We start from the raw sequence: 57,671 nt of genomic DNA on the forward strand, positions 1-57,671 counted from the left end.
TAGCGGTTTTTGACCAGCGTGGCCCGCCTACTTGGTATCTTGGCAGTAGCCAAAGTTCAATTCCCTGTAAAAAATAACTTTATGGGTAAGGGCAGGTGTGCCCAATCCCGAAACTTCGGGAAAGAATATCAGGATAAAATTAGCCTGATTTAAACACCAAAAAAAAAGAGGCTCACTTGCCTCTTGAAATTCCCTCTATTTTTTTAACGATAAGTGCATAGTTCCTGCCAATGTCCGGTTCCGTTCAACCGCGGGTTCATTGTTCGGCTTGCAGCCGCAACGAAACCCTAGCTGTTAGCAGTAGTTTTTTTATTCAGTAGTAAAACCTAAAATATCAAATTTCTTTTTGTTTGAATTATATTTTAATCTCACATTTAATTTTTGGATTCCATTAGTCAATATTAAAACATTTTCGGCTTTAGAATCACCAAAAGGATAATCTAAGTCGCCATTTTGAACTTTTAATTTTAATTCAAGATTTTGTTTTTTAAATTCGATAATTTTTTCCTTTAAGCCTTTTCCAATATGTACAATATTTTCGGTTGAATCTGTTTTTGATAGATCTTTAGTAGTTAGGGCTTTTCCAACATTTAAAATTTCATTTTTAGGTTTTTCATTTCCACAAGAAACAAAAAAGATAAGAATAATAAGGATATAATATTTTTTCACAATTTTGGTAGGCGGTTTCAAGTTTTAATTGCAATTTTTTTCTTTTTGCATTACCGTTTTATTTCCCGAATTTTTTTGGCAAAATTTTGATTTTTTGCCTTTTTAATTCGAGAATAAAACTACGTTATTTTTTAGAATATTTGTCATTTTTTAAATAAAATTTTGGTTTATATACAATCTACTGATTGTGTTAAGAGGCGAGTCATATTCTAAAGTTTTTCTGTGTCTATCGTTTAGTTGATTTTGCACTTCAACAAGTTGTTTTTTTGACACCAAACTGAAGTCAGTTCCTTTTGGAAAATAATCTCTAATTAGTCCATTTGTATTTTCGTTAGTTGGTCTTTCCCAAGGCGAATATGGGTGTGCAAAATAGACTTTTACTTTACTGTTTTTAGTAAATAATTTGTGCTGTGCCATTTCAGTTCCGTTGTCGTAGGTTAAAGATAATTTTAAATGTTTTGGGATGTTTGAAAATGCTTTTTCAAATGCTTTTCTGACCGATGTTGCATCTTTCTTTTTTAAAGGTACAATGATTAAAAATCGAGTTGTTCTTTCAACCAGAGTTCCAATAGCACTTTCATGGTTTTTTCCTATGATTAAGTCGCCTTCCCAGTGTCCTGGTATTTCACGAGTTGTTACTTCTTCAGGTCTTTCATCAATACGAATTGGATCTTTTATTGTTGTTCTTTTATCAGCTCCTCGACGTACATTACCTCTATATTTTCTTTTCTGTCGGAGTTGTGAAATAAGCAGTTTTTCTACTTCACCTTTTGGTTGAATATATACATGATAATATATGCTTTCGTGAGATATTTGCATGGTTAAATCGAATGGATAAAATTGTTTTAAGGCGTTTGAAATTTGTTGTGGCGACCAACGTAATTCTAAATGTGAATATACAAAATTTTTCAGTTTAGGATTGTTATCAATTTTCCGCTTATTGAATCTTTTATCCATAGACTTATTTACAGAGTCAGATAAGGCTTTTAATGCATTATAAGGTTCGTTTTTGAGTCTCTTTCTTTCACGAGAAATAGTACTTGGATGAACAGATAATTCATTAGCAATTTGAATATTTTTTTTGCCTAAAGCAATAAATTTTTCGATACTAAATCTGTCGATTTGATTAAGGTGTTTGAAAACTTTTTCCATGTTACAATTTTAAAGAAATTATCTTAAAAAATTGCATTAGATTCTTGATTCTGCGGTAAAATTACTGCTAACTTGTATATATGCGCTACGCAGTAGCGCTTATCTACCCAAAATTGGGTGTATAGGCGCTACTGCGTAGCGCATTGTTGACAAATATATAAATAATAAATTTAGTACAAATCATCAAATGGGCTTTTTATTTGTTGAATACTTTTTGTACTAACATGAGTGTATATTTCGGTTGTTTTACTACTGTTGTGTCCCAATAATTCTTGTATGTATCTTAAATCAGTTCCGTTTTCCAGCAGATGAGTTGCGTAACTATGGCGCAACCAGTGTAATGTTACAGGTTTTGTTATTTCTGCTTTTTGTAATGCTTGTTTTAGTACTTGTTGCAAGCTGCGACTGTCATAAGCATGACCTTTTTGTTGTCCTTCAAATAAATATTTTTCAGGTTTAAATAAAGTGTAATAGTCACGCAGCAAATGTAAGATCTTAGGACTCAAAGGTACAATTCTGTCTTTCTTGCCTTTGGAGTTTTTGAGCAGTACGATATTTCTTTTGGAGTCGATATGTATAGGTTGCAAAGCCAGTAGTTCACCACAACGCAAACCACAACTGTAAATCAACGAAAGCATCATTTTATGTTTTATATTGCTGTGTGCTTCTAAAATTAATTTCACTTCTTCTTTACTTAATACATTTGGTAATAGTTTAGAACGTTTTGGTCGATGAATTTTTTCAATTTCTATTTTGGTTTCACGAACGGTCTTAAAATATAATTTGATGGCGTTTACGATTTGGTTTTGGTAGGAAGCAGATAAGTTGTTTTTTAGTATGTAGTCATTAGTGTAAATAATTACATCATCATTTGATATTTCTTGGATTGCTTTTTCTCGATAAAAAACCAAAAACGATTTTAATGCCTCGCTGTATGTTCTTATAGTGCTGGGACTATATCTTTTTGAGGATAGCCATTGTGTGAACTTTTCTATCTGTGCTATGCCTTCTAGAGAGGGTACGGTGTGCGATGCTGGTTTTATTTTAAATCGCAATCGGTTATTTTCTGTATCAGGCAAATGCCATGCTACTAGAGATTGGCTCCATCGTGCGCCGTCAATTTGTTTGATTCGGGCAATGAATTCGACATTTTTTTCGAAATAAACGGCTATTCGTTTTTCGTTTTTGTGAGTGAGGAGTTTTGCAGACCAGTTCATATGGAGCGAATTAAAAAACTAAAGATATTGATTTTTAATCTAGTAGCGGGAGCTGCTTAATTATTTACAGTAAATAGATTGAGTTATGGTTGTTTACCATATAAGTTATGTAAGTTTTGTGTTTGGTGTTTTTAATTATTTATCCTAAAAGTCATGTAAGTTTTATATCTATTGATGAGAGTGAGAAAAAATACCATATAAGGTGTTGCGCTTATATGACTTATATGTTTTTAATTGTTTATCCTATAAGTCAGGTAAGTTTTTGTTGTATCGTTTAGGTTTAGAAAGAGGCAGTGAATAGTGTTGCGCTTCTATGGCTTAAATGACTTATATGTTTGAATTATTTAACATATAAGTCATGTAAGTTTTATGCTTATTGATGAGAGTGAGAAAAAAGACCATATAAGGTGTTGCGCTTATATGACTTATATGTTTTTAATTATTTATCCTATAAGTCAGGTAAGTTTTTGTTGTATCGTTTAGGTTTAGAAAGAGGCAGTGAATAGTGTTGCGCTTCTATGGCTTACATGACTTATATGTTTGAATTATTTAACATATAAGTCATGTAAGTTTTATGCTTATTGATGAGAGTGAGAAAAAAGACCATATAAGGTGTTGCGCTTATATGACTTATATGTTTTTAATTATTTATCCTATAAGTCATGTAAGTTTTTGTTGTATCGTTTAGGTTTAGAAAGAGGCAGTGAATAGTGTTGCGCTTCTATGGCTTAAATGACTTATATGTTTGAATTATTTAACATATAAGTCATGTAAGTTTTATGCTTATTGATGAGAGTGAGAAAAAAGACCATATAAGGTGTTGCGCTTGTATGACTTATATGTTTTTAACTGTTTATCCTATAAGTCATGTAAGTTTTTGTTGTATCGTTTAGGTTTAGAAAGAGGTAGTGAATAGTGTTGCGCTTCTATGGCTTACATGACTTATATGTTTTGAGATTTTTATCCTATAAGTCAGGTAAGTTTTAGGTTTATTGATTAGAGTGAGAAAAAAGGCCATAAATAATATGTTATGCTTATATGACTTATATGTTTTGAGATTTTTTATACTATAAGTCATGTAAGTTTTTTGTTGTATCGTTTAGGTTTAGAAAGCGCCATGTACGGTGTTGCGCTTATATGACTTATATGTTTTGAGATTTTTTATCCTATAAGTCAGGTAAGTTTTAGGTTTGTTGTTGTGTGTTGTATGGTGTACTGAAATGCTTTGGTATTTTTTAGCCCTGATGGCAGTGAAAATCCTCTGGCTAGGGATGGCTATTTTTTTTCTGGCTGCAAAGAGCGACCAGCGGAAGCTCCTTTGCCGCCTTGAAAAAAAAGCCACCCCAGGCAGAGATTGCAACGAACAGCAGGATTAGCTCCTAAAATGTCATCTTGTCAGATTTTTTTACGCCAATTTTAACATAAACTGACAATTTAATAGGTGGTTTTGTATTGGCACAAAGATTGACTTATCGACCTCGAGTCATTAAAATGAATATACAATAAAATTAAATATATTAAAAATGGGTAAAATAATCGGAATTGATTTAGGTACGACCAACTCTTGTGTTTCTGTAATGGAAGGTAATGAAGCAGTTGTTATTCCTAATGCAGAAGGAAAAAGAACAACACCATCTATCATCGCTTTTGTTGAAGGTGGGGAAATTAAAGTAGGAGATCCTGCTAAAAGACAAGCGGTAACTAATCCAACTAAGACTATTGCTTCTATCAAACGTTTTATGGGACGTGGTTTTGGTGAAGTTTCGGCTGAAGCAAAAAGAGTTTCATACAGTATTGTAAAAGGGGACAACAATACGCCACGTGTGGATATTGATGGTCGTTTATACTCTGCTCAAGAATTGTCAGCTATGACACTTCAAAAAATGAAAAAAACTGCTGAAGACTATTTAGGTCAAACAGTTACCGAAGCGGTTATTACGGTTCCTGCTTACTTTAATGATGCACAACGTCAGGCTACGAAAGAAGCGGGTGAAATTGCAGGTCTTAAAGTAATGCGTATTATCAACGAGCCTACAGCAGCTGCACTTGCTTATGGTTTAGATAAAAAAGGTAAAGATCAAAAAATTGCTGTTTACGATTTAGGTGGAGGTACATTTGATATTTCTGTTCTTGAATTAGGAGACGGAGTTTTTGAAGTATTGTCTACAAACGGAGATACTCACTTAGGTGGAGATGATTTTGACCATGAAATTATTGACTGGTTAGCTGCTGATTTCTTAACGGAAGAAGGTATTGACTTGCGTTTAGATCCAATGTCTTTGCAACGTTTAAAAGAAGCTGCTGAGAAAGCAAAAATTGAATTGTCTTCTTCTGCGGAAACTGAAATCAACTTACCTTACGTAACGGCAACAGCTTCAGGACCAAAACACTTAGTTAAAAAATTAACTAGAGCACAATTTGAAAAATTAACTGACGCATTAGTAAAACGTTCTATGGCACCAGTGGCTAAAGCGCTTAAAGATGCTAATTTAACAGTTTCTGATATTGACGAAGTGATCCTTGTAGGAGGTTCTACTCGTATGCCAAGAATTGCTGAAGAGGTTGAAAAATTCTTTGGTAAAAAAGCGTCTAAAGGAGTAAACCCTGATGAAGTTGTTGCAATTGGAGCAGCTATTCAAGGTGGAGTTCTTTCTGGAGATGTAAAAGATGTATTGTTACTTGACGTTACACCTTTATCTTTAGGTATCGAAACTATGGGTGGAGTTATGACTACATTAATTGAGTCTAATACGACTATTCCAACTAAAAAATCTCAAGTTTTCTCTACTGCTGCAGATTCTCAACCAACAGTTGAATTGCACGTATTGCAAGGCGCTAGAGCAATGGCTGCTGATAACAAAACGATCGGTCGTTTTAACTTAGACGGTATTCCACCAGCACCAAGAGGGGTTCCACAAATTGAAGTAACGTTTGATATTGATGCTAATGGTATCATCAAAGTTTCGGCAACTGACAAAGGAACTGGTAAATCTCACGATATTCGTATCGAAGCTTCTTCTGGATTAACATCTGAAGAAATCGAAAGAATGAAACAAGATGCTGAAGCTAACGCTGAGTCTGATAAAATCGCAAGATCTAGAGCTGAAAAATTGAACGAAGCAGATGGAATGATTTTCCAAACTGAAACGCAATTGAAAGAACTAGGAGCTAAATTATCTGACGATAACAAAGTGGCAGTAGAATATGCATTGACTGAATTGAGAATGGCACACCAATCTCAAGATATTCCTGCAATTCAAACGGCTCTTGACAACATCAACGCAGCTTGGAAAACAGCTACTGAAGCAATGTATGCTCAAGGTGAACAAGGTCAAGGCGAAGCACAACCTCAAGGGGATGCAGCTCAAGGAGACAATGTTGAAGACGTTGAATTTGAAGAAGTAAAATAGGGCGGAGCGTTAAAAAACAGTTCTGTGAACTGTTTTAGCGAACGAGCCAGCAGGTGCGCTGGACTGTGAATCGCTTATCCCGATTTTTATCGGGATCTAAATAAGAGAAACCGAGTCAGTAATGGCTCGGTTTTTTTGTGTATTTGTTTTTCTAGCGTTGCTTTCTTGAGTACTAACTAAGTGTGAATCGCTTATCCCGATTTTTATCGGGATTTAAATAGGAGAAACCGAGTCAGCAATGGCTCGGTTTTTTTATGCATTTGTTTTTCTAGCGTTGCTTTCTTGAGTACTAACTAAGTGTGAATCGCTTATCCCGATTTTTATCGGGAGCTAAATAAGAGAAACCGAGACAGCGATGGCTCGGTTTTTTTGTGTATTTGTTTTTCTAGCGTTGCTTTCTTGAGCACTAACTAAGTGTGAATCACTTATTCTGATTTTTATCGGGAGCTAAATAGGAGAAACTGAGTCAGCGATGGCTCGGTTTTTTTATGCATTTGTTTTTCTAGCGTTGCTTTCTTGAGTATTAAATAAGTGTGAATCGCTTATCCCGATTTTTATCGGGATCTAAATAGGAGAAACCGAGTCAGTAATGGCTCGGTTTTTTTGTGTATTTGTTTTTCTAGCGTTGCTTTTTTGAGTACTAAATAAGTGTGAAACGCTTATCCCGATTTTTATCGGGATCTAAATAGGAGAAACCGAGTCAGCAATGGCTCGGTTTTTTTGTGTATTTGTTTTTCTAGCGTTGCTTTCTTGAGTACTAACTAAGTGTGAATCGCTTATCCCGATTTTTATCGGGAGCTAAATAAGAGAAACCGAGACAGCGATGGCTCGGTTTTTTTGTGTATTTTTTTTTCTAGCGTTGCTTTCTTGAGTACTAACTAAGTGTGAATCGCTTATCCCGATTTTTATCGGGAGCTAAATAAGAGAAACCGAGTCAGCAATGGCTCGGTTTTTTTGTGCCTTTCTATTTTGTGGTTTGTTTTTTGCCAAACATTCTTGTTATAACCACGGCATGTGGAAAAGTGATGGCGGCCAAAAAAGAGAAAAATAAAGCATTGAATAGCTGCTCTTCTCTAAATATAAAATAAATCAGTGCAATCCCTATAATGGAGATGAGCCAGTAGACTCCTGCAGCCCTACAATAAGCAACAAAGTACGGAATAGTAAAGGAACCATTTAAAAACTTAATTTGGTCGATTATAGAAGGAATACTGTGCCACAAAACAAAGTAGATTGCAAATCCCCATATTAGACTGGAAGATTTAAAAAGGATCGCAAAGAGCAGTAAAAAAAAGAATTCTACTAGTAATTTTTTTCTGATTTTTTCTGATTTCCAATAAAAATAGGCGCTTAAGCCTAGGAAAGCACCAACTGAAACCTGAAGTACTAACCAAAAGTAGGGAAGCGGCACAAGCACATTAGCTATTTTAAAGATGATGTTCTGTACTTGATCGGTGTGAAAATTAAATAACAAGAGCAAAATAACAAATCCGTATAAAAAGTGGAACAGTACTAAGAGCCAAGTTGGAAAGTCTTGTTCTAAATTTTGCCATTGCTGTTCGCCAAAATGATTGGCACTCACAATAATAAAGAGAAGGAGGGCGACTTGCGGGATAATGTAGAACAAAAGTATTCCTGCAAGAACAACCATTACGTAATATCCTAGTATTTTAAATCGCGAATTGGAGTGCTTTGTCGTGTTTGTATTTTTGATTAAAAGCAAATCATTTGCGCCATGCAAAATTCCAAAGGTAAAGATCAAGAGGAAACCGGATAGTATTTGCATTTTTGTGGATAAGAAGGAATCCATCCATAATCCGAAAAAGCTTGCTACTATTGCGATATTTGAATAATTTTTCATCTAATTTAATTATTGTTTAAAATTAAGCAAAAAATAATAAACAAAAATGTTTTTTTATCGTTTAACTTTTCATACATTTGGTTAAACAAAACCATTTAAAATTATTTTTTATGACAAATTTTATGTTTATTTCAGGATTAGTTGGGAAAATGTTACCAACAGATTACGTAGGGTTTACTTTTTTTGTAGGCTGTATGGCTATGATGGCCGCTTCGGCGTTTTTCTTTTTATCCTTAAGTCAATTTGACAAGAAGTGGCGTACTTCAGTATTAGTTTCGGGTTTAATTACCTTTATTGCTGCAGTACATTACTTCTACATGAGAGATTATTGGGCTTCCTTTGGTGAATCGCCTACTTTCTTTCGTTACGTTGACTGGGTACTAACGGTGCCATTAATGTGTTTGGAATTTTACCTTATATTAAAAGTAGCGGGAGCCAAACAATCATTACTATGGAAGATGATTATTTATTCTATTGTAATGTTAGTTACAGGTTACATTGGAGAAGTAATTGCACCAGACAGTGCTGCTTTATGGGGATTCATTTCCGGAGCTGCTTATTTCTTAATCGTGTATGAAATCTGGTTGGGTGAAGCATCAAAATTAGCTACAGCAGCTGGTGGAGAAGTGCTAAAAGCACACAAAATTTTATGTTGGTTCGTACTAGTTGGTTGGTCAATCTATCCATTAGGATATATGATGGGAACAACAGGATGGTACAACTCGTTTATCCCTGCTGGTAACATTGATGTAGTGTACAACATTGCAGATGCTATCAACAAAATTGGATTTGGTTTAGTAATCTATAGTTTAGCAGTTAAGTCTTCTAAAGATTAATACTTTTTTTATATTTATGTTGAGAACCGGACTAGAGATAGTTCGGTTTTTTTTATGGATAAAAGTAATATGCGATTTTTTTATTCATTGCAATTCATAGTAAGTAGTTGGCCTTATTTATTGCCGTACTATAAAAGGAGTGAAATACTATTTAACATAAAAAGTCATGTAAGCATTAAACCTTAAATGACCTTATTATTGCTACAGTAGTCTTACACAAATGAAACTTCAATGACTTATATGGTAAAAAAAAATACGTCATTGCTTTATTCTTAGTACTTAGATTGCTATAATATTTAATAAATAGAGATCTATATGTTTTCAGGTTTAACCTAATTCACTGGTTATTTTACTCCATTACTTAGACTTCCATTATACTCACTTTAAAAATGCAACATATTTTAGACGCTTCCAGCGTGAAAATAGCAAGAATACAGGCGTACCAATTTTAATTGTGTTGAAAACAAATTTTATAGGTGTAAAATAATTATGTATCTGATTAATGAAAGTATAATTCTGTGAATCTGTGGTAATGTAAATTTCCTGTTTCTCTAAATACCCAACGAGTAGTAGTAATAAATAAGGAATTCTTTCACCAAAAGCAGTAATACGATATTACTTACGATACAAAAAAGGCTTTCCACTCTTGTTCGCCTAATTACTATAGCTATAAATCTGCAAATTTGTGATTAGTTTTTGAGAGTTTTGATTAGTGTAAAAAAAAAAGGGAAAATGTAATGATACATTTTCCCTTTTTAATTCTATTTAATTAATTTATTTAGGATCTAAAGCTGCACTAATTCTGGATAGTAAATCGAGTACGTGATATTTACTCATTCGATCATTCATTCGAGAAGAAGCCATTTTTAAATCGTTTTTCAGCGCATTCAATTGGCCTCTTGCAATAGAAGGTAAATCAGTTTGTGCCAAGTTAACTCTTCTAGTATTGAAACCATAAGTCACTCCAACAGGAACAGATCTAACAGTTGCAGTACCTGGTTTAAGCAATTCAATCATTTTGTCTACGTACAATTTTTGTACATTTCTACGGTACATATCGATAGAACTGTTTCCTTTCAACTCAGAGAAAATTCCTTTATTCAAATCAGACATCAATTCATCCACAGAATAATTGTCCTTACTGGCTGTAGAAGTTTCTAAAAGGCGCACCATTCTATCACCAGCCATAAGACTTGATAATGTTGCATCTTGCATTCCTTTGATCGCTTCAACACCACTTTCCGGATTTATTTTCGAAAGTACATTTTGATCCAACAACCATTTTGGGGTAGTGAATAATTGTGTATTCAAGAACGCTACCGCATCTTTTTGGATACTTTTTGGCACCACTTGAAATTGATTTCCAGTCATGTCATAGGTTTTAGGAGAATCATAAATCCCACCTACGTTTTTAGTAACGTGGCCCATATATCGTCTGAATTGTCCTGTAAGTGCACCGTACAATTCCTCTAATTCTGAATAACTTTCGCCATCTTCTTTAGACCATTGCAATAAATTAGGTAGGATTCTTTTCAGGTTTTTAATTCCGTATTCAGATGCTCTCATTGCATTATCACCAATATCCTCTGTTTGGTATCTTGGATCGTAAGGACTTGTTTCAGAACCAAACCACAAACGGTTGTTTTTGTACGCTTCCTTAGTCATTTCGTTCAGCACTGCTTTTTCTTGTGCTTCAGTCTTAGTGTCTTCAAAATAAGAATATCCCCATTTGATAGCCCATTTGTCATAATCTCCAATTCTTGGGAACAAAGCCGTAACACCATCTTCGGGTTGAGCCACGTAGTTAAAACGAGCATAATCCATGATTGACGAAGTGTGACCGTTTTTTTCTTGGTAATCTTTGTCTCTCAGTTTTTCAACTGGAGTGGCAGAACTCGCTCCCATATTATGACGCAATCCTAACGTGTGTCCCACTTCATGAGAAGAAACAAATCGGATTAATTCTCCCATTAATTTATCATCAAATTTCTTAGCTCTTGCCGCAGGGTCAACCGCTGCTGTTTGAATCAAATACCAGTTTCTTAATAAACTCATAATGTTGTGGTACCAACCAATGTGGCTCTCTAAAATTTCACCACTTCTAGGATCGTGAACATTAGGTCCGTAAGCATTTTGAATTTCAGCAGCAAAATATCTCAACACTGAAAAACGGGCATCTTCCAAGCTCATCGTTGGATCATTTTCTGGCCAATATTCACCACGGATTGCATTTTTCCATCCCGCTGCTTCAAAAGCAATTTGCCAATCATCAATACCTTGTTTGATGAATTTTTTCCATTTTTCAGGAGTGGCTGGATCGATGTAGTAAACAATTGGTTTCAAAGGCTCAATCAATTCCCCCATTTTTTGTTTTTGGGCATCTTCAGGAGATTTTGGTTCTAAGCGCCATCTTACAGCAAATACCTTAGTATCTGATTTTTGAGATTCTTCTTCAAACACTCCATATTGGTTGGCAAAATAACCTACACGCGCATCAAACTCTCTTTTACGCATCGGATTTTTTGGCAACAAAATCATAGAAGTATTCATTTCTACAGTAATTACACCTGCGTCTAAAGCCGAAGGCAAATCAACTCCAATTTTTGGTGTTGGCGAAGTATTGATTTTTGGAGGTGTTGTAGTAAAGGTTTTTACACTTCTAATTTCAGTATTGATAGGGAAACTACTTACTTTCGAGATAAACGATCGGTCTTTTTGAAACGCTTGAATGTTTAATAGTTGTTTCTTTATTGGATCCAAAGAAAAAGTTTGCACATCAGCATCAAAAGTGGTAGCTAAGTCGACCACATAACCAGTAATTTTTCCTGCTTCATCTTTTTTATAGGCCAGCACGTCATAATTACCAATGATTGGATCCGAAGTTGAATTCTTAACCGCCTGAGCCATTGGCTTATCTGCATCTGGAGACATAATCACGTAGGTAATAGAACGCAGCAGGATATTGTTATTTAATCCTTTTTCCCAGCGAACCACTTGTCTGTTGATTTCTTCACCACCAAAGATTCCTCCTCCAGCAGGAGTCTTAGAATAACGGGTGATGGTCATCATTTCACTTCCTAAAATAGAATCAGGAATTTCAAAAAGGTATTTGTTGTCAATTTTATGAACATCGATCAAACCTTTTTGGGTAACAGCACTCGAATCAATTACTTTCTTATACGGTTTAGGTTCTTTTTTGGTGTCACTTGCCTTGGTATCTACTTTGACAACGGCATTTTTATCTGCTTTTCTCTTTTTTCGGCTTTGAGCAAACGTCTCTGGAGCGGAAAAAATCAACAGAAATACAATAATTAGGGTTAGGTTTTTTTTAAGCATGTAGTTCTACATAAAATGGTTAAAAATTAGTTTTCAGCATATAAAGAAGAGAATCTTCTATTTATATACCTTTAATCTTCAAATCTATTGATATATTTTGAAAAAAATACAGTTTAAAAATTCAATTTTAAATAATTAACATAAATTAACATAAGTTTAAAATACGGTTTTCAATATTTAAATGATTTTTCTCATAACACAGAAAATTATTTCTGCTTATTTTTGTTCTTTGAGAAATAAATCAAAAGGTGTTCTTGGATGTAATAGCTTCAAAGTAGATACGCATCCCTACATTTGAAAAAGATTTTTGTAATATTACTTCATAAATCAGTTGGAATGAGAAAAATCAAATACAAAAAAGGAAGGAAATTGCAACCGTATAATCTAGAGTATACTGGAATTCATAAAACTAAGGATTCAGAGATGCAATTATTCGTTTATGATGATTTGGACTTGTCAGAATATGAAGATTTTAAAGTGGCTAACCTAGAAAAATATATAGACCATCAAAAAACAAATTGGATTAATATTCATGGATTAAATAATGTAGAGTGGTTAAAATCGATAGGGAATTATTTTAAAATCGATAATTTCATGTTAGCCGATATTATGAATACGGTACGAAGAACAAAATTGGAAGAGTCACACGAATTTTTATTCTTCAATATCAAATCTATATTACCCTCGGAAAACTCCGATAATATTAGTGTGGAGCAAATCAGTTTTTTGATAAAAGAAGGAGTTTTAATTTCTTTTCAGGAAAAAAGAAGTGATTTTTTCACCCACATTAGGGAGCGAATTCGCACCCATTCGGGCTTAGTTAGAGAAAAGAAAGCGGATTATTTATTGTATGTACTTCTAGATGCTGTCATGGAAAATTTTTACATTACGTTAGAAAATGAAGAGGATAAGCTAGAGGAGTTAATCAATTTAAGCAAGGAGAGCCCAGATCCCATAATATTAGAGCGGATTGAGAAGCATAGGGATAATTTTAATTTCTTGAAGCGTTCAATTATTCCTCTTCGAGATTCTTTATACGACATCAAAAGTATTAAAGATGACAATGTTTTTAATGCGATGGAAATTGATACTTTTAGTTTTTTTGCTCGATTGCATCAAAAGAGTTTAGAACTTTTAGAGCAAATAGAATCAGATATGGGTTCCTTGGAGAGTGCTTCTAATTTCTATTTCTCGGCACAAACGCATAAGATGAATGAGATTATGAAAACCTTGACCATTGTTTCTGCCATTTTTATTCCGCTTACTTTTATAGTGGGAGTTTATGGAATGAATTTTGAATACATGCCAGAACTCAAGCGGCATTATGGTTATCATACGGTCATGGGTGCTATGTTTTTAATAGTAGTTGGAATGATTATTTATTTTAAAAAACGCCGTTGGTTTTAATAGCGATCATTCAAAACATTCAATTTTTGGAATTAAATAAAAAATAAAAAAATGAACAAGGCCATTTATATAGCGACAAGCGAACAAAATAGCGGTAAGTCGATCATCACACTAGGACTAATGAGCATGCTCATTGGTAAAACTGCCAAAGTGGGTTATTTTAGACCAATTATTGAAGATATCGAAGAAGGAGGATTTGACAATCACATTGAGACGGTGATTGGCCATTTTGGTTTGGATATCGCATTTGAAGATGCTTTTGCTATTACAAAAAGTAAGTTAATCAAGAAAAAAAATAAAGGAAAAATAGGAGAGGTTCTTGATTTGATTATTGAAAAATATAAAAAACTAGAGGAACGATTTGACTTTGTTTTGGTCGAAGGAACTGGCTTCAGCGGAGAAGGAACCGTGATCGAATTGGACATGAATGTGCTGATTGCAAAAAATTTGGGAATACCAACTATTATTGTTGGATCTGGAGTAGGTAAAACCTTAGAGGAACTCTTGGACAGTTTGTATCTTGCGTACGACTCTTTTAAAGTGAAAGATGTAGAGGTTCTGGCCGTAATTGCCAATAAAGTGCAGCATGAAAATATAGACATAGTCACTACTGGCCTACGAAAAAGTTTGCCTGAAAGCGTGTTGGTAAATGCGATTCCTTTGATCCACAATTTGAATAATCCAACAGTTCAAGAAATTGTTAAGGAGCTGGATGCAAAAGTACTTTTTGGCGAAGCCCACTTAAACAATCAAACAGGAAATTTTAGTGTCGGTGCGATGCAGTTGCGAAATTATTTACTGCACTTAAAAGAAAACAGTCTGGTAATTACTCCGGGCGATAGAGCCGATATAATTTTGGGAGCTTTACAAGCAAATGAGTCGGCTAATTATCCTACTATTTCTGGGATCGTTTTAACAGGGAATATTTTGCCGGAGATCAGTATTTTAAAATTGATAGAAGGTCTTTCGACGGTTGTTCCTATTATTGCAGTGGAAGAAGGGACCTATTACATTACCAATAAAATAGGTTCTATCAAATCTAAAATTTATGCAAACAACAAGCAGAAGATTGAAATTTCGATTACTACTTTCGAAAAATATGTGGACTTAGACAACTTAGCTGAAAAATTAATCACTTTTGAAGCAGAAGGAATGACACCAAAAATGTTCCAATATAATTTGGTAAAAAGAGCGAGACAGCATAGAAAACATATTGTGTTGCCAGAAGGCAATGACGACAGAATCATAATGGCAGCTTCCCGTTTATTAGAAATGGACGTAGTCGATATTTCTATCATTGGAAATAAAAAACAAATAGAAAGTAAGGTAGCAGAGTTGGGATTATTTTTTGACTTTTCCAAAGTAGAAATCATCAATCCCATAGCATCCGAGCATTATGACGATTATGTAAATACGTATTATGAGTTGCGAAAAGCCAAAAATGTAACCTTGGGAATGGCGAAAGATTTAATGGAAGATGTTTCGTATTTTGGAACCATGATGGTGTACAAAGGGCATGCAGACGGAATGGTTTCCGGTGCGGCACATACCACGCAACACACCATTTTACCAGCGTTGCAATTCATTAAAACGAAACCCAATTCCTCTGTGGTTTCTTCTATATTTTTCATGTGTTTAGAGGATCGAGTTTCTGTTTTTGGGGATTGTGCCATTAATCCAAATCCTACTGCGGAGCAATTGGCTGAAATCGCTATTTCCTCAGCAGATTCTAGTTTGGCTTTTGGAATTGAACCAAAAATTGCCATGCTTTCGTATTCATCTGGCTCTTCAGGAAAAGGCGATGAAGTAGACAAAGTACGAACAGCAACTGAAATAGTGCGGAAAAAACGCCCCGATTTAAAAATTGAAGGTCCTATTCAGTATGATGCAGCAGTTGATATGGCCGTTGGAAAAAGTAAATTACCCAATTCAGAAGTGGCAGGGCAAGCCAGTGTTTTGATTTTTCCCGATCTGAATACAGGAAATAATACCTATAAAGCGGTACAAAGAGAAACAGGTGCGCTGGCAATTGGTCCAATGTTGCAAGGATTGAACAAACCGGTAAACGATTTGAGCCGCGGTTGTACGGTTGATGATATTATAAATACAGTCGTGATTACGGCGATTCAAGCACAGGGATTGTAAAGAGGCATAAGGTTCTAAGTGACTAAGGGCCTTAGTGGCTTTGGACCTTAGAACCGTAAAAAAATTAAAAAATAAATGAAAATAGTAATTATAAACTCAGGCAGTTCTTCTATAAAATACCAGTTAATCAGTATGCCGGCAAACGAAGTGATTTGTTCAGGGATGATTGACCGAATAGGATTGGAAACTTCGAATTTAACGTATGTAACGGATACGACTAAATTAGAAGAAAACATGCCTATTGCAAACCATAAAATTGGATTAGAAAAAATTGCCCAACTCTTACTGGATGAAACAGTTGGAGTGATTACAAGCACCGCAGAAATTGATGCCGTTGGACATCGTGTCGTTCATGGAGGAAGTGCATTTTCTAATACGGTAATTATTACTGCTGCAGTCAAGGATAAAATTAGACAGCTTTTTGAATTAGCTCCTTTACACAATCCTGCAAATTTAGAAGGGATAAATGTGGCTGAAGGCATTTTTAGTTCAGCACAACAAGTGGCTGTTTTTGATACGGCATTTCACCAAACGATTCCTGTTGTGGCGCACAAATATGCGATACCCAATTACCTTTTGACAGAAAATAAAATACGCGTGTATGGTTTTCACGGAACGAGTCACAAATATGTTTCGGAAAATGCGATTCAGTATTTAAAGCAAAATTCTTTAAATAAAGGGTCTAGAATTATTACGATCCATTTAGGAAATGGTTGCAGTATGACCGCGATAAAAGATGGAAAAAGCATCGATCATACGTTGGGTTTTGGTCCAATGAACGGATTGATTATGGGAACCCGAAGCGGAGATGTAGATCAATCTGTGATTTTTTACTTGGTCAATACATTAGGGTACTCGCTTGAAGCCGTGAATACGATGTTGCAAAAACAGAGCGGAATGCTGGGACTTACCGGCTACAGCGATTTAAGAGACATAGAAGCCAATGCGGAAAATGGAAATGCCGATTGTCAGTTGGCTTTGGCCATGAATGCCTACCGAATAAAGAAATATATAGGTTCCTACACCGCAGTTTTAAATGGATTAGATGCTATTATTTTTACGGCTGGTATTGGAGAAAATTCCTCTTATATCCGGAAATTAGTGTGTACGGATATGGACTATTTCGGAATAAAATTGGATGCATCCAAAAATGAAATTCGCTCGAAAGAAATTCGAGAAATCAATACCGAGGATTCTAAAACTAAAATATTAGTTATTCCTACCAATGAAGAAATCGAAATTGCCAATCAGGTTTTTGAATTGCTAACGACTTAATAAATGCAATAGTACTAAAATAGCTTCTCTAACCAGAAGCTTTTTTTGGCTCTATATTTAATAAATCTGATTATATTTGGACATAAAATACCCTATTTTGAAAGTAAAAATTGCCCTCTTCTTCCTCTTATATTTCACTTCTTTGCCCTTTTATTCGCAAGAGTTGCTACCGTTTGTTGAAAATTACAACAAATCAAATTATCAAGGTGATAATCAGATCTGGAGTGTAGCACAAGGGAATGATAGCGCAATGTACTTTGCTAATAATTATTACTTACTGCGGTATGATGGGGTAAAATGGGAGAAATATAGTTTGCCAAACAAAACCATAATTCGTTCCGTAATGGTCGATGGTGATCGTATTTATACAGGTTCGTATAAAGAATTTGGCTATTGGACCCGAAAAAAAGGAAAGATGCTCTATGTTTCTATTTCTGATAAAACAAAGGTTTTTGACGATAGTGATAATGAAGAAATTTGGAAGATATTTAAATTCAAAGGTAAAATTTACTTTCAATCGTTTAACGGACTTTTTTTGTATGATGGAAAAGTAATACAGAAAAATAAATTCCCTTTTCTGGTTTCGTATTGTTTTGTGGTAGACAATCAATTATTAGTCGCTTCAGTAGAAAAAGGAATTCATAGAATGAATGGTGCCGCATTTGAAAAAATTCCAGGATGGTCCATCTTAGAAAATAACGTAATTCATGCTATTGAAAAATTCCAAAATAAAATCTATTTTTTCACCAAAAAAAATGGTGTTTATGTAGCAGAAAACGGAGTTATTAAACCTTGGAATAGTACTTTAAATCCAATTTTGAAAGCAGCTAACATCAATGTTGCTGCGTTTATTAAAAATAATAAATTAGTCATAGGAACGGCTAATAAAGGGGTTTATATTTTTGATTTAAACACGAATTCATATCAAAATATCAATCGGAATAATGTCTTGATGAACAACTCCATTTTGAGTATTGGTTTAGACAAAGAGAATGACTTATGGTTGGGATTAGACAATGGAATTGCTCATATTGAGGTTAATTCTCCTATTTCTATCTTTTACGATAATTCAGGTATTTTAGGATCGGTTTATTCCGTTGCAAGTACGTCAAAAGGCTATTTGATGGCTTCTAACCATGGGATTTTTAAATATGAAGACAAGCAACTTTCCTTAATACCGGATACGCAAGGACAAGCTTGGAATATCAGCAAATTAAATGATAAATACTTGATAGGTCATAATGAAGGGACTTTTCTTTACGATAATGGCGTGCTTTCCAAATTAAGTACTATAAATGGAGGGTGGAATGTAACCAAAAGCAGCATTAATAATTCGTATTTGCAAGCAACTTACAGCGGCGTATTTATTTATAATGATGCGAATAATTTGAATCAAAATATAGTAATAAAGGGAATTTTAAAACCGATAAAATACGTTGCTCAAAACCGAAAAAATGAAATATGGGCTGCGGATAATAATAGAGGTTTGTATCGAATTCTTTATAATGATGCGTACGAAACAACTGCTTTAAATAATGTAACGCAAAGCAGCAAAATTAAGAATGATTTTGGGGTGAAAATATTTGAGTTTAGAAATGAGATTCTGTTTTTAATCAATAAGTTATGGTACACTTATAATTCCATCACTAATCAATTAGAGGAAAATGAATTGTTTAATGCAAACTTTAAAAATGTATCAAACATCGTATCCATTGATGAAAATCACTTTCTACTACTACAAGAAGGGCTTTTATATACTATTTATGCTAACGGGAATAAATTTGTTCGCAACATTATCCAAGAGAAATATTATAGAGGTAAAATTATCAATGACAATTTAAAAGTATTTAAATACAAGAACAATTATTTGTTAAATCTGGATGATGGTTTTATTTCGCTGCAATTAAAAGAGGTTAATAAGAGTGATTCTAAAATTCGGATTGAAGCTTTTGTGAACGACGTTTTGGTTCCAAACAAATCTAAAATCCCTTATAATTCTGAATTACAGTTGCATGTATTGTCTGGTGTTTTTGGAGCAGCAAGACCTCATTTATTTTATAAAATAAGCGGAACAAAAGAATTTATTCCTGTAAGCGAAGGATTGATTGTTTTAAATAATTTAAATAGTGGCTCTGCAGAGATTAGCGTTTATCTTCATGATGGACTTAATTATGACTTGCTTTCTAATTTCCAATTTATTGTGGCCAAGCCTTGGTATTTTTCGCTTTGGATGATTGCATTGTATCTAATTGTTATCGGTTTGATTTTGTACCTGTATTACAAATGGAATAAAATGCGATATGTTCAAAAGTTAGCATTGCGAGATGAAGAATTAAAGCATCAAAAGAAAATTCTCGAAATGGAATTAAAGGCTGATAACGAATTGAATATTCAGGAATATGAGAAACATATTTTAGAATTAGAATTGCAATCCAAATCCTCAGAAGTAGCAGGAAAGTCACTATCAATTGCAAAGCAAAGTGAAATGATAGAGAATATTCAAGGAATTTTAGATTCGGATATGGATTTCAATAAATTGAAAAGTGAAATTAAAAAAGTCATTAAAATTAATGCTGTCAATAAACATGAATGGGAAACATTTGAAACAAATTTGAACCAAATTCATAATGAATTCATCATTCATCTTTCTAAAAAATATCCGGCTCTCACTTCAAAGGATATTAAGCTTTGCATTTACTTAAAAATGAATCTTTCATCTAAAGAAATTGCACCCATGATGAATATATCTTTCAGAGGAGTGGAGTTGCATCGCTATCGTTTGCGTAAGAAATTGAACCTTACTCAAGAAGAAAATCTTTCTAAATTTTTATTAACGATATAAAAGACGCGTTATTTTTATTGATACGTTATTAAATAACCTCTTTTGTTGTGAAATCCTAGTACATCATTACTACATCATACAGTAATGACACGGCACACTTGTGTGGTCGTTAGCTCCCATAAAACATTGATTTATTGTCTTATTTTACAATTTTGATGTAATTATGTAGTATTTTCATTTAACTAACTATAACGTTGTAATTATCTACTTTGGCTGTAATTAATTTAACAAATTATTGATATATGAGAAATATTATTTTTAGCTTTTTAGCACTCCTGTTGCTTCCAGCCTACATGTCTGGTCAAGTAATTAAGGGAAAAGTAGTGGATAAGGAAGGCTTAGGAATTCCTGGAGCAATTATTATTGCAACTGAATCTAAAACTTCTGCTGATACTGATTTTGATGGTAATTTTAATATCAATGCCAAAATCGGTGAGGTATTAAAAATAAGTATGCTTGGTTTCGAAGCTATTTCTATTACCGCAGCAGACGGGGTAATGAATATAACATTAAGCGATTCAAAAGATACTGAATTGAAAGAGGTCATTATTATTGGGTATGGTAGCCGGAAAAAAATTGACAACACATCTGCCATAACCTCTTTGCGAGCTGAGGAAGTATCTAAAATGAAAGTTTTAAACGCTTCGCAAGCAATACAGGGTAAGGCTGCAGGTGTACAAGTTATTTCCTCTGATTTACCAGGTGCCGCGCCTTCAGTTATTATAAGGGGATTAGGAACTGCTCTAGGAGGCAGAACGCCACTTTATATTGTTGATGGGATGCCTACAGAAAACATCAATAATATAAACACAAATGATATCACTGCGTATGAAATTCTGAAGGATGCGTCCTCTTTAGCCATTTATGGAACTAGAGCAGCTAACGGTGTTATTATTATTACAACTAAGCAAGGACGAGGTAATAAAATTGCAGTAGAAATTGAAACATTTGCCGGTTTTAGAGCACCTTTACGAACGGTAAAAATGGCTGGAAGTAATAAGTATTCTCATTATTCTAACGCTGCTTTACAAACCACTACTTTTTCGCAGGATCAACCTGTAAACACCGATTGGTTTGATGCCATTACAAGAACAGGAACCTATGCGCAAAACAACATTTCGGTATCAGGATCTTCAGAAACTGTGAAATACTTTTTTAGTGTAGGTAATTATGAGGAAAAGGCAGTTTTGAATGGCTTAGATTTTAGTCGAACTACTTTTAGAACGAATAACGAATTTAAGATATCTAAGAAATTGACCGTAAGCCAAAATCTAAGTTTTGGTTCCTCTAATTCGACACCTAAACCTCTGGATGCTTTTACAAACGCTTACAAACAATCTCCAATCATTCCAGTTCGTTTCCCAAATGGGGAATACGGTGTTCCTTTTGTAGGAGGTGACGGATTTGCTGGTGTTGCTGGTTCTTCATTTAACAATGTTGGTAATCCTGTTGCTCAACTGGATTACTTTAACGAACAACAGCGCAGCATCACGTTGCAAGGTGGTTTGAAATTAGATTACGATATCTTAGATTCTTTGAAGTTCACGTCGCAGTTTAACGGCGAATATTACTCATGGAAAAATTATAATTTTGAGGATAGCAAAAGGATTTTTGAGACAAATAACAATCCAGGTCGATTGAGTTCCATTGTATATCCAGCCGATAGAAACATAAATGTCTTGACTAAAGGGAGAAATCAGTATTTCAATTGGAACTTATCAAATTATTTGACATACAATAAAGTATTTGCGTCGGTTCATGATATTGAAATTACCGCAGGTACTGAAACTTCTGTGAGAGGTCCGCGCGAAGAATTGCGAGTTGTAAGAAGGAATGTGAATGAAAATTCAAACTATTGGTCACTAGCTGGAGTTGATTATGGAGCGACAGTCTTAAATTTTAACGATGCGGTTTTTAATGAAAGTAGATTATTATCATATTTCGGTCGTTTTCAATATAAATTGATGGATAAATATTTAGTAACAGGTACGTTGAGACGAGATGGATCTTCAAATTTTGGGAAAGATTTTCGATGGGGAACTTTTCCAGCTTTGGGCTTGGGATGGATTATTACAAAGGAGAATTTTATGGCTGATGTTAAATCAGTAAACTTACTAAAATTGAGAGGTAGTTGGGGTAAGTTAGGCAATCAAAATGTTCCTTTAAACAATCAGGCCTATAGCGTAGCAGGACTTACTTCATATTTAGGTGGTTCCATTTTATTAGATGGTACAACCGTAAACTCACAAATCGATCCTAGTTTATCATGGGAAGTTACTGAAGAAGCTTCTATAGGTTTAGATTTTGAGTTATTAAATAGTAGACTAAAAGGGTCTTTTGACGTCTATGACAAAACAACAAATAATGTAATTTTGAATACTAGGCCTTTGATAACATCTGGCATTAGTAGTGCATCGCCAGCGCATGTGGGCGAAGTATCTAACAGAGGTTATGAAGCAGCGCTGAGATGGGATGATCAAATTAACGATAATTTAAGTTACTGGGTAGGAGGAAATTTTTCCAGTAATAAAAATGAACTAACAGGATTAATCAACGCTACTCTTGCACCAGTTATAGGGGGAGATTTAGCTAATGGACAGTTCACTAAAATCTTAGATAATACTTCAGTTGGTCAACCATTAGGCAGTTTTTTTATGTATGAATATGCAGGTTTTGATCCTTCTACTGGTGAAAAGCTGTACTTAAACGCTGCTGGAAATGCTGTTACTCAAGATGTGTTAAATGCTAACACCGATAAAAAGTATGTAGGCTCTATTTTACCAACTTCAAATTATGGTGTTACTCTTGGTGTCATTTACAAAAACATTGATTTCTCTGTAGATGGTTATGGTACTGCTGGAGCAAAAGTGTATAACGGTAAAAAAGCGCAACGATTTACAGGAGAAAATGTTGAAGATTCGTTAGCAACTAATTTTTGGACAGCTAACAACACAACGGCTGCAAATCCTGCTCCTTTCAACCAAGTACCCGTAGCATCTACTTTTTATTTAGAATCAGGTGACTTTTTTAGAGTCAACAATATTTCACTGGGTTATAAAATTCCATTAGAAGGAATGTTTATCAATGCATGTAGAATATACGTTAATGCTATAAATCCTTTTATCACGCAAAGATTTTCAGGTTTCTCACCAGAGTTAAATGGTGATGGGAACCCTTATGGAAGTCAAGGGATTGAATTAAATGCCTATCCGGCATTGCGATCAATAGTTGTAGGAGCTAATTTAAAATTTTAATAAGATGAAAAAGATATATTTATCAATAGTTGTGCTATCCATAGTTTTTTTCTCTGGATGTTCAGATGAATTTTTAGATGTGGATCAAACAGAGTCCATATCAACTCAAGATGTTGAATTGTTCAATAATGATGCAGGTGCAGCCACGTTTGTTACTGCAATTTATAGTAAGTTTCTAGATTTTAACATGTCATCGTTTTCATGGAATGGAGTTTCAAGTATTGCCTCAGATGATGCCGATAAAGGTTCATCCCCAGGGGATACAGGCTCAGATAAAGATGTTATGGATGCATTGACTTATAACCCTTCTTCCTTATCAATTACTGAAATTTTTTCGGCTAATTATGAAGGCATAAATAGATGCAATCAAGCTTTGAATGTAATTCCTCAACTAGATAAAGCCGATGCTACATTGCGAGCTAGATTAATGGGTGAAGCAAAGTTCTTGAGAGCTTTTATGTATTTTACATTAGTAAAAACTTATGGTGGAGTGCCTATTATAGATCGCTTACCCAATCCTTCATCCCAGGAAGATAGAGTTATGCAGCTAACACGCAAATCAAAAGAGGAAGTATATGCCTTTATAGAAAAAGATTTGAATGATGCCATTGAAGTACTTTTTGAAAAGTCGCAATACTCCAGCAGTGAAAGAGGTAGAGCCTCAAAAGGAGCTGCTTATGCTTTATTAGCAAAAGTGAATCTGTACCAAAAAAATTGGCAAAAAGTGGTTGATAATTGTAATCTCGTTACTGGCTATTCTATAGTTCCTGACTATGCATCTATGTTTAGATTAGCTGGTGAAAATGGGCCAGAATCTATTTTTGAAATTCAAGGTGTAGGATCTATACCTATTAAAGGAATTCAAAACTACTCTGTGAGCCAAGGGGCACGTGGTGCAGGTGGCTGGGGTTGGGGTTTTAATACTCCATCTGAAAGTTTGCTAAATGCTTACGAAGTAGGCGATGTTAGAAAAAATGCTACAATTATTTTTGCGGGAACTACTTTGTATGATGGACGTGTTGTGCCAACTACCGTTGAAAATCCAAGATACAATTACAAAGCGTACTCTTCGGCAATTCCTGATGCTGATCAATCAGATACAAATATTAGGTATTTGCGATATGCTGAAGTTTTATTAATGAAAGCAGAGGCGTTAAATGAGTTAAATCAAACTTCAGTTGCAATCCCTTTATTAAACCAAATTAGATTAAGAGCAGGGTTAGGTAATACAACTGCCGTTTCACAAGCCGATGTGAGAATAGCAATATGGAAAGAGAGACGAGTTGAATTGGCCTTTGAACACGATCGCTTTTTTGATGTCGTGAGAACTGGTCAAGCAGTGGCTGCATTTGCCATTCATGGAAAAACATTTGTAGCAGGGAAGCATGAAGTATTTCCATTGCCTCAACTGTTCATTAATGAAACGGCTGGATTATCGTCACAAAACCCAGGGTATTAATTTTAAAAAACTGATAAAATGAAAACAAACAAATATAATTTACTATTCACTTGTGCTTTGGTTTCACAATTTTTTGTAAGCTGCACACAAGATAATATTGATAAGGTAAATGCGCCAATTGCTTATGAACCAATTGGAGGTTTTGAAAACTCAGATGATATAGCTTCTGCCGACTTAGTGTCTAAAATGAGTTTTGAAAATAATTTAACAGATAGCAAGGGCGCAATTAGTAATATACTGGGTACTAATATTGCTTACGCTGTTGGAGCAAAAGGGAATGCCTATAATGGCTCTAGTACTCAAGAACGTTACTTTACAGGAAATGCTAGTACGGCTCTTACGGGGCTAAATAGCTTTACTTTTTCTTTCTGGATGAATACTGCTAATACGGTTGATCCAGCAGTGGCTGGGCAAGGTAAAGGTGCTCAAGGAATATTCAGTATTGTGCGACCTACGGAGTTTTGGGGTGCATTAAATGTCTTTATGGAAAATCCAGACGCAGCGTTTCCCAATCGAATTCGATTGAAAGTTAATTTAGAAAACGGTAGAGCGGGAGTAGCGTGGGGAAGTTGGGGTCCCATCATTAATATCGATAATAATATAAATAGATGGATGCATGTGGTCTTTTCGTATGATGCAGCTACTAGTAGATTTTCAGCCTATGTCAATGGTGAATTAGCAAGCAATTTGGGGTCATTTCCATATGCTCCAGCAGCTGGAGTTAATGGAACAACTATATTTTATGCAGACAATCCCGGCAGTTTAGATAATAGTAATAATGCTCCAAGATTTGGTGATTTTCAAATGGCAGGAATCAATGGTAAATTAGTTATTGGTACGCATCCCTTTGAAACCACTCCAGCACTAAATAATGGAACACCGCAGGATTGGGCTACTAGTTATGCTGGTTTACTTGATGAATTGCGTATTTATAAATCAGCGCTTACTCCCAGTGACATTCGTTTTTTATTTCAATTAGAAAGTGATGGTCGATAAATTTTTACCGCTGGATAGTGAGCAAAGTTTGCTTTGATTATTAACATACATAATTTATTACCATGAAAAAACAAATCACTTATGGATTACTTTTTATAACCCTTTTTATATCTTGTTCATCTTCACCATCTCCTGAGGGAGGAGGTACGGGAACTCCATTACCTACTACTCCTGCTCCTCAAATAGTTCCGTTGACTGAAACGCAGGCTATGGATCAAGTTCAAAGAGATGTTATTAAATATTTCTGGGATTATGCAGAGACCAACTCAAAATTAGCTCGCGAAAGGTATTTCGCAGATCAACCCAGTTTTGAATCTAATATTATTACAACTGGTGGATCGGGTTTTGGATTGATGACCCTTGTTGTAGGGATAGAACGTGGTTTTATTCCAAGAGCTGAGGCAGTAACTAGAATGACAACTGCGCTGAATTTTTTAAAAAACGCGGATAGATTTCATGGAGCTTGGCCGCATTGGATTGACGGTAGAACTGGCAGAGTCATCCCATTCAGCGCTAAAGATAATGGTGGTGATATTGTTGAAACTGCACTTTTGTGTCAAGGATTATTGACACTAAGAGAATATTTTAAAAGCGGTAACGCATCCGAAATAACACTTTCAACATTAGCAGACGAGCTATGGAAAGGTGTAGAATGGGATTGGTACACAAGAGGTGAAAATGCGATGTACTGGCATTGGTCTCCTAATTTTGGATGGGACATGAATTTTAAGCTTCAAGGATATGACGAAGTTTTAATCGCTTACGTATTAGGTGCTTCTTCTCCTACACATCCAATTCCTGTTGCTGCATACAACCAAGGCTGGGCTAGAAGTGGCGCCATTGTAAATGGAGGTTCTCAATATGGAATTCCAGTAATTGTCAATCATAATGGTGCAACTGGAAATGTAGGACCTCTATTTTGGGCTCAATATTCCTATCTGGGATTGGATCCAAGAGGTTTGACTGATGGTTCTATTAATTATGGGAATTTAACACAAAATCATTCTAAGATTATCAATCAATATTGTGTTGCTAATCCAAAACAATGGAGAGGCTATTCAGATAAATGTTGGGGACTTACTGCAAGTTACACTAGAAATATTGATGGAACCACTGGATATACCGCGCACCAACCTTTGAATGACACAGGAGTCATAACACCTACGGCTGCCTTATCTTCATTTCCTTATACGCCAGTTGAAAGTATGAAGTTTTTATTGTACTTGTATAATGAAAGAAAGAATGACTTGATCGGTATCGCTGGACCTTACGATGCTTTTTCAACACATTATAATTGGGTTACGCCACGCTATTTAGCAATTGATCAAGGGACAATTGCGCCAATGATCGAAAATCATCGAACAGGTTTAATTTGGAAACTATTTATGCAAGCTCCAGAAGTTAGAACTGGTTTGCAAGCAATAGGATTCAAATCTACCCAACACGGTTTTTAAATTTGAATTATCATGAAATATCGCAGGATACTGTTATTGATTTTGTTTTCAGTCAGCTGTTTCGCACAAAATGAAATAGTAGGGAAAATAAAAACAGAAATTATAAATCAGAACGAGCTAGTTTATGCTTTACACATTCCGAAAAATACTAAAGAGAAAAAACCTCTGATTGTATTTCTTCACGGTTCTGGTGAAAAAGGAACTGATATTGAAAAGGTAAAAGCGCACGGACCATTCAAGTATTTAAAAAGTCACGAATTAGACGCGTATGTTTTGGCACCACAATGTCCCGAGAATGAATATTGGAACCAAGAGGTACTGCATCGTTTGATTTTAAAAATACAAAAAGAGAACAATGTTGATAGCGATAGAATCTATCTCACAGGTCTTAGTATGGGAGCCTGGGGCGCTTGGAATTTGGTTGTTGCACATCCTGAAACCTTTGCCGCTTTGGTGCCTATTGCAGGATATGTAGATCGAATCCCGATGGTGGAAAACTGTAAAATCGCAGCGATTCCAACTCGAATTTTTCATGGTTTACTCGATGATGTTGTACATGTCGACTATTCGATTGCCATGTATAAAAAATTAAAAACCTGTAAAGCTAATGTGACACTAACAATTTTTGATGATGCCAATCACGACAGTTGGTCACGAGTATATGACAACCAAGAAATATATGATTGGATGTTCAAACAAACAAAAAACAGACAAGATGAAAATTAAATTGATCATACTACTTTTTGGACTTTCACTTTTTGGCTACAGCCAAAAAAAGAGCCCTAAAAAGCAGGTTAAAATTAAACCTAGAACAGAATTTGTAGCAGAATTACTTTCAAAAATGACTTTGGAAGAGAAAATTGGGCAATTGAATTTGCCTACTTCAGGTGATATTACTACCGGTGCAGCGAGTAGTTCTAATGTGGCCAAAAATATCGAGGACGGAAAAGTAGGTGGTTTATTCAACATCAAATCGGTTCAAAAAATAAAAGAAGTACAAAAAATTGCCGTCGAAATAAGCCGATTGAAAATTCCGTTGCTTTTTGGAATGGACGTTATCCACGGCTATGAAACGACATTTCCTATTCCGCTAGGATTGTCCGCAACTTGGGACATGAAATTAATTGAAAGAAGTGCCCAAATCGCTGCGCAGGAAGCGAGTGCCGATGGAATCAACTGGACGTTCTCTCCAATGGTTGATATTTCCCGTGATCCACGTTGGGGAAGAGTTTCTGAAGGTTCCGGTGAAGATCCATTTTTAGGAAGCGAAATTGCAAAAGCAATGGTCAATGGCTACCAACAAAATGATTTGTCAAAGAACAACACCATTTTATCGTGTGTGAAACATTTTGCTTTGTACGGCGCGCCAGAAGCAGGACGTGATTACAATACGGTAGATATGAGCCGAATTAAAATGTACAACGATTATTTTCCGCCTTACAAAGCGGCTATTCACGCTGGCGTAGGTTCAGTAATGGCGTCTTTCAACGAAATTGATGGAATACCTGCAACTGGAAATAAATGGTTAATGACAGATGTTTTAAGAAAACAATGGGGATTTAAAGGTTTTGTAGTAACTGATTTTACCGGAATCCCGGAAATGATCGAACACGGAATGGGCGATTTACAAACCGTATCCGCTCTGGCCCTGAATGCTGGAATAGAAATGGATATGGTGGGCGAAGGTTTCTTGACGACTTTAAAAAAGTCAGTAGAAGAAGGAAAAGTGACTATTGAACAAATTGATAACGCCGCACGTCTTATTTTGAATGCCAAATATGATTTGGGACTTTTCCAAGATCCCTACAAATATTGTGATGAAAATAGAGCTAAAACAGAAATTTTCACAAAAAGTCATAGAGATGAAGCAAGAAGTATTGCTGCACAATCGTTAGTTTTATTAAAAAATAGCAATCAGTTGTTACCGCTTAAAAAATCAGGAACGATTGCTTTAATCGGACCATTGGCTGATGCCAAAGAAAATATGGCAGGAACTTGGAGTGTGGCTACAAATATGGAAAAATCCATTTCATTACTAGCAGGAATTCAAGAAGTGGGTGGCAAGGATACGAAAGTGCTTTACGCCAAAGGGAGCAACCTGGATTATGATGCCGCTTTCGAAGAAAAAGCAACCATGTTCGGGAAAACGTTACACCGCGACAACAGAACTTCCGAAGAATTATTGGTTGAAGCCTTGAAAATCGCAAATCAATCGGATGTAATTGTAGCCGCTTTAGGCGAATCAGCAGAAATGTCTGGAGAAAGCAGCAGCAGAACAAACTTAGAGATTCCACAAGCTCAAAAAGATTTATTGCAAGCCTTATTGAAAACAGGAAAACCGGTAGTTTTGGTTTTATTTACAGGTCGTCCATTGGTTTTGGTGCAGGAAAATGAAACAGTTCCAGCTATTTTGAATACTTGGTTTGCAGGAAGTGAAGCAGGAAGTGCGATTGCTGATGTTTTGTTTGGAAATGAAAACCCTTCGGGAAAATTAACGGCTACTTTTCCAAGAAGCGTTGGTCAAGTCCCTATTTATTACAATCAAAAAAACACGGGAAGACCGTTAGGTAATAAAGAAGGAAAGTTCGAAAAATTCAGATCGAATTATATCGACGAAAGAAATGAACCTTTATATCCGTTTGGTTTTGGATTGAGTTATACGACTTTTGAATATTCAAACTTGAAAATTTCATCGGATAAAATGAACTACAATGAGAATGTAAAAGTTACTGTTGATGTTACCAATACAGGAAATTATGAAGGTAAAGAAGTGGTCCAGTTGTACATAAGAGATCTAGTGGGTTCCGTTACAAGACCACTAAAAGAGTTGAAAGGTTTCCAGAAAATTGCTCTTAAAAAGGGAGAAAAACAAACGGTTACTTTTGAAATTTCTGTTGAAGAATTAAAATTTTATAATTCAGAGCTGCAGTTTATCGCTGAGCCTGGTAGTTTTGATGTATTTGTAGGTACTAATTCCAGTACTGATAACAAGGTTAGTTTTGAGTTGATTAAATAAATTTGGTTTGTTTATTTAAGATCAGCCCTTCGGTATTTATATCGGAGGGTTTTTTTTGTAACAAAAAAAATGGATTTGTTAAAACGGATACTTTAATACAACCCTATTTTATTTACTTTTATCAATTCAAAAAAATCAATCAAAATGAAATATTTATTTTCTCTTTGCCTGCTCTTTGTATTGAGTTTTGCACAGGCGCAAAACGTCGCATCGCCCTCGGGTAAAATTGCCTTAAGTTTTAAATTAGAGGCTAACGGACAGCCTTCTTATGCGGTCAACTATAAAAATAAAGCTGTCGTTTTAGAAAGTGCTTTGGGAATAAAATTAAAAGAAAAACCAGCTTTAGACGCAAATTTTGAAATACTGACTTCAAAAGCAAGTACTTTCAAAGAGTCTTGGAAACCTGTTTTAGGGGAACAATCTAGTATTGTAAATCATTATAATGAACTTAATGTTTCGCTGATCAACAAGGAAACTAAGGTGAAAATGAATATCATTTTTAGAGTTTTTGATGAAGGAGTAGCTTTCAGATATGATTTTCCAAAACAGGCAGAGCTCAATTATTTTATTATTTCTGATGAGGTTACCCAATTCAATTTAACTGAAAACAATAAAGTATTTTGGATTCCAGGAGATTTCGACAGCAATGAATACGAATACAACGAAACTAAGTTTTCTGATATTGATAACTCCAAAATCAATATGAATAACGGAATTGGAGTAAAATCAATTCCAGGGAAATACATGGTTCAAACGCCGTTGATGATGAAAGCGCCTTCCGGTTTGTATCTCAATATTTTTGAAGCGGCAGTAGTGAATTATCCAGTCATGCATTTGAATGCTGATGTGACAAATTACAAATTAAAAGCCGAATTAGTTCCGAATGCGATTGGTGATAAAGCCTATTTGCAAACGCCATATGTATCGCCTTGGAGAACCATTATGATTAGCGATGATGCTCGCGATATTGTAGCTTCTAAAATGATTTTGAACCTAAATGAACCTTCAAAATTAGAAGATACTTCTTGGATCAAACCTATGAAATATGTTGGGATTTGGTGGGAAATGCACGTAGGGAAATCGACGTGGGATTATGCCGGTTCTCAAAATGCTACCAATTTTGCAGATGCACCAAAAGCGTCTGGGAAACACGGCGCAACTACCGAAAACACGAAACGATACATTGATTTTGCTGCAAAAAACGGTTTCGACGGGGTTCTTGTTGAAGGTTGGAATGTAGGATGGGAAGATTGGAACGGAAATTGGAAAGAGGAAGTTTTTGACTTCACCACGCCGTACCCAGATTTTGATATTGCGGCGCTTTCGGCTTACGCCAAAGAAAAAAACGTAAAAATGATCATGCATCACGAAACATCGGGTTCCGTAAGCAATTACGAAAGACACTTGGATCGCGCTTTTGATTTGATGAAAAAATATGAATATCCAGCAGTAAAATCAGGGTATGTGGGCAAAATCATTCCGCGTGGCGAATTCCATGACGGGCAATCCATGGTGAATCATTTTAACTTTGTGGTAAAACGCGCCGCGGATTATAAGATTATGATTAACTCGCATGAATCGTCAAGACCAACTGGATTTGGAAGAACGTATCCTAACTATATCGCTGCCGAAGCGGCTCGCGGAAATGAATTCAATGCTTGGAGCGTTGGGAATCCGCCTATGCACGAAACTATTTTGCCATTTACCAGACAATTGGGTGGACCGATGGATTACACGCCGGGAATATTCGAAATTAAAATGAGTTATTATGATAAAAATAAAACGGAGCAGGTTCATACCACTTTAGCCAAACAACTGGCTTTGTATGTAACGATGTATTCTCCGTTGCAAATGGCGGCTGATTTATTAGAAAATTACGAGAAATATCCAGACGCTTTTCAGTTTATCAAAGATGTTGAAATGGATTGGGACGAAAGTAAATATTTAGAAGCGGAACCAGGCGATTATGTGACAGTTGCCCGAAAAACAAAAGGAAAAGAAACGTGGTTTTTAGGAGCAATAACCGATGAGAATGCCAGAACATCAGAAATAAAGTTAGACTTCTTGACCAAAGGGAAAAAATACAAAGCCATCATTTATGAGGATGCTAAAAATGCCGATTGGAAAAACAATCCAATTGCATATCAAATCAAGACGATTGTGGTGACCAGCAAATCAAAAATCAAATTGAATTTGGCTCCAGGTGGAGGAACAGCAATCAGTTTCGAACCGATCCAATAAGTATTAAATCCTGCAAGAACTTAAAACTTGCAGGATTTTTTTTGAATCTAACCTGAAATATTCGCAAAGAATTACGAAATTGCGACAGCTACCAAAACCAGAATTATAAAGAAGAATACCAAAAAAGCTTTAAATTTATTATGAAAAAATCAATTGTTTTAGCCGCACTTTTATTTGGTGGAATCACCGTTTTTGCGCAAACTAAAGACGAACAAGCGTTAAAAGATATTTATAAATCTTCCCTGACTAATGCCAAATGTTATCCTTGGCTGGAACATTTATCCAACACCATTGGATCCCGATTATCAGGTTCCACAGGAGCCGATAAAGCGGTTTTGTATACCAAAGCACAATTAGAAACACTCGGTTTAGATAAAGTGTACCTTCAGGAAGTAATGGTGCCAAAATGGGTTCGGGGCGAAAAAGAAATCGCTTATTTACAAGTAGGGAAACAAAAGATTACTTTCCCTATTTGCGCACTTGGCGGCTCAGTTGCCACTCCTAAAAAAGGATTGCAAGCGCCAATACTGGAAGTAAATAGTTTGGAAGAACTAACTGCATTAGGAGAAGCAAAAGTAAAAGGAAAAATTATTTTCTTTAATAGACCGATGAATCCAGAATTTATTGAAACTTTCAAAGCCTATGGAAGTTGCGTAGACCAAAGATCTTCTGGAGCAAGAGAAGCTGGAAAACTAGGTGCTTTAGCCGTTATTGTCAGATCGATGAATTTGCGCTTAGATGATTTACCGCATACCGGTGCAACTAATTATGGAGATATTGCCAAAGAACAAAGAATTCCGGCTGCTGCTATTAGTACAAACGGAGCAGAACTTTTAAGCAAAAGTTTAAAACAAAATCCAAGTGCGTCATTATATTTCAAGCAATCTTGCGAGACTTTTGATGATGTTTTGTCCTATAATGTAGTTGGTGAAATAACGGGTTCTGAACATCCTGAAAGAATAATGGTCGTTGGCGGTCATCTTGATTCTTGGGATCTTGGAGATGGTTCTCATGACGATGGCGCAGGATGTGTCCAAAGTATGGAAGTGTTGAATATCTTCAAAAATATTGGTTATAAACCTAAAAACACGTTACGCGTGGTGTTGTTTATGAATGAAGAAAACGGAGTTCGAGGCGGAAAAGAATATGAAACACAATCCAATAAAAACAATGAAAATCATATTTTTGCTTTAGAAAGTGATTCGGGAGGATTTTCTCCAAGAGGATTTTCAATTGAAGCTGACGAAGCAAATTTCAACAAAATCAGCAGTTGGTCAACTTTATTTGAACCGTATTTAATACACAAATTTGTAAAAGGACATTCTGGGGTTGATATTGGTCCGTTACAATCCAATCACATTGTAAAAGTCGGATTACAACCAGATTCTCAACGTTATTTTGATTATCATCATGCTGCAAACGACACTTTTGATGCTGTCAATAAAAGAGAGTTGGAACTAGGAGCGGCAGCAATGGCGTCTTTACTTTATTTGATGGATCAAAACGGTATAGCTAAGTAAAAAAAGCAACAGTTTTTGGTTTTAAGCAATAAGAATAAAACAATGTCGCATTTTTTTTACCATATAAGTCATGAAAGTTTAAGTTTCACTTGTGTTGAGCTTATATTACTTAAGTAACAATAAGGTCATTTAAGGTTTAAAACTTATTTGACTTATATGTTAAAAATTATTCCACTCTTTATAGTGCGACATTAAATATTCCCAACTAATTACAATCATTTTTTTTTAATATTTAAAAGAAATTGTGAACGTAGCACCTTCATTTATTTTACTTTCCACGGCGATTCTTCCGCCTAAACTAGTAATGTGATTGTACACTAGATATAGACCAATACCATTACTGTCAATATTACTGTGGAATTTTTCATACAATCCAAAAATTTTATCTTTCACCTTATCCATATCAAAACCGAGTCCATTATCAGAAAAAATTAATTGATTTACACCGTTTATTTTTCTGGAATAGATGGTAATAATAGGTGCTTGATTTGGTTTAGTATATTTGATTGAATTAGTAAGTAAATTCAAAAATATACTTTTGATATATGCTTTGTTAAAAGTGATGTGCTCAAATGCAGAAAAGTCAATATTAATAACTGCTTTTGAATCGTGGACCAAGGAATTTATAGAAACAAGAACTTCAGCGAGTGATTCATTTAAATTTATTTCTTCAATTTGAGTATTCATACTTTCGTTTTCTACCAATTGATCAATAGAATCATTTAAAGTTTGTTTTAAATTTTCACTGGTTAATTTAAGAATTTCTACTAACTCCAACGTTTCTGGATCATTAATTTTTGAAACATCAATGAGGCTGAAAACAGAAAGCATATTATTGATGGGAGACTTTAAATCATGCGAAGTTTTATGAGACAAAACCGTTAGTTCTTTGTTGATTTGCGTCAAATTTGCAATAAGCAAATTGCGCTCTTCTTCCATTCTTTTTTTATGGGTGATATTTTTGGCAATTGCATAGACTAATTTCTCCGACTCAACAGGCATTGATGTCCATGATAACCAGACAATTTCGCCACTTTTAGTTAAATAGCGGTTTTCAAAATTTAAAAGAGGTTTGTTTTTATAAACTTGTTCTCTGGTTTCTATAGTAATTTGGAGGTCCGGTGTGTAAACAAAACTGCTGATAGGTCGAGAATATAATTCCTCTTCCGTAAAGCCTAATAACTTTGAAACAGCCGGATTTATTCTTCTAAAATAGCCATCAAATCCTGCAATGCATATAAAATCTGCGGAGATATTAAAGAAATTATCAAAGTGATAGTCTGTTTTTAAAGAAGATATAGTGGTGTTATTTTTAGTCATTTATAATTTTAAGGAATTATACTGTATTAAAATTACGCAACTTGAAACTAGCAAATCGGATTTATAAATTTAACTAATTAAAATTAAAAAAAAGAAAAAAAAATGAAACACTTGTTAATTTTATATGTTTTGTTTCTTTAAATCAAATTCATAAAAAAAGCCATCATTTATGACAGCTTATTTAATTTTTTTATAGAAGATGAATTAAATTCTAAAAATTCCTCCTAAGGCAATTATTCTCTGAAAAAATAAAAAATCTTGCGACGCACTATCTTCAGTGTTTTGTGTAGTTCGAATGTCTGGCATGTTGATGTAACCTCCTTTAAGTTCTCCTTGTAAATAAAAATGTTTGAAAAAAGTAACATTCAGCCCAGCTTTTAAAGATGTTCCAAAACCTGAAACATGAAAATCATCATGACGATCTTTTCCTAATAAAGTTGTGTTTGTTTTTGGGTACAATAGACCAAATCCAACACCTTCCGTTAAATTGACTTGAATTTTATCAGTATTTTCAATAGCGAACATTGAGGAGATATCGTCATGTCTAGAAAACTCAGTATTCACATAATTCAAACCGTCGGTATGCTCGAACTTTAGAAATTGTTCAGTCAATAACACTTGATTGTTGGGCAATATTTCATCATACGATCCTGGATTCGGATAAAACCCATCGATGTCAACAGCTTTATTTTGGGTCATCACATATTTCATGTGATCCACACCAATAGCAATACTATAATGGTCACTAATGAAATACCCCATTCTAAAATTAGTTTGGGGAATCGTCATTCTTGAAGGGTTAATATAATCTATATGCCAACCTTTTGGTTTGTCATGCGCTTGAACATTTTCTAAAGTGAAATTGTAATCTTTTCCTTTAAAAGTGATGTCTGATTTGGAGTAATTGTCTCTGTTTCCTCCCCAGGATATAAAAAATTTTCCTTTGTTATGTGTTGTATATTTATTTTGAATTTCTGTAGTTTTCTGTGCAATTGTGTTATTGGTGAATAAAATAGTAAGGAATGCGGAATAATAAAAAAGATATTTCAATGAATTTGGGGCCTAAATTTAAAATGTATTAATTGTTTTTCTGATGGCAACTAGTTTAGTCATTAAGGATTCAAAATAATCTAAATGCAACATATTAGCACCATCGCTTTTTGCATTCGCAGGATCAAAATGAGTTTCAATAAAAATTCCGTCCACGCCTACAGCGATACCAGCTTTGGCGATAGTTTCAATCATATCAGGTCTTCCGCCAGTTACTCCAGCTGTTTGGTTGGGTTGTTGCAGCGAATGGGTAACGTCAAGAACGGTAGTAGCATATTGTTGCATCGTAGGAATTCCTCTGAAATCAACAATCATGTCTTGGTAGCCAAACATGGTTCCTCTGTCCGTAACCATGACGTTTTCATTGTGACAATCCAATACTTTTTGAACGGCATGTTTCATGCTTTCTGGACTCATGAATTGTCCTTTTTTCAAGTTGACTACTTTTCCCGTATTGGCAGCAGCCACGACCAAATCAGTTTGGCGCACTAAAAAAGCGGGAATTTGCAGCACATCAACATATTGAGCCGCCATATCAGCATCTTCATTGGTATGAATATCCGTAACAGTTGGAACGTGAAAAGTCTCTGAAACTTTTCTAAGGATTTTCAATGCTTTCTCATCTCCAATACCTGAAAAACTGTCAATTCTAGAGCGATTTGCTTTCTTGAAAGAACCCTTAAAAACGAAAGGAATTTGTAATGTATCAGTAATTCCAACTAATTTTTCGGCAATTCGCATCGCCATTTCTTCCCCTTCAATAGCACAAGGGCCCGCTAGAAGAAAGAAATTGCCACTCTCAGTATATTTGATTTGTGGAATATGTTGTAGGTTCATAATATGATTTTTTAAAGGTGCAAAGGTAGTTATGATTTACGATTTACGATTTATGATTTCCAAATAATTTGGGGCATTAACTTTTTTTTAGGAGCTGTTTCCTGCTGTTCGCTTCAATCTCCCTGAAAAACGGGAGGATTTCCACTTCCATCAGGGCTAGGGAATTGGTAAACATGGATGTTGTGGGATTTTAAAGCGATTATTTTTTTAACGAAAGTCCCACTGGAACCATCAAAATTCCTTTTTCATAGATGTTTAAATACAGTAGAACTGGTTTCTTTTGACCTTCCCATATTAATTCGTAAACATCAAGAAATCCCGCACCCATTTCACTTCTTTTTGTTGGAAAAGGACAGCAGCTTTCTAATTTAGTAAACGTAATTTTTTCATCTTTTGGTCCCACTAAAGCATTCAAAAACCGACCTTGATTTATCGTTTCATTTCTAGTGTTGTTAAAGAAAATATTGATGGGATAATCTTTATCATAACCATATTTTTTGTCTTTACTGTATTCCGTAATTACAAAAGTGTTGTCTTTAGAAAGAGTCAGGTTTGGGGCATTATCATCCGTATTTTTTAAAGTAGATTGTGTACTGGAGCAAGAAGCCAAACTAATTAGTAAAGCAATAAGAAGGATTGATTTGTTCATGTTTAAAAATAAATTTATTAGGTAAATTCGCTTAAGTCCTAAAATAACAGCATTGTGTTGCATGCATATTTTTAAACATATAAGACAAATAAGTTTTTTAATTTGAATAAAATTAAGTCAGTAGTTCATTTAAGCAAAGTCATCCAATATGATAAAGAATATTTTTAACTTATATTACTTTTAACTCTAATTTGACAAACAAACTTTTTAGCATACATGACTTATAGGTTTACAATTAAATACTTTTCATTTTAGTACATCATAGTAAAATTTAAATAGCAATTACAATACCATGGAATTTAAATAATACAAATATAAACAGAACTTTAGACCTTACTGCTTGTTACTGCAATAATTTGGATATACACTTTTTTACCGAATGTAGTATTTCTGGCAAAATCTCGTAAAATGCTTCTTATCTTTGCAAAAAAAACAATATGGATATTATTTTTCAAACATGGTCTTGGTATGTTTCCGGTTTTATAATCGGCTTGATTATGTTAGCACTTATTTATTTTGGGAAGTCTTTCGGGATGTCTTCTAATTTGCGCTCGCTTTGTTCTATGGCTGGTTTAGGAAAACGTGTCGCTTTTTTTGATTTTGATTGGAAAGCACAGCGCTGGAATTTAGTAGTCGTTGTTGGAGCGATGTTAGGCGGTTTTGTTGCCGTTCATTTTATGAGTGATGCTTCAAATGTGGACATTAATCCTAAAACAATTGCGCAATTAGCACAACTTGGTATTGAAGCTCCAAACGGAAAATTAGTGCCGGATGCGCTTTTTGGAATCTCGATTTTAGAATCTCCTAAAAGTATATTTATACTGCTTATTGGGGGTCTTTTGATAGGTTTTGGCTCTCGTTATGCCGGAGGTTGTACTTCAGGACATGCCATTTCTGGCTTGAGTAATTTACAAATCCCTTCTTTGAAAGCCGTTATTGGATTTTTTATCGGTGGTTTGATTATGGCTCATTTTTTATTGCCTTTAATTCTAAACTAGCTAAACAATCGTCATTTAAAATTTTAAATAAAAAGTATGAAAAATATACTAAAATATCTTTTGGTTGGATTTGTTTTCGGAATTGTACTGACTAAATCAGAAGCAGTTTCTTGGTATCGTATTTATGAAATGTTTCAATTTCAGTCTTTTCACATGTACGGAATTATTGGTGTGGCCATTTTTACAGGAGTTATTGGAATCCAAATCATTAAGAGGAACAATATTAAAGACATCAAAGGAGAATCTATTGAAATTCCAGATAAAGAAAAAGGTTCTGCTCGCTACTGGATTGGTGGATTGTTCTTTGGATTGGGTTGGGCTTTAGTAGGTTCTTGTCCAGGTCCGATATTCATCTTGCTTGGGGCTGGTTTTTGGACTATTCTGATAGTGCTTTTTGGAGCTCTTTTGGGAACTTATTTATATGGATTATTGAAAAGTAAATTGCCTCATTAAGCGAAAAATAGCTTGCATTAAAGTAGCATTCTCGAATGAAAATGCTACTTTTTTTGGTTTAATTTTAAAATGCCAATAACAATCAAATATTGTGCAATTAGATACGTTGCCATAATCAAGAAGGAACTGTATTGTAGTGGTGCATAAAATTTATCAAAGGCTAAAATACTATCTGAAGCTACAAAAACGATAGCGCCAATTAAAATGTATGTGCTGGCAGGTTTATGCCAATTCATAAAGCCTTTCAAGGCAAATAATAACATAATTGAAATGGTCAGCGCGTAAACAAAAACCGGAATTTTTAAATCACCCAAACTTGGCATTAAAATAAGCATCATAACAATTAAATATAGCGTAATTGCAGTAACTCCTACCCAGAAAATGGTTTTGCTTTTCTTTAAATATATCTTTAATTGCTTGCTGAACAGTATGATATAAGAAATATGCGAAAGTAAAAAAGCAATCAATCCTGCAATAAAATATAATTCTCCTTTGTCAGCAAACAGCAAAATAATATCACCAATCCATGACAAAGTCAATGCGGTTAAAAGGACTTTTTTGGTAATGAACCTGTCGTGCACATAAACTGCTAGAATTAAAAACGGCAATAAAAAAGGTTTCAAAAACCAGGCGATTTCTTCTTTTCCAAAAAGAAGTATCAAAAGATAAATAAGACTAAACCCGATGAAACTTTTTAATATTATGTTGCTTTTCATTGTTTTTTTTTAAGATTGAGCTACAATCATTGTTTCTTTTTCAAAATTACTGCTGACAAAATAAATGGTTACTAGCAATGACAAAACAAGATAGCTAGCAATTACATAACTGGCAAAAGGAAAGAGTTGATTCATTCCAAACCAATCACCAAAATATAAAATCAGTCCAATTCCGAATGCAAAACGAATACTTTCCCAAAATATAGAAATTTTGCGAGTATCCATTAATTCGGTGTAACTGTAAACCGTCAGGAAGATGAATGCTCCATAGATAAATACTTTTGGCAAACCTATTAAAGCGATTGAATTGTAAAGGTAACTAATAAACAACAATGTAATTATTGCTTGAAATAGAGACCAATACATCAGTTTTTTAGAATTTTGGACGCCATATTTTTCAAAATTATAGACATTGGTGATTTTAGTTACAGGATATTTTTCTTCAAAATGTTCTGGACGCCAACCTGTTGGTTTAAACCAAATGGTAAATTTATCTTTCCAGTTTTCGGCGCGCCAAGCATCGGTAATTAATAACCACAAATGCTGAAAATTAATCCGAATTGGATTCCAAGTTCTAGCCGGTCGTGTGATTCCAAAAACTGGCGGAATACTTTCTAATTCTGCTTGAAAAGTGCCAAATAACTTATCCCAAATGATAAATATTTGCGAATGGTTTTTGTCCATATATTCAGGGTTTATGGCATGATGCACTCTATGATGGGAAGGAGAAACGAGTATGTTTTCCAGAAAACCAATTTTCTTAATGTGCTTAGTGTGGTACCAAAATTGAAGAAACAAATGAATCGGTAAGGTTACTGCAATTACTTTGGAGGGAACTCCCAAAAGTGCGGCTGGGATCAATAAAAAGGTAAACAAATTGACAAAACTGGAAACGGGCTGGCGTAGGGCACAGGCCAAATTGAATTCTTCACTACTGTGATGAATAGCATGTTTGTTCCATAAAAAATTAATTTGATGTGACAAGCGATGACTCCAATAGCCATAAAAATCGATAGCGATGAATCCAATAAAATAGGTAAAAAAGGTAGCTTGAAGATCGAACAAAGCTATTTTAGAGACAATCCAATCGTAGGAAATCAGCGTAATACTAAGCCCCAAAACATCTTTTAGGGAGTTAACCATTCCTGAACTTACACTAGAAACAGCATCCATATTAGGTGCAGTATCTTCCCCTTTATAATGCCCATACACTTTCTCGATGATAATCAATATCAAAAATATGGGCATTGCAAAAACTAAAATTTTACCGTATTCTTCCATAAAAACACTTTTTATTATTCAAATATAGAATAAAAGAGCATGTTTCTGAATTATTCACAGTAATTTATTTCTTGAAGGAAGTATTTACATTACTTAAATTATCTCCGCATTTAATCCTGCTTGTAATAATTGAGTGCATTGTGGTTTTAATTTATCATAAGGACCGGTTTTTACGGTACACTTTCCGTTATAATGTACAATTAACGAACATTGTTCTGCTTGTTCAGGAGTGTGGTCGCACACACGAATCAAAGTTTCTATAACATGGTCAAAAGTATTTACATCGTCATTATAAACTACAATTTCATTGTCTAAACGAACTGATTCTTTGATGCTTACTCTTTCTCTTACTTTTTCTTTAGTACTCATTTTGTAGGTTTTTGTACTTTCGTAATTAATAAAAAAATAATACTACTAATTTACATATTTTAAAGACACCCAATTGTTTCTTTCTAGTTTTTTAACATATGTTAACCCTTTTTCCGTACAAGAAGCGTCTATAAATGGAATATCCTCGGAATAAAAACCACTTAGTAGCAATGTTCCATTAGGATTCAAACTGTCTACATAACTTTGCATGTCGTTCAACAAAATATTCCTGTTGATATTGGCAATAATCAAATCGTATTTTTTACCTGCTAATAATGCTGCTTCACCTTCATAAACTGTGATGTGCTTGCAATTATTGCGTTGCGCATTTTCTATAGAATTCAAATAACACCAGTTATCAATATCAATAGCGTCAATAGGTTGCGCACCTTTCATCTCGGCAAGTATTGCTAAAATGGCAGTTCCGCATCCCATATCCAGCGTTTTCATTCCAGTAACATCGATTTCCAGTAAATGCTGAATCATCATGTGTGTTGTTTCATGATGTCCTGTTCCAAAACTCATTTTTGGTTCAATTACGATATCAAATTCGGCATTCGTTTTTGGGTGAAAAGGGGCGCGGACATGACAATTTCCATCAACATCGATCGCTTCAAAATTCTTTTCCCATTCTTCATTCCAGTTGACTTGTTCGATTTCTTCAAAAGTATAAGCGATTTTAAACTCTTCCGATTGTAAAATGTGAATGTCTTCTAAGATAGTTTCATCCCACAAATCCTTTTGTACAAAAGCTGAAATGCCAGTTTCGGTTTCTGTAAAGCTTTCAAAGGCTTTTTCTCCTAATTCAGCAATTAGTATTTCTGACCCTAGTTCTTTAGGCTCAATAGTAAAGTGATACCCAATATAAATGTTTGACATGTTTGTTTTTTTGCAAAGGTAACAATCACTATTTAAATCGCATTTGTAAATCAAATTTTATTTTACATTTGCAGCACTATCACACAACCACACAATGAAAAAAATCATCTTATTTTTTCTTTTTCTGCTGAGTATTGCTAGTAATGCTCAAGTTACTATAAAGCAAAACAAACAAGATAATGACTTGAAATTATCTGCACTTCCTTATTATAGTTTTGGTAAAGGAATCGGAATTACTTCTCCAGACAGTTTATACCAGTTGAACATTCGGTTCCGAATGCAAAACAGAGTTACTTATACGGAGAATGAAAACGAAGATGGCGTTTATGATGGACAAATCAGACGTTTGCGCTTGCGATTAGATGGATATGTGGGAACTCCAAAGTTTTTGTACGCTATCCAATTGTCATTTGCCCCGGGCGATGTTGGCGAAATTAGAGAAGGTGAAAACATCAATATTATTCGGGATGCGGTAGTTTTTTATAGACCAAATAAACATTGGAATATCAGTTTTGGTCAAACAAAATTACCCGGAAACCGTCAGCGTGTGAATTCTTCCGGTGGTCTTCAATTAACGGATCGATCCATCAATAATGCCCGATTTACTATCGATAGGGATTTTGGTTTTCAAATTCATAATATGAATGAATTTAATGATCAATTTTCATATAATTTTAAAACAGCTATTTCTACTGGTGAAGGACGTAATATAACTGGTAATGCCGATGCAGGAGTTGCATTAACAGGTAAAGTGGAGCTATTGCCTTTTGGTGCTTTTGCTAAAGATGGTACCTATTTTGAAGGAGATATTGTAAGAGAAAAAAAGCCTAAATTGATGCTTTCCGGAGCTTTTCAGCAAAACAATCATGCCAAAAGAACACAAGGACAATTAGGGAATGATTTATTTGAAGCCCGCACCATGAAATCAGTAATGCTGGATGCGATGTTAAAATACAATGGCTGGGCCGCTATGTCAAGTTACATGTCCAGAACGACTTCCAGGAATGCTGTTACCATCAATCCGGACGATAGTTCACAATCTAATTTTGCTTATGTTGGAAATGGATTTGATCATCAATTAAGTTATAATTTCCCTTCAAACTATGAAATCATTGGAAGGTATTCCACTCAAAAAGTGGGGGAAGATATTAGGACTTTGGCTCCAAATTCTAAACAGTATACTATTGGTTTGACCAAATATATTTGGGAACACACTTTTAAAATACAAAGCGAATTGACATTTGATACGTTAAATTATTTCGATGGAAGTACAAAGAACAATTGGTATTTGCGTTTTCAGATAGAAATAGGGATTTAAACAAAATGAGCCCGATACGTTATCGAGCTCATTATTATCAAAATTAATTATAGATTTATCCAAACTTTGGAGTATCTAATAATTTCATGTTTTTTTTATAGCTTTCAAATGAAAATTATATTGCATTTATAATTGCTACAAAATCATCAGCTTTTAGTGCAGCACCTCCAATAAGTCCACCGTCTACATCAGGTTTTGAGAATATTTCTTTTGCATTATCAGGTTTCACACTTCCTCCATAAAGAATAGATACGTTTTCAGCAGTGTCACTTCCAAAAGCTTTACGTACTGTTTCTCTAATAAATTCATGCATTTCTTGTGCTTGTTCTGGAGAAGCAGTTTCGCCAGTTCCTATTGCCCAAACCGGCTCATAGGCCAAAACAATACTTTCCCAATCCTTAGCTTCAATGTGAAATAATCCATCTCGCAATTGGTTTTCAACCACATTAAAATGGTTTTTAGATTGGCGGTCTTTTAGTTCTTCTCCAAAACAAAAAATAACTCTCATATCATGTTCCAAAGCTGTATTTACTTTGCTGGCAATTAAAGCATCTGTTTCATGGAAAATAGCTCTGCGTTCTGAGTGTCCTAAAATCACGATATCTACCCCAACACTTTTTAACATATCTGCTGATATTTCACCTGTAAAAGCGCCACCTTCCGCTTGGTGAACATTTTGTGCAGCAACTTCAATATTAGTAAATTCTAAATGATCTACAGCAGATGCTAAGTTCACAAATGTAGGCGCTACAATGACTTGAACAGTAGTGTCTGTTGGTATTTGCGCTATAAGTTCATTTAATAAATCTTCAGTTTGCTCTGCATTTTTATGCATTTTCCAGTTTCCGGCAACAATCTTCTTTCTCATTTTCGTTGTGTTATATTTAGTTTTGGTTTTTTATATTTAAAATGGTTCTTGAAATAATATCTCAAACAATTATTTTAAACTTTCTAAGGTCTCGTTGATTTTATCAAAATCTGTTTCAATAGCGCGGTACAGTACTATTTTTCCAGTTTTATCTACGATGATATATCTAGGTATCCAATCAACATCCACAGCTTTTGCAAATACACCTTTCATTTGATCGTTTGCCATGAAATGTCCACCATTTAATTGATGTTTTTCAATTCCTGCTTTCCATTTATCAGCAGTTTTATCCATTGAAATAAACAAGTAAGCAACGTCAGGATGGTTGGCTTGTAATTCTTTTAGTTTAGGCATTGCTTTTACACAATCGCCGCACCAGGAAGCCCAAACTTCAATTACTAATGTCTTTCCTTTGTATGTTTCTAGGATATCTTTAAAAGCGACTTGACTTCCATCAGTAGCCAAAAGAGTTTCAGATAAAGCTTGTGTAGAAAAGTCCGTTTTTTCAGTACTTTGAGTACAAGAGAATGTTGCAAACGCAATTAATACTGCAATTATTTTTTTCATTTTAGAATTGTTTTTAACAAAGTTAAACAAACAATTTGAATGCGTTATATAGAATAACGAATTTTGAAAGTATTATCCGAAAATGATAAAACAATATCGTTATAGTATAAAAATAATCTAATGATTTTGTGTTATCAGTTTTGCTATATAACTTCAGTCCTTTTTTTTAAAAAAAAGCCGTAAAGTTTCCTGTTTCGGACTTTACGGCTTTATCTGTATTATGATTTATTTAGAATTTTAAATCTGCAATATCGTTGTGATGCACTTTTTGTTTTATGGTTCCTTTTTCAATCAAAACAATACTTGGATTGGCTCTTTCGATAGTTTTTACGGTTATAGCATCGCAAAAATAGAAGTCGAATGTTAAACCAAATTGCTTTTTAGCAGCTGCTATTTCTTCCGGCGAAGAGGCTGTCATTGCAATCACTTGATACCCTTTTGTTTTAGCATCCTGATTTAGTTTTTCCATTTTTGCCATTCCGCTGTGATCCGCTTTTGTTAAATCGTAAGCAGTTATCAACATCAATTTAGGTGCTTCTAAAAACTCCTCTTTGTAATCAGAACCATCTTTTTCCATTGTGAAATCATGAATAGGAGGAACGTAACCTTCTGTAATGACTTTATCTTTTCGGTCAACAAAAACGGCTCCTTCTGGAATTGCCATCAAATCTTTTTCAGTAAATTCTTTATCGACACCGCCTACTTTGTATATGAAGACCATTTCTACCACAGATTTTTCGGCTCCATCAGGAATACGCATTCCTTTTTGAATATTATTCCCAACTTTATAGGGTCTGAAATCAATTAATGGCAAATGGTTTAAAACCCAAACGCCTATTAATGAGGATAAAACAATACTGGCGTAAATAACTATGTTTTGTACATTGTTGCTAAACAAAGGTTTTACCATTTTTTGATTGAAAAATAATATCAGAATAAAGAAAAGTAAAACAATATCTTTAGTAAACGATTGCCAAGGCGTCAGTTTCAAAGCATCGCCAAAACAACCACAATCTTTTACCACATTAAAATAAGCAGAGTAAAAAGTGAGGAAAGTGAACATAACGATCAAGAGTAATAAACTCCAAACAGTAAATTTAGTTTTGTAACCTATGAGTAACATAATTCCTAAAACTACTTCAAGAATTACTAAAAACAAAGCGATTGCTAATGAAAACGGTACGAAAAAAGGCATATTGAAAACAGGTTCACTGAAATATTCTGCCAGTTTGTAAGAGAATCCAATCGGGTCATTTAATTTTATTAATCCCGAAATTATGAATAGTATTCCAACGAAGATTCTAGAAAATTGAGTAATTATATTTTTCATTTTTTTTTGATTGCTTATTTTATTTAGTTTCAAAACCCATTAGAATCAAGGCGAAAACCGAATAATTTATCATGTCCTGATAATTAGCGTCGATTCCTTCAGAAACTAATGTTTTTCCTTTATTGTCTTCAATTTGTTTGACACGAAGTAGTTTTTGTAAAATCAAATCGGTTAGTGAACTCACACGCATTTCGCGCCAAGCTTCCCCATAATCATGATTTTTGTCTTCCATTAAATCTTTGGTCAATTTAATTTTGGCATCGTATAATTCGGTTGCTTTTTCGACGCTTAAATCGGGTTGATCCACAACTCCTAATTCTAATTGAATCAATGCCATGATAGAATAATTGATGATTCCGATGAATTCTCCCGTTTCATCTTCGTCAATTTTGCGGACTTCGTTTTCTTGTAAGCTTCTAATTCTTTGAGCTTTAATGTAGATTTGATCCGTTAAGGAAGGCAATCTTAAAATGCGCCAAGCACATCCGTAATCTTTCATTTTGTTGATAAACAGTGCACGACAAGTCGCAATTACTGTATCATATTCCTTTGAAGTATTCTTCATTATTGGTGTATATTTGTCTTGAAATTTTTTCAAAAATAAGATAATTTTTTTGAATGTCGAATTTTGAAGTCTTTAAAACTATAAACGAATGACTATTAACTGCAAAGGATTACTGGTTGATTTATCCACTCCCAAAGTAATGGGGATTTTAAATGTCACGCCCAACTCATTTTTTGATGGTGGAAAGTATAAAAATGAAACTGAAATAATTAATCAAGTCGAAAAAATGCTGGGTGATGGCGCAACTTTCATAGATATTGGCGCGTATTCCAGCAAACCTAATGCAGAATTTGTCTCGGAACAAGAAGAAATTTCGAGAATTGCTCCTGTTGTAGATTTGATTTTAAAATATTTTCCAGAAACTATAATTTCGATTGACACTTTTAGAAGTGAAGTAGCTAGAGCTTCCATTGAAAATGGTGCGGCCATTATCAACGATATTGCTGCTGGAAATTTGGACGATAAAATGTTTGAAATAGTTGCAAAATATAATGTTCCTTACATTATGATGCATATGCGAGGGAATCCACAAACCATGCAGACGCTTACAAATTACGATGATATTGTAAAAGAAATGTTGTTCTATTTCTCTGAAAAAGTGGCGATCGCCAGAAGTTTTGGGATTAATGATTTACTAATCGATCCGGGCTTTGGTTTTGCCAAAACAATGGCTCAAAATTATGAAGTTTTTCAAAAAATGGAATTGTTTAACATGCTGGAGTTACCACTTCTTGTTGGGATTTCCAGAAAATCAATGATCTATAAAACGCTTGACACTACAATCGAAAATGCGTTAAATGGAACTACGGTTTTGAATACTTTGGCATTAACCAAAGGCGCTAAAATTCTTCGTGTTCACGATGTAAAAGAAGCTGTGGAATGTGTAACATTATTTAATAAAATCAATTTATAAAGATGAAATATTTTACTCTGATTGTTCTTTTTGTACTTTTTTCTTGTGGAAATAAAGAAGATGTTTTGTTGCCAAAAGCGAATGTTACTATTGTAGCCGATGTACAAGATCATTCGCCAATCTATATTTTTTTCAGAACAAAAGGGAAGGATACTGTGGCAGAAGTAAACAGAAAAAACAGTATTATTTCGACCAATTGGATTCTAAATATTGACAAACGTTTGCCATTACGACTTGTAATTCCGGAAATCATGAAGTTGCAAGAAAAGAAGCGCGAAGAAAAAGCACACAAGAATGAAATGGCCGAAAATTATTATTCCTACGCTGATACTATTGGGAAAAACTTAGCCTTTATTCCTTTTACAAATGTGTATTATAAAATTTCTAAGCCTTCGAATGGAGGCTTTCTGTTTTATTTCAAAAAGGGATCTGATTTAGTTTTAATTAATAATATTAAAATGAAAAGAAGTGAAATTTTAAATTACCTATATAGTTTTAATTTTGCTATTAATCCTAAAATAGTGTTGATTTTTGATAAAGATATGAGTTTTGAAGAGTATTTACAAATTAAGATTTTGACTAGAGAATTAGATACTTTTAATAAAGAACTTGCTAAAGAATATATCTATTAAACAGTTCAACAATCAATCTTTTAATATTTACTGGTGATGATATGGTTCATTCCTCAAAATCGTAAAGCCGCGATACAATTGTTCAATAAAGAATAACCGTACCATTTGGTGTGAAAAAGTCATTAAAGACAAAGATATTTTTCCTTGCGCTTTAGCATAAACCATATCCGAAAAACCATAAGGACCGCCAATAACGAAAACCAAGGTCTTAACTCCAGAATTCATTTTCTTTTGTAATTCCTCTGAAAAACCTACACTGGAAAAATTTTTACCGTTTTCATCTAATAAAATCAATTGATCGGTAGGCGTAATTTTCGATAAAATCAATTCGCCTTCTTTCTCTTTTTGTTGGCTTTCCGATAAGTTTTTTACGTTCTTTATATCAGGGATTATATCCAAATCGAACTTGATATAAAACGACAATCGCTTGGTATAATCGTCTATTAAAGATTGTAAGGCTTTGTTATCAGTTTTACCAATAGCAATCAATTTGATGTTCATTTTTGTTGGATTTCAGAGGCGCAAAGATAGAAAAATTAAAACTTTTGTATCAATTATTATGGTTTGAATATGTCAAAAAGTAGCTACTTGGCCTCAATCCGATCCAAAACTAATTGAAATTGTTCCTCTTTTTTATTCCCAATCAAGAAAGCTATTTCTTCTAAATTAGATCCATTATAATTGGGCATATTTAATTTTTGTCCTCTAAAAGCAGGATACAATTCGCTGATAGGAATTTCTATTGTTTGCCAGTCAGCGTTAGTTTGAAAGTGATAAACATAAGAATGGGAATCACTAGTGTTGGATTTTACTCTAAATTGATATTTTTTGCCATCTCCTTTTAAACGGATGGAAATGAACGTGCTATTTTCTAAAGTAATGGGTTCAAAGACACATTTAACGGAACAAAATCCGCCATTATTTTCTAAAGAAACAGCGCCTTCAAATGTGCCATTTCCTTCAGTATTAAGGTGGAATTGACTTTTTGATTTTCCGCCCATCACCGCATCATTGACTACTTTCCAATGACTTAAATCACTATCGGTATTAAATTCAAAAATTAGTTTTAGATTCATTTTTCTTAGTTAAAAATAAATTTTTACAGTCTTATTTTGGTAATGGTGCGCCTACAGCTATGTCACATCGATGGTTGGTTTGCCCGTGTGGCGGATTCATTCCTTCTGGTGTTGGAGTTGTTTCTACTGGAACTGCAGTGCTAGTTACTGTTGGGGCAGGAGCGGTTGCAGTTTGCTGTGGGGTTGTTTGTGTTGTTGCAGCAACAGGAGAATTTAAGGGTGCTCCCACTGCTATATCACAACGATGACCAGGCTGACCATGAGCTGGATTAGCACCAGCGGATTCGGTTGTTGGTTGCGCAGTTGTATTTTGTTGTGGGCTTGCTGTAGCAGTTTCAGTTTTCATTTGTCTGCCAACTTCCGTAAACGGAACTACGTTTGTTGGAGTGGTATTTTGGGTTTCTGCCTCCTTTTTACAAGAAGTGAAAACTAGAGAGGTTGCAAAAAGTAAGCTTAAAAAAGATTTCATAAACAGTGTTTTTAATTACTAAGTCAAATATAAGATTTTAAATAGGATTGCACTACATAAAATAGTAGGATTCTAAAGGTTGAATTTTATACATCAATTGTAGTCAATTATTTAATAGGATTATTGTAAGATTCAATTCTGTAATTTTATATAATTTCCCTGCTAATTGGCGTACTATGTCAAAATAAAGAACATTCATTTTTATCTTTTTTCCAAAGAACGCGACCTTCAAATTTTCAAATCCACAAAATATATCTTACTTTAGCATTCGATAAATTTCCTATAAAATGATTAGCGACATACAGTTTAAAAACGAGTTAGACATACTCATACAAAACGCCATTCGGGAGGATGTTGGTCCTGGCGATTACAGTTCATTGGCTTGTATTCCGACTTCTGCAACTGGCAAAGCAAAATTATTGGTAAAGGAAGACGGTATTATTGCTGGCGTAGCTTTTGCTAAAATGGTTTTTGAATATGTAGATCCTACATTGCAAATTGAAACTTTTATTCAGGATGGAACTCCGGTACAAAAAGGCGATATTGTTTTTCATGTTTCTGGAAGTTCACAATCGATTCTAAAATCAGAACGGGTAGTTTTGAATTCAATGCAAAGAATGTCAGCAATTGCTACTAAAACCAAAGAATACGTTCGTTTATTAGAAGGCACAACTACTAAAATTCTAGACACACGTAAGACTACTCCGGGTTTTAGAGCTTGTGAGAAATGGGCAGTAAAAATTGGCGGAGGTGAAAATCATCGGTTTGCATTGTACGATATGATAATGCTCAAGGACAATCATAATGATTTTGCCGGCGGTATCACTTTGGCCATAGCCAAAACAAAAGCATATTTAAAAGAAAATAACCTGGACCTTAAAATCATTGTTGAAGCCAGAAATTTAGACGAAATCAAAGAAATTTTGAAAAGCGAAGGTATTTACAGAATTTTGATAGACAATTTCAATTTTGAAGATACTAAAAAAGCGGTAACTTTGATCGGTAATAAATCCCTAACGGAATCTTCTGGAAATATCAACGAAAATACGATTCGCAGCTATGCGGATTGCGGAGTAGATTTTATTTCCTCTGGTGCCTTAACACATTCTGTTTATAACATGGATTTGAGCTTAAAAGCAATATGAGTAGAGAAATTGAAGCAAAACTGCAAAGAATCCCAGTTGTACGTAATCTTGTCCATGGTCTAAAAAAGATAAAGCTTCCGTGGTTAAAAGGGCTATCTCTGTATGATTTGTTGGAATTGTATGGTCTAGGAATCGTAGAAAGCGCTTTGACCTATCATGCGAGCGCCATTGCATTTAGTTTCTTTATGGCATTGTTTCCCTTTGCTCTTTTTATCTTAAACTTAATCCCATTTATTCCTATTGTTGGTTTTCAAGAAGATTTTTTGATTTTTGTTAAGGATGGAGTGCCTCCTAATACATATGATGCCATTTATAAAATTATCACTGATATTCTTAATAATAGTGATTCAGGTTTATTGTCTTCTGGATTTATATTGTCTATATTTTTAATGGCCAATGGATTAAATGGAATCTTAGGAGGATTTGAAACCTCTAGACATGTACTTATAAAAAGAGGTTTTATACGACAGTATGTGGTAGCATTAGGGATGTCATTATTATTGTCGCTACTATTAATCGTAACCGTTTCGATCATTGTTGTTTTTGAAGTTATTATACAAAAAACAGTATTTAGTGATCAAGTTCAACTCGTTGTTCTAGGGCGATACGCATTCGTTATTTTGATGATTTTAATCACGACTTCTGTGCTTTTTAAATTTGGTACTAAACATGACAAAAACCGAGCTTTCATTTCAATAGGATCTGTATTTACTACTATTTTGATTGTTTTGGATTCGTATTTTTTTGGAATTTGGGTCATAAAATTTTCACAATACAATGAATTATACGGCTCAATAGGAACATTATTGGTCTTGATGTTTTATATTTGGATCAATTGCATGATATTACTGTTAGGTTTTGAATTGAATGCCTCAGTAAACAAGTTAAAAGCAAAAAATGAATAATTAATTAAATCAAAATAGTTTTACTTTTAGGAGCTATTTCCTGCTATTCGTTGCAATCTTTTTCCTCGTTAAAGAAACGAGAAAAAAGGATTTTCGCTACTATCAGGGCTAAAAAATGGAAAAATGAAAAATACAATTACAATGCTTGCCTTATTTATTTCAATGGGTTTTTATGGTCAAAACCAAAGCGTACTCGGAAAATGGAAAACTATTGATGACGAAACGGGTAAAGCGAAATCTATAGTCGAAATCTACGAACGCTCTGGTAAAATCTATGGGAAAATAGTCGATATCATCGATGTTGAAAAGAAAAAAAGTTTGTGTACAGCATGTTCTGGTGAGGAAAAAAACAAACCTGTTATGGGACTTGTGATCATCAAAGGACTAAAAAAAGAGGGTAAGGAATACAACTCAGGAAAAATTCTTGACCCAACTACGGGGAAACAATACAAATGCTTTTTAGCTTTGGATGGTAATGATAAACTCAATGTTCGAGGGTATATTGGTGTAGCTTTGTTTGGAAGAACACAAACCTGGAATAGAGTAAAATAATTTTTTTAAGGTCCTTGATTCTTTTGTACGCTGTTCAAAATTGATAATGGATAGCGTACAACGGATAACCGTTACCTAACAACAGACAACCGATAACCGAAAATCAATGCATTTCGTAGAAGTAATTTTACCACTTTCCCTAGCCAAAACCTTTACCTACAGTATTTCTGAGGCAGAGTCTAATTACATAAAAAAAGGAATGCGGGTGGCAGTGCCTTTTGGAAAAAGTAAAATTTATACGGCTTTAGTCATAGAAATTCATCAAAACAAGCCCGCATTATATGAAGCTAAGGAGATTCACCAAATTCTCGATGAACAGCCTATTGTAACTGAAATCCAAATTGCACATTGGCAATGGATAGCTTCCTATTACATGTGTGCGATAGGGGATGTGTATCGAGGCGCTATGCCTAGTGCACTTTTGCTGGAAAGCGAAACCCTGATTTCTCAAAAAACCAATGCGATTATCGATACTATCCTTCTCACAGATGATGAGTTTCTGGTTTATGAAGCTTTGCAACAACAAAATAGTTTAAAAGTTCAGGATATTATTGCAATCTTAAACAAGAAAAATATTTTTCCTGTTATCCAAAAGTTAATTGATAAAAACATCTTAGTGCTTCAAGAAGAAATTCAAGAAAGTTATAAACCGAAGTTAGTGCGCTATGTGCGTTTGCATCCTAAATACGACAGCAATCAAGGATTAACCGAATTATTGGAAATTTTGAAAAGTGCTCACAAACAAAAGGAAATCGTAATGCGTTATTTCCAGTTGAGCGCTATGGAAAAGAAACCAATTACTGTAAAAAAACTCGTTGAAGAAGCTAATTCTTCGTCGGCAATTGTAAAAGCCTTAATCGAAAAAGAAATTTTACAAGATTATTTTTTGCAGGAAGACAGGGTGCTATTTAATGGAAAAATAAAAGAAGAAGAGTTAGAATTGAGTGCTGCACAGCAGGAAGCTTTCGAGGCAATTAAAGTTAGTTTTGTTCAAAAAGAGGTCTGTTTGCTTCATGGTGTAACGTCTAGCGGAAAAACAGAAATTTACATCAAACTGATTGAAGAATATCTGGAAGCTGGAAAACAAATTTTGTATTTACTTCCTGAAATTGCTTTAACCACACAGTTAGTAGGCCGATTAAGAGCTTATTTTGGTAATAAAGTGGCAGTCTTTCATTCGAAATATAATAATAATGAGCGCATCGAAGTTTGGAATCAAGTATTGCAAAACTCCCAGAAAGCACAAGTGATAATAGGCGCGAGGTCCGCTTTATTTTTGCCATTTCATGATTTGGGATTTATAATAGTTGATGAGGAGCACGAACAAACATTTAAACAAGTTGATCCCGCTCCACGTTATCATGCACGAGACGCAGCAATTGTTCTAGCTCATTCCCACAAGGCTAAAGTACTCTTAGGCTCTGCAACTCCTAGTATTGAAACCTATTATAACGCTACATCCGACAAATTTGGTTTGGTCGAGATTTCAAAACGTTATGGAAATGTAATGATGCCAAATATCGAATTGGTGGATTTGAAAGATAAATACTTTCGCAAGAAAATGACAGGACATTTCAGCGATGTTTTGATTGCAGAAATAACTAGTGCATTGTCTTTAGGGGAACAAGTAATTTTATTTCAAAACAGACGAGGATATTCTCCTGTAGTAGAGTGTATTACTTGTGGTCACGTACCCCAATGCCAACAATGTGATGTGAGCTTGACCTATCACAAACATAAAAACCAATTGCGATGTCATTATTGTGGTTATACCATGGCAAAACCAACTCATTGTCATGCCTGCTCTAGTATTGATTTGACTACAAAAGGCTTTGGAACCGAACAAATTGAACAAGAACTACTTTCGATTTTTCCAAATTCAAAAATAGGACGAATGGACCAAGATACGACCCGAGGTAAATTTGGTTTCGAAAAAATTATTGATGGTTTTAAAAACCGAGAAATGGATATCCTAGTTGGAACTCAAATGCTTGCTAAAGGATTGGATTTCGATAACGTGAGTTTAGTGGGGATTATGAATGCTGATAATATGTTGTATCATCCTGATTTTAGGGCTTTCGAAAGAAGTTTTCAAATGATGACTCAGGTGGCCGGAAGAGCGGGACGTTCTGAAAAGCAAGGAAAAGTAATCATACAAACCTATAATCCCAATCACAATACGATTCAACAAGTCACTACTAATAATTATCTAGGAATGTATAAGGAACAGTTGTATGACCGACAAATTTACAAATACCCTCCTTATTTCAGAATTATAAAACTTACGTTGAAACAGCGTGATTTTGATAAATTGAAGGAAGGATCGATGTGGTTGTACCAAGTGATGAGTCAAAACCTGAATATGCCGGTTTTAGGGCCAGAGGAGCCTGCTATTAGCCGAATTAGAAATGAATACATTCGTGCAATTATTATTAAAATACCGCACAATGTGTCTATTGGAAACACAAAGAAAACCATTCAAAAAATACTGAATAGTTTTGAAGCTGTTGCTCAATTTCGAGCTATAAAAGTTTCGTTAAATGTAGATTTCTATTGATGCGTGAGTTTAGGAGAAGGAAAGTGCTCGCACTAAATCTTCTTTTTTGTGTCGGCTCAAAGGAATTTTTGTCATTCCAATTTCAGCATATTTACTATTGAATCGCTCTACTTTGTCAATGTTGATAATATATGATTTATGTACTCTAACAAATTTTTCTTTAGATAAATCATTCTCAAAAGATTTCATTGTAGAAAGTACTAAATTACTATCTTCCTCCGTCACCACTCTTACATAATCACCAAAGGCCTCAATCCATTTTATTTTCGAAGTGAAAATTTTGAGTTTTTTCAAATTGCTTTTAATGAAAATATGTTCGCCTTCTTCTTCTTTATTGTCCTTTTTTAATAAATGGAAATCAATAGCTCTTTTTACAGACGCATTAAATCGATCAATCGCAATTGGTTTTTGCAGATAATCCGTTGCATCGTAATCAAAAGCTTTCATTGCATATTCAGCCTTAGAAGTAATGAAAATAATTTGGGGTTTAATTTTTAAGCCATCAAGGAAATCAAAACCACTAATCACTGGCATCTCTATATCAAGAAAAATGAGATCCACATTGTGAATAGACATACAACTTTTTGCTTCGATTGCATTAGAAAAATCGCCTATTAGATGTAAATTTTGATGATTATTAACTAATTTAGCGATAATCATTCTCTGGATAGAACTATCATCCACCACGACACAGTTTAGTTTCATAGTAATGTATTTAAAGATTTGGCTACGTAAACATACTACTTTTTTATTAAAAAAAAATAATTGAACGGTTTTTTTTTGTCATACGTCGAATAAAATGGAATAACACTTGTTTGCTAAGATTTATTGCTTACTTTTGCACCCAAAATAACAAATAAATATATATTTATGAATCATTATGAAACTGTTTTCATTTTAAATCCCGTTTTATCTGAAGTTCAGGTAAAGGAAACAGTAAGCAAATTTGAAGATTTTCTTACTAGTAGAGGAGCAGAAATGGTGTCGAAAGAAGACTGGGGCCTTAAAAAAATGGCTTACGAAATTCAAAACAAAAAATCTGGTTTTTACCATTTATTCGAATTCAAAGTAGCTGGAGAAGTTCTTATTGCTTTTGAAACTGAATTTAGACGTGACGAAAGAGTAATGCGTTTCTTGACTGTAAGTCTTGACAAACACGCTATTTCTTGGGCTGAAAGAAGAAGAACTAAATTAAAAGCAACAAAAGCGTAATCATGGCTACACTACAACAATCGGCTTCAGGAAAAAAAGACGGAGATATCAGATATCTAACGCCTTTGAACATAGAAACAAACAAACAAAAAAAGTATTGTCGTTTCAAAAAATCAGGTATCAAATATATTGATTATAAAGATGCTGATTTCTTATTAAAATTCGTAAACGAACAAGGTAAAATTCTTCCTCGTCGTTTAACAGGAACTTCGTTAAAGTACCAAAGAAAAGTATCAGTTGCTGTGAAAAGAGCGCGTCACTTAGCTTTGATGCCTTATGTAGCGGATTTACTAAAATAATAATTTAACTCAGTTGTTGGTTTTCTGAAACATGAAACCTAACTTCTATAACAAAGGACAACAACATGGAACTTATTTTAAGACAAGACGTTCAAAATTTAGGATTTAAAGACGATATCGTTACAGTAAAAAACGGTTTTGGTCGTAATTTTTTGATCCCAACAGGTCAAGCACATTTAGCTACTTCTTCTGCAAAGAAAGTATTAGCTGAAAACCTAAAACAAAGAGCGCACAAAGAAGCTAAAGTAGTAGCAGATGCTAAAGCATTGGCAGAAGCTTTGAAAGCTATTGAAATTAAAATCTTTGCAAAAGCAGGTGGTGAAAAATTATTCGGTTCAATCACGAATATTGATATCGCTGAATCTTTAGCTAAAGGTGGTCAACAAATCGAAAGAAAATTCATCACAAGCGGAATCGTTAAACGTACTGGTAAATATACTGCTAGTGTTCGTCTGCACAGAGATGTTATCGTTGAATTGGATTATGAAATTGTTGCAGAAAAAGCATAAATTTTTTAAATTTATATATTTAAATCCCGATGGAAGTCGGGATTTTTTTTGTTTAATCTGAACTCGTTTCAGATTCTTTAAAGTTATAAATAAAGAGCATCTTAAATTTTTA

General features: G+C 34.4%; 47 protein-coding genes. 26 read left to right on the forward strand and 21 right to left on the reverse strand.

Annotated elements, in window-relative coordinates; genetic code table 11:
• Positions 1-309 precede the first annotated feature (309 nt).
• The 3 genes from E0F91_RS01895 to xerA all read right to left on the reverse strand — a co-directional run bounded on the left by E0F91_RS01895 (position 310) and on the right by xerA (position 3,038).
• Positions 310-669: a hypothetical protein gene (locus tag E0F91_RS01895; RefSeq protein WP_132064682.1), complete on the reverse strand. Its 360-nt coding sequence runs from the start codon at positions 667-669 to the stop codon at positions 310-312.
• A 150-nt stretch (positions 670-819) separates the two neighbouring features.
• Positions 820-1,821: an IS30 family transposase gene (locus E0F91_RS01900; RefSeq protein WP_207919023.1), complete on the reverse strand. Its 1,002-nt coding sequence runs from the start codon at positions 1,819-1,821 to the stop codon at positions 820-822.
• A 170-nt stretch (positions 1,822-1,991) separates the two neighbouring features.
• Complete coding sequence (gene xerA / locus E0F91_RS01905; protein WP_132064683.1) at positions 1,992-3,038, reverse strand: site-specific tyrosine recombinase/integron integrase; 1,047 nt, start codon at positions 3,036-3,038, stop codon at positions 1,992-1,994.
• Positions 3,039-4,561: 1,523 nt separating this feature from the next.
• Here xerA and dnaK point away from each other — a divergent pair.
• Entirely contained in the window at positions 4,562-6,448 is a 1,887-nt protein-coding gene (gene dnaK, locus E0F91_RS01910) for a molecular chaperone DnaK (RefSeq protein WP_132064684.1), read from the forward strand.
• A 964-nt stretch (positions 6,449-7,412) separates the two neighbouring features.
• On the opposite strand, the gene E0F91_RS01915 is transcribed toward dnaK, so the two are convergent.
• On the reverse strand, positions 7,413-8,309 hold the full coding sequence (locus E0F91_RS01915; RefSeq protein WP_132064685.1) for a Brp/Blh family beta-carotene 15,15'-dioxygenase: 897 nt from the start codon (positions 8,307-8,309) through the stop codon (positions 7,413-7,415).
• A 110-nt stretch (positions 8,310-8,419) separates the two neighbouring features.
• On the opposite strand from E0F91_RS01915, the gene E0F91_RS01920 reads away from it, so the two are divergent.
• Positions 8,420-9,145: a bacteriorhodopsin-like gene (locus E0F91_RS01920; RefSeq protein WP_073353058.1), complete on the forward strand. Its 726-nt coding sequence runs from the start codon at positions 8,420-8,422 to the stop codon at positions 9,143-9,145.
• Between the two features lie 774 nt (positions 9,146-9,919).
• Here E0F91_RS01920 and E0F91_RS01925 read toward each other — a convergent pair.
• Positions 9,920-12,481 carry a zinc-dependent metalloprotease gene (locus E0F91_RS01925; RefSeq protein WP_207919024.1) on the reverse strand — a complete coding sequence of 854 codons (2,562 nt, stop codon included), beginning with the start codon at positions 12,479-12,481 and terminating at the stop codon, positions 9,920-9,922.
• A 336-nt stretch (positions 12,482-12,817) separates the two neighbouring features.
• Between E0F91_RS01925 and corA the strand changes: the two genes are divergently transcribed.
• The 12 genes from corA to E0F91_RS01985 all read left to right on the forward strand — a co-directional run bounded on the left by corA (position 12,818) and on the right by E0F91_RS01985 (position 34,090).
• Entirely contained in the window at positions 12,818-13,888 is a 1,071-nt protein-coding gene (corA, locus tag E0F91_RS01930) for a magnesium/cobalt transporter CorA (protein WP_132064686.1), read from the forward strand.
• 51 nt (positions 13,889-13,939) lie between these two features.
• Complete coding sequence (gene pta / locus E0F91_RS01935) at positions 13,940-16,033, forward strand: phosphate acetyltransferase (RefSeq protein WP_132064687.1); 2,094 nt, start codon at positions 13,940-13,942, stop codon at positions 16,031-16,033.
• Positions 16,034-16,108: 75 nt separating this feature from the next.
• Positions 16,109-17,308 (forward strand): acetate/propionate family kinase, encoded by a 1,200-nt coding sequence (locus E0F91_RS01940; RefSeq protein WP_132064688.1) that lies wholly within the window; start codon positions 16,109-16,111, stop codon positions 17,306-17,308.
• Between the two features lie 97 nt (positions 17,309-17,405).
• Positions 17,406-20,150, forward strand: coding sequence for a LuxR C-terminal-related transcriptional regulator (locus E0F91_RS01945; RefSeq protein WP_132064689.1), 2,745 nt, complete (start codon positions 17,406-17,408; stop codon positions 20,148-20,150).
• A 242-nt stretch (positions 20,151-20,392) separates the two neighbouring features.
• Positions 20,393-23,404 (forward strand): SusC/RagA family TonB-linked outer membrane protein, encoded by a 3,012-nt coding sequence (locus E0F91_RS01950; protein ID WP_132064690.1) that lies wholly within the window; start codon positions 20,393-20,395, stop codon positions 23,402-23,404.
• Between the two features lie 4 nt (positions 23,405-23,408).
• Positions 23,409-24,863, forward strand: a complete 1,455-nt coding sequence (locus E0F91_RS01955) for a RagB/SusD family nutrient uptake outer membrane protein (RefSeq protein WP_132064691.1) — start codon at positions 23,409-23,411, stop codon at positions 24,861-24,863.
• Between the two features lie 18 nt (positions 24,864-24,881).
• Positions 24,882-25,859 carry a LamG-like jellyroll fold domain-containing protein gene (locus E0F91_RS01960; protein WP_132064692.1) on the forward strand — a complete coding sequence of 326 codons (978 nt, stop codon included), beginning with the start codon at positions 24,882-24,884 and terminating at the stop codon, positions 25,857-25,859.
• Between the two features lie 62 nt (positions 25,860-25,921).
• Positions 25,922-27,313, forward strand: a complete 1,392-nt coding sequence (locus E0F91_RS01965; protein ID WP_132064693.1) for a glucoamylase family protein — start codon at positions 25,922-25,924, stop codon at positions 27,311-27,313.
• 12 nt (positions 27,314-27,325) lie between these two features.
• Positions 27,326-28,039, forward strand: a complete 714-nt coding sequence (locus tag E0F91_RS01970; RefSeq protein WP_132064694.1) for a carboxylesterase family protein — start codon at positions 27,326-27,328, stop codon at positions 28,037-28,039.
• Positions 28,029-30,329, forward strand: a complete 2,301-nt coding sequence (gene bglX, locus E0F91_RS01975) for a beta-glucosidase BglX (protein ID WP_132064695.1) — start codon at positions 28,029-28,031, stop codon at positions 30,327-30,329. The genes E0F91_RS01970 and bglX overlap by 11 nt, the downstream gene beginning before the upstream one ends.
• A gap of 144 nt (positions 30,330-30,473) precedes the next feature.
• Complete coding sequence (locus tag E0F91_RS01980) at positions 30,474-32,570, forward strand: glycoside hydrolase family 97 protein (protein WP_132064696.1); 2,097 nt, start codon at positions 30,474-30,476, stop codon at positions 32,568-32,570.
• A gap of 140 nt (positions 32,571-32,710) precedes the next feature.
• Positions 32,711-34,090, forward strand: a complete 1,380-nt coding sequence (locus E0F91_RS01985; RefSeq protein WP_132064697.1) for a M28 family peptidase — start codon at positions 32,711-32,713, stop codon at positions 34,088-34,090.
• 225 nt (positions 34,091-34,315) lie between these two features.
• On the opposite strand, the gene E0F91_RS01990 is transcribed toward E0F91_RS01985, so the two are convergent.
• The 4 genes from E0F91_RS01990 to E0F91_RS02005 form a co-directional block, all read right to left on the reverse strand.
• Positions 34,316-35,410 carry a PAS domain-containing sensor histidine kinase gene (locus E0F91_RS01990; RefSeq protein WP_132064698.1) on the reverse strand — a complete coding sequence of 365 codons (1,095 nt, stop codon included), beginning with the start codon at positions 35,408-35,410 and terminating at the stop codon, positions 34,316-34,318.
• 204 nt (positions 35,411-35,614) lie between these two features.
• Positions 35,615-36,460 (reverse strand): hypothetical protein, encoded by an 846-nt coding sequence (locus E0F91_RS01995; RefSeq protein WP_132064699.1) that lies wholly within the window; start codon positions 36,458-36,460, stop codon positions 35,615-35,617.
• Between the two features lie 18 nt (positions 36,461-36,478).
• The gene (gene kdsA / locus E0F91_RS02000; protein ID WP_132064700.1) at positions 36,479-37,297 is read right to left on the reverse strand and encodes a 3-deoxy-8-phosphooctulonate synthase; all 819 of its coding nucleotides are present in this window, start codon (positions 37,295-37,297) and stop codon (positions 36,479-36,481) included.
• 199 nt (positions 37,298-37,496) lie between these two features.
• On the reverse strand, positions 37,497-37,946 hold the full coding sequence (locus tag E0F91_RS02005) for a 2-dehydro-3-deoxyphosphooctonate aldolase (protein WP_132064701.1): 450 nt from the start codon (positions 37,944-37,946) through the stop codon (positions 37,497-37,499).
• Between the two features lie 437 nt (positions 37,947-38,383).
• On the opposite strand from E0F91_RS02005, the gene E0F91_RS02010 reads away from it, so the two are divergent.
• Positions 38,384-38,944, forward strand: coding sequence for a YeeE/YedE family protein (locus E0F91_RS02010; protein ID WP_132064702.1), 561 nt, complete (start codon positions 38,384-38,386; stop codon positions 38,942-38,944).
• A gap of 36 nt (positions 38,945-38,980) precedes the next feature.
• Positions 38,981-39,397: a DUF6691 family protein gene (locus E0F91_RS02015; RefSeq protein ID WP_132064703.1), complete on the forward strand. Its 417-nt coding sequence runs from the start codon at positions 38,981-38,983 to the stop codon at positions 39,395-39,397.
• 44 nt (positions 39,398-39,441) lie between these two features.
• Here the strand turns inward: E0F91_RS02015 and E0F91_RS02020 are convergent, their stop codons facing one another.
• The 4 genes from E0F91_RS02020 to prmA form a co-directional block, all read right to left on the reverse strand.
• Positions 39,442-40,113, reverse strand: a complete 672-nt coding sequence (locus tag E0F91_RS02020; RefSeq protein ID WP_132064704.1) for a lysoplasmalogenase — start codon at positions 40,111-40,113, stop codon at positions 39,442-39,444.
• A gap of 9 nt (positions 40,114-40,122) precedes the next feature.
• On the reverse strand, positions 40,123-41,394 hold the full coding sequence (locus tag E0F91_RS02025) for a sterol desaturase family protein (protein ID WP_132064705.1): 1,272 nt from the start codon (positions 41,392-41,394) through the stop codon (positions 40,123-40,125).
• A 93-nt stretch (positions 41,395-41,487) separates the two neighbouring features.
• A complete protein-coding gene (locus tag E0F91_RS02030; RefSeq protein ID WP_132064706.1) occupies positions 41,488-41,763 on the reverse strand; it encodes an ATP-dependent Clp protease adaptor ClpS in 276 nt (91 codons plus the stop codon).
• Between the two features lie 45 nt (positions 41,764-41,808).
• Positions 41,809-42,642, reverse strand: coding sequence for a 50S ribosomal protein L11 methyltransferase (prmA, locus tag E0F91_RS02035; RefSeq protein WP_132064707.1), 834 nt, complete (start codon positions 42,640-42,642; stop codon positions 41,809-41,811).
• 94 nt (positions 42,643-42,736) lie between these two features.
• Here prmA and E0F91_RS02040 point away from each other — a divergent pair, with 94 nt between their 5' ends.
• Positions 42,737-43,960: a porin gene (locus E0F91_RS02040; RefSeq protein WP_132064708.1), complete on the forward strand. Its 1,224-nt coding sequence runs from the start codon at positions 42,737-42,739 to the stop codon at positions 43,958-43,960.
• Positions 43,961-44,075: 115 nt separating this feature from the next.
• Here the strand turns inward: E0F91_RS02040 and tpiA are convergent, their stop codons facing one another.
• From tpiA to E0F91_RS02060, 4 genes are all read right to left on the reverse strand, one after another.
• On the reverse strand, positions 44,076-44,828 hold the full coding sequence (gene tpiA / locus E0F91_RS02045) for a triose-phosphate isomerase (RefSeq protein WP_132064709.1): 753 nt from the start codon (positions 44,826-44,828) through the stop codon (positions 44,076-44,078).
• Positions 44,829-44,897: 69 nt separating this feature from the next.
• A complete protein-coding gene (locus E0F91_RS02050; RefSeq protein ID WP_132064710.1) occupies positions 44,898-45,395 on the reverse strand; it encodes a TlpA family protein disulfide reductase in 498 nt (165 codons plus the stop codon).
• 229 nt (positions 45,396-45,624) lie between these two features.
• Positions 45,625-46,725 carry a BT_3928 family protein gene (locus tag E0F91_RS02055; protein ID WP_132064711.1) on the reverse strand — a complete coding sequence of 367 codons (1,101 nt, stop codon included), beginning with the start codon at positions 46,723-46,725 and terminating at the stop codon, positions 45,625-45,627.
• Positions 46,726-46,744: 19 nt separating this feature from the next.
• The gene (locus E0F91_RS02060; protein WP_132064712.1) at positions 46,745-47,290 is read right to left on the reverse strand and encodes a DUF1599 domain-containing protein; all 546 of its coding nucleotides are present in this window, start codon (positions 47,288-47,290) and stop codon (positions 46,745-46,747) included.
• A gap of 88 nt (positions 47,291-47,378) precedes the next feature.
• Between E0F91_RS02060 and folP the strand changes: the two genes are divergently transcribed.
• Positions 47,379-48,203: a dihydropteroate synthase gene (gene folP / locus E0F91_RS02065; RefSeq protein ID WP_132064713.1), complete on the forward strand. Its 825-nt coding sequence runs from the start codon at positions 47,379-47,381 to the stop codon at positions 48,201-48,203.
• A 2-nt stretch (positions 48,204-48,205) separates the two neighbouring features.
• Positions 48,206-48,835 carry a hypothetical protein gene (locus tag E0F91_RS02070; RefSeq protein WP_132064714.1) on the forward strand — a complete coding sequence of 210 codons (630 nt, stop codon included), beginning with the start codon at positions 48,206-48,208 and terminating at the stop codon, positions 48,833-48,835.
• A gap of 27 nt (positions 48,836-48,862) precedes the next feature.
• Here the strand turns inward: E0F91_RS02070 and rlmH are convergent, their stop codons facing one another.
• The 3 genes from rlmH to E0F91_RS02085 all read right to left on the reverse strand — a co-directional run bounded on the left by rlmH (position 48,863) and on the right by E0F91_RS02085 (position 50,380).
• Positions 48,863-49,336: a 23S rRNA (pseudouridine(1915)-N(3))-methyltransferase RlmH gene (gene rlmH, locus E0F91_RS02075; RefSeq protein ID WP_132064715.1), complete on the reverse strand. Its 474-nt coding sequence runs from the start codon at positions 49,334-49,336 to the stop codon at positions 48,863-48,865.
• A gap of 83 nt (positions 49,337-49,419) precedes the next feature.
• Positions 49,420-49,911: a CIA30 family protein gene (locus tag E0F91_RS02080; protein WP_132064716.1), complete on the reverse strand. Its 492-nt coding sequence runs from the start codon at positions 49,909-49,911 to the stop codon at positions 49,420-49,422.
• Positions 49,912-49,942: 31 nt separating this feature from the next.
• On the reverse strand, positions 49,943-50,380 hold the full coding sequence (locus tag E0F91_RS02085; RefSeq protein ID WP_132064717.1) for a hypothetical protein: 438 nt from the start codon (positions 50,378-50,380) through the stop codon (positions 49,943-49,945).
• Between the two features lie 287 nt (positions 50,381-50,667).
• Between E0F91_RS02085 and nadC the strand changes: the two genes are divergently transcribed.
• The 4 genes from nadC to priA all read left to right on the forward strand — a co-directional run bounded on the left by nadC (position 50,668) and on the right by priA (position 55,539).
• A complete protein-coding gene (nadC, locus tag E0F91_RS02090; RefSeq protein ID WP_132064718.1) occupies positions 50,668-51,525 on the forward strand; it encodes a carboxylating nicotinate-nucleotide diphosphorylase in 858 nt (285 codons plus the stop codon).
• Positions 51,522-52,430, forward strand: coding sequence for a YihY/virulence factor BrkB family protein (locus E0F91_RS02095; RefSeq protein ID WP_132064719.1), 909 nt, complete (start codon positions 51,522-51,524; stop codon positions 52,428-52,430). The genes nadC and E0F91_RS02095 overlap by 4 nt, the downstream gene beginning before the upstream one ends.
• Before the next feature lie 123 nt (positions 52,431-52,553).
• Positions 52,554-52,982 (forward strand): DUF2147 domain-containing protein, encoded by a 429-nt coding sequence (locus E0F91_RS02100; RefSeq protein WP_132064720.1) that lies wholly within the window; start codon positions 52,554-52,556, stop codon positions 52,980-52,982.
• A 106-nt stretch (positions 52,983-53,088) separates the two neighbouring features.
• On the forward strand, positions 53,089-55,539 hold the full coding sequence (gene priA / locus E0F91_RS02105; protein WP_132064721.1) for a replication restart helicase PriA: 2,451 nt from the start codon (positions 53,089-53,091) through the stop codon (positions 55,537-55,539).
• A gap of 9 nt (positions 55,540-55,548) precedes the next feature.
• Here priA and E0F91_RS02110 read toward each other — a convergent pair whose 3' ends face one another.
• Entirely contained in the window at positions 55,549-56,244 is a 696-nt protein-coding gene (locus E0F91_RS02110) for a LytR/AlgR family response regulator transcription factor (RefSeq protein ID WP_066077037.1), read from the reverse strand.
• A 165-nt stretch (positions 56,245-56,409) separates the two neighbouring features.
• On the opposite strand from E0F91_RS02110, the gene rpsF reads away from it, so the two are divergent.
• From rpsF to rplI, 3 genes are all read left to right on the forward strand, one after another.
• Positions 56,410-56,751: a 30S ribosomal protein S6 gene (rpsF, locus tag E0F91_RS02115; protein WP_066077033.1), complete on the forward strand. Its 342-nt coding sequence runs from the start codon at positions 56,410-56,412 to the stop codon at positions 56,749-56,751.
• Positions 56,752-56,753: 2 nt separating this feature from the next.
• Positions 56,754-57,050 carry a 30S ribosomal protein S18 gene (gene rpsR / locus E0F91_RS02120; RefSeq protein ID WP_066077030.1) on the forward strand — a complete coding sequence of 99 codons (297 nt, stop codon included), beginning with the start codon at positions 56,754-56,756 and terminating at the stop codon, positions 57,048-57,050.
• A 65-nt stretch (positions 57,051-57,115) separates the two neighbouring features.
• A complete protein-coding gene (gene rplI / locus E0F91_RS02125) occupies positions 57,116-57,559 on the forward strand; it encodes a 50S ribosomal protein L9 (RefSeq protein ID WP_066077027.1) in 444 nt (147 codons plus the stop codon).
• The last annotated feature ends 112 nt before the right edge of the window (positions 57,560-57,671 follow it).

It is taken from the genome of Flavobacterium sandaracinum (assembly GCF_004349135.1).
Taxonomy (GTDB): Bacteria; Bacteroidota; Bacteroidia; order Flavobacteriales; family Flavobacteriaceae; genus Flavobacterium; species Flavobacterium sandaracinum.

Bases quoted from the DNA above. Each gene is read 5' to 3' on its own strand.
- E0F91_RS01900 (WP_207919023.1), bottom strand. From the start codon at position 1,821: ATGGAAAAAGTTTTCAAACACCTTAATCAAATCGACAGATTTAGTATC.
- xerA (WP_132064683.1), bottom strand. From the start codon at position 3,038: ATGAACTGGTCTGCAAAACTCCTCACTCACAAAAACGAAAAACGAATA.
- dnaK (WP_132064684.1), top strand. From the start codon at position 4,562: ATGGGTAAAATAATCGGAATTGATTTAGGTACGACCAACTCTTGTGTT.
- E0F91_RS01915 (WP_132064685.1), bottom strand. From the start codon at position 8,309: ATGAAAAATTATTCAAATATCGCAATAGTAGCAAGCTTTTTCGGATTA.
- E0F91_RS01920 (WP_073353058.1), top strand. From the start codon at position 8,420: ATGACAAATTTTATGTTTATTTCAGGATTAGTTGGGAAAATGTTACCA.
- E0F91_RS01925 (WP_207919024.1), bottom strand. From the start codon at position 12,481: ATGCTTAAAAAAAACCTAACCCTAATTATTGTATTTCTGTTGATTTTT.
- corA (WP_132064686.1), top strand. From the start codon at position 12,818: ATGAGAAAAATCAAATACAAAAAAGGAAGGAAATTGCAACCGTATAAT.
- pta (WP_132064687.1), top strand. From the start codon at position 13,940: ATGAACAAGGCCATTTATATAGCGACAAGCGAACAAAATAGCGGTAAG.
- E0F91_RS01940 (WP_132064688.1), top strand. From the start codon at position 16,109: ATGAAAATAGTAATTATAAACTCAGGCAGTTCTTCTATAAAATACCAG.
- E0F91_RS01950 (WP_132064690.1), top strand. From the start codon at position 20,393: ATGAGAAATATTATTTTTAGCTTTTTAGCACTCCTGTTGCTTCCAGCC.
- E0F91_RS01955 (WP_132064691.1), top strand. From the start codon at position 23,409: ATGAAAAAGATATATTTATCAATAGTTGTGCTATCCATAGTTTTTTTC.
- E0F91_RS01960 (WP_132064692.1), top strand. From the start codon at position 24,882: ATGAAAACAAACAAATATAATTTACTATTCACTTGTGCTTTGGTTTCA.
- E0F91_RS01965 (WP_132064693.1), top strand. From the start codon at position 25,922: ATGAAAAAACAAATCACTTATGGATTACTTTTTATAACCCTTTTTATA.
- E0F91_RS01970 (WP_132064694.1), top strand. From the start codon at position 27,326: ATGAAATATCGCAGGATACTGTTATTGATTTTGTTTTCAGTCAGCTGT.
- bglX (WP_132064695.1), top strand. From the start codon at position 28,029: ATGAAAATTAAATTGATCATACTACTTTTTGGACTTTCACTTTTTGGC.
- E0F91_RS01980 (WP_132064696.1), top strand. From the start codon at position 30,474: ATGAAATATTTATTTTCTCTTTGCCTGCTCTTTGTATTGAGTTTTGCA.
- E0F91_RS01985 (WP_132064697.1), top strand. From the start codon at position 32,711: ATGAAAAAATCAATTGTTTTAGCCGCACTTTTATTTGGTGGAATCACC.
- E0F91_RS01990 (WP_132064698.1), bottom strand. From the start codon at position 35,410: ATGACTAAAAATAACACCACTATATCTTCTTTAAAAACAGACTATCAC.
- kdsA (WP_132064700.1), bottom strand. From the start codon at position 37,297: ATGAACCTACAACATATTCCACAAATCAAATATACTGAGAGTGGCAAT.
- E0F91_RS02005 (WP_132064701.1), bottom strand. From the start codon at position 37,946: ATGAACAAATCAATCCTTCTTATTGCTTTACTAATTAGTTTGGCTTCT.
- E0F91_RS02010 (WP_132064702.1), top strand. From the start codon at position 38,384: ATGGATATTATTTTTCAAACATGGTCTTGGTATGTTTCCGGTTTTATA.
- E0F91_RS02015 (WP_132064703.1), top strand. From the start codon at position 38,981: ATGAAAAATATACTAAAATATCTTTTGGTTGGATTTGTTTTCGGAATT.
- E0F91_RS02020 (WP_132064704.1), bottom strand. From the start codon at position 40,113: ATGAAAAGCAACATAATATTAAAAAGTTTCATCGGGTTTAGTCTTATT.
- E0F91_RS02025 (WP_132064705.1), bottom strand. From the start codon at position 41,394: ATGGAAGAATACGGTAAAATTTTAGTTTTTGCAATGCCCATATTTTTG.
- E0F91_RS02030 (WP_132064706.1), bottom strand. From the start codon at position 41,763: ATGAGTACTAAAGAAAAAGTAAGAGAAAGAGTAAGCATCAAAGAATCA.
- prmA (WP_132064707.1), bottom strand. From the start codon at position 42,642: ATGTCAAACATTTATATTGGGTATCACTTTACTATTGAGCCTAAAGAA.
- E0F91_RS02040 (WP_132064708.1), top strand. From the start codon at position 42,737: ATGAAAAAAATCATCTTATTTTTTCTTTTTCTGCTGAGTATTGCTAGT.
- tpiA (WP_132064709.1), bottom strand. From the start codon at position 44,828: ATGAGAAAGAAGATTGTTGCCGGAAACTGGAAAATGCATAAAAATGCA.
- E0F91_RS02050 (WP_132064710.1), bottom strand. From the start codon at position 45,395: ATGAAAAAAATAATTGCAGTATTAATTGCGTTTGCAACATTCTCTTGT.
- E0F91_RS02055 (WP_132064711.1), bottom strand. From the start codon at position 46,725: ATGAAAAATATAATTACTCAATTTTCTAGAATCTTCGTTGGAATACTA.
- E0F91_RS02060 (WP_132064712.1), bottom strand. From the start codon at position 47,290: ATGAAGAATACTTCAAAGGAATATGATACAGTAATTGCGACTTGTCGT.
- folP (WP_132064713.1), top strand. From the start codon at position 47,379: ATGACTATTAACTGCAAAGGATTACTGGTTGATTTATCCACTCCCAAA.
- E0F91_RS02070 (WP_132064714.1), top strand. From the start codon at position 48,206: ATGAAATATTTTACTCTGATTGTTCTTTTTGTACTTTTTTCTTGTGGA.
- rlmH (WP_132064715.1), bottom strand. From the start codon at position 49,336: ATGAACATCAAATTGATTGCTATTGGTAAAACTGATAACAAAGCCTTA.
- E0F91_RS02080 (WP_132064716.1), bottom strand. From the start codon at position 49,911: ATGAATCTAAAACTAATTTTTGAATTTAATACCGATAGTGATTTAAGT.
- E0F91_RS02085 (WP_132064717.1), bottom strand. From the start codon at position 50,380: ATGAAATCTTTTTTAAGCTTACTTTTTGCAACCTCTCTAGTTTTCACT.
- nadC (WP_132064718.1), top strand. From the start codon at position 50,668: ATGATTAGCGACATACAGTTTAAAAACGAGTTAGACATACTCATACAA.
- E0F91_RS02095 (WP_132064719.1), top strand. From the start codon at position 51,522: ATGAGTAGAGAAATTGAAGCAAAACTGCAAAGAATCCCAGTTGTACGT.
- E0F91_RS02100 (WP_132064720.1), top strand. From the start codon at position 52,554: ATGAAAAATACAATTACAATGCTTGCCTTATTTATTTCAATGGGTTTT.
- priA (WP_132064721.1), top strand. From the start codon at position 53,089: ATGCATTTCGTAGAAGTAATTTTACCACTTTCCCTAGCCAAAACCTTT.
- E0F91_RS02110 (WP_066077037.1), bottom strand. From the start codon at position 56,244: ATGAAACTAAACTGTGTCGTGGTGGATGATAGTTCTATCCAGAGAATG.
- rpsF (WP_066077033.1), top strand. From the start codon at position 56,410: ATGAATCATTATGAAACTGTTTTCATTTTAAATCCCGTTTTATCTGAA.
- rpsR (WP_066077030.1), top strand. From the start codon at position 56,754: ATGGCTACACTACAACAATCGGCTTCAGGAAAAAAAGACGGAGATATC.
- rplI (WP_066077027.1), top strand. From the start codon at position 57,116: ATGGAACTTATTTTAAGACAAGACGTTCAAAATTTAGGATTTAAAGAC.